At 60.5% G+C, this 56221-nt stretch carries 62 protein-coding genes, 5 tRNA genes and 1 pseudogene (1 of these 68 cut by a window edge); 66 read left to right on the top strand and 2 right to left on the bottom strand.

Annotated features, from left to right (window positions below; genetic code table 11):
* Both JFN93_RS14290 and JFN93_RS14285 read right to left on the bottom strand, forming a co-directional pair.
* On the bottom strand, positions 1-885 hold the 5' portion of the coding sequence (locus JFN93_RS14290) for a B12-binding domain-containing radical SAM protein (RefSeq protein WP_199384774.1). The gene continues 633 nt to the left of window position 1, outside the view; 885 of the gene's 1518 nt are visible here — the first part of the coding sequence; the start codon lies at positions 883-885; its stop codon lies off the left edge, out of view.
* A 129-nt stretch (positions 886-1014) separates the two neighbouring features.
* Positions 1015-1431, bottom strand: coding sequence for a hypothetical protein (locus tag JFN93_RS14285; RefSeq protein WP_199384773.1), 417 nt, complete (start codon positions 1429-1431; stop codon positions 1015-1017).
* Positions 1432-1626: 195 nt separating this feature from the next.
* On the opposite strand from JFN93_RS14285, the gene JFN93_RS14280 reads away from it, so the two are divergent.
* From JFN93_RS14280 to tyrS, 66 genes and pseudogenes are all read left to right on the top strand, one after another.
* Positions 1627-1941: a BON domain-containing protein gene (locus tag JFN93_RS14280; RefSeq protein WP_199384772.1), complete on the top strand. Its 315-nt coding sequence runs from the start codon at positions 1627-1629 to the stop codon at positions 1939-1941.
* A gap of 192 nt (positions 1942-2133) precedes the next feature.
* Positions 2134-3222: a 3-isopropylmalate dehydrogenase gene (gene leuB / locus JFN93_RS14275; protein ID WP_199384771.1), complete on the top strand. Its 1089-nt coding sequence runs from the start codon at positions 2134-2136 to the stop codon at positions 3220-3222.
* 117 nt (positions 3223-3339) lie between these two features.
* Entirely contained in the window at positions 3340-4437 is a 1098-nt protein-coding gene (asd, locus tag JFN93_RS14270; protein WP_199384770.1) for an aspartate-semialdehyde dehydrogenase, read from the top strand.
* A 178-nt stretch (positions 4438-4615) separates the two neighbouring features.
* Positions 4616-5635 carry an aspartate-semialdehyde dehydrogenase gene (locus JFN93_RS14265; RefSeq protein WP_199384769.1) on the top strand — a complete coding sequence of 340 codons (1020 nt, stop codon included), beginning with the start codon at positions 4616-4618 and terminating at the stop codon, positions 5633-5635.
* Positions 5636-5893: 258 nt separating this feature from the next.
* Positions 5894-6619 (top strand): annotated as a pseudogene (gene truA / locus JFN93_RS14260) (tRNA pseudouridine(38-40) synthase TruA); the annotation flags it as partial.
* Between the two features lie 314 nt (positions 6620-6933).
* Entirely contained in the window at positions 6934-7362 is a 429-nt protein-coding gene (gene rplM / locus JFN93_RS14255) for a 50S ribosomal protein L13 (RefSeq protein WP_199384767.1), read from the top strand.
* 19 nt (positions 7363-7381) lie between these two features.
* The gene (gene rpsI / locus JFN93_RS14250; protein ID WP_199384766.1) at positions 7382-7774 is read left to right on the top strand and encodes a 30S ribosomal protein S9; all 393 of its coding nucleotides are present in this window, start codon (positions 7382-7384) and stop codon (positions 7772-7774) included.
* Positions 7775-8077: 303 nt separating this feature from the next.
* Positions 8078-9118, top strand: coding sequence for an N-acetyl-gamma-glutamyl-phosphate reductase (gene argC / locus JFN93_RS14245; protein ID WP_199384765.1), 1041 nt, complete (start codon positions 8078-8080; stop codon positions 9116-9118).
* A gap of 144 nt (positions 9119-9262) precedes the next feature.
* A complete protein-coding gene (locus JFN93_RS14240) occupies positions 9263-11161 on the top strand; it encodes a YgiQ family radical SAM protein (protein WP_199384764.1) in 1899 nt (632 codons plus the stop codon).
* A gap of 312 nt (positions 11162-11473) precedes the next feature.
* Positions 11474-11549, top strand: a tRNA-Thr gene (locus tag JFN93_RS14235).
* A gap of 22 nt (positions 11550-11571) precedes the next feature.
* Positions 11572-11656: transfer RNA gene (locus tag JFN93_RS14230), tRNA-Tyr, on the top strand.
* 114 nt (positions 11657-11770) lie between these two features.
* Positions 11771-11847: transfer RNA gene (locus tag JFN93_RS14225), tRNA-Gly, on the top strand.
* A 13-nt stretch (positions 11848-11860) separates the two neighbouring features.
* Positions 11861-11936: transfer RNA gene (locus JFN93_RS14220), tRNA-Thr, on the top strand.
* Positions 11937-11993: 57 nt separating this feature from the next.
* Positions 11994-13184 (top strand): elongation factor Tu, encoded by a 1191-nt coding sequence (gene tuf / locus JFN93_RS14215; RefSeq protein WP_199384763.1) that lies wholly within the window; start codon positions 11994-11996, stop codon positions 13182-13184.
* Positions 13185-13317: 133 nt separating this feature from the next.
* A complete protein-coding gene (rpmG, locus tag JFN93_RS14210; protein WP_199384762.1) occupies positions 13318-13470 on the top strand; it encodes a 50S ribosomal protein L33 in 153 nt (50 codons plus the stop codon).
* Between the two features lie 41 nt (positions 13471-13511).
* A tRNA-Trp gene (locus JFN93_RS14205) sits at positions 13512-13588 on the top strand.
* Between the two features lie 38 nt (positions 13589-13626).
* On the top strand, positions 13627-13818 hold the full coding sequence (secE, locus tag JFN93_RS14200) for a preprotein translocase subunit SecE (RefSeq protein WP_199384761.1): 192 nt from the start codon (positions 13627-13629) through the stop codon (positions 13816-13818).
* A gap of 3 nt (positions 13819-13821) precedes the next feature.
* Positions 13822-14349, top strand: a complete 528-nt coding sequence (nusG, locus tag JFN93_RS14195; RefSeq protein ID WP_199384760.1) for a transcription termination/antitermination protein NusG — start codon at positions 13822-13824, stop codon at positions 14347-14349.
* Positions 14350-14471: 122 nt separating this feature from the next.
* On the top strand, positions 14472-14894 hold the full coding sequence (gene rplK / locus JFN93_RS14190; RefSeq protein WP_199384759.1) for a 50S ribosomal protein L11: 423 nt from the start codon (positions 14472-14474) through the stop codon (positions 14892-14894).
* Positions 14895-14914: 20 nt separating this feature from the next.
* On the top strand, positions 14915-15616 hold the full coding sequence (gene rplA / locus JFN93_RS14185; RefSeq protein WP_199384758.1) for a 50S ribosomal protein L1: 702 nt from the start codon (positions 14915-14917) through the stop codon (positions 15614-15616).
* 260 nt (positions 15617-15876) lie between these two features.
* The gene (gene rplJ / locus JFN93_RS14180) at positions 15877-16398 is read left to right on the top strand and encodes a 50S ribosomal protein L10 (protein WP_199384757.1); all 522 of its coding nucleotides are present in this window, start codon (positions 15877-15879) and stop codon (positions 16396-16398) included.
* Positions 16399-16455: 57 nt separating this feature from the next.
* A complete protein-coding gene (rplL, locus tag JFN93_RS14175) occupies positions 16456-16836 on the top strand; it encodes a 50S ribosomal protein L7/L12 (protein ID WP_199384756.1) in 381 nt (126 codons plus the stop codon).
* Positions 16837-16997: 161 nt separating this feature from the next.
* Positions 16998-21110, top strand: a complete 4113-nt coding sequence (gene rpoB / locus JFN93_RS14170) for a DNA-directed RNA polymerase subunit beta (RefSeq protein ID WP_199384755.1) — start codon at positions 16998-17000, stop codon at positions 21108-21110.
* Positions 21111-21253: 143 nt separating this feature from the next.
* A complete protein-coding gene (gene rpoC, locus JFN93_RS14165; RefSeq protein WP_199384754.1) occupies positions 21254-25414 on the top strand; it encodes a DNA-directed RNA polymerase subunit beta' in 4161 nt (1386 codons plus the stop codon).
* A 154-nt stretch (positions 25415-25568) separates the two neighbouring features.
* Positions 25569-25940 carry a 30S ribosomal protein S12 gene (gene rpsL, locus JFN93_RS14160; RefSeq protein ID WP_199384753.1) on the top strand — a complete coding sequence of 124 codons (372 nt, stop codon included), beginning with the start codon at positions 25569-25571 and terminating at the stop codon, positions 25938-25940.
* Positions 25941-25959: 19 nt separating this feature from the next.
* Positions 25960-26430: a 30S ribosomal protein S7 gene (gene rpsG, locus JFN93_RS14155; protein WP_199384752.1), complete on the top strand. Its 471-nt coding sequence runs from the start codon at positions 25960-25962 to the stop codon at positions 26428-26430.
* Positions 26431-26468: 38 nt separating this feature from the next.
* Positions 26469-28547, top strand: a complete 2079-nt coding sequence (gene fusA, locus JFN93_RS14150; protein ID WP_199384751.1) for an elongation factor G — start codon at positions 26469-26471, stop codon at positions 28545-28547.
* A 27-nt stretch (positions 28548-28574) separates the two neighbouring features.
* Positions 28575-29765 carry an elongation factor Tu gene (gene tuf / locus JFN93_RS14145; RefSeq protein ID WP_199384750.1) on the top strand — a complete coding sequence of 397 codons (1191 nt, stop codon included), beginning with the start codon at positions 28575-28577 and terminating at the stop codon, positions 29763-29765.
* Positions 29766-30010: 245 nt separating this feature from the next.
* Positions 30011-30319 carry a 30S ribosomal protein S10 gene (rpsJ, locus tag JFN93_RS14140; RefSeq protein WP_012529365.1) on the top strand — a complete coding sequence of 103 codons (309 nt, stop codon included), beginning with the start codon at positions 30011-30013 and terminating at the stop codon, positions 30317-30319.
* A 24-nt stretch (positions 30320-30343) separates the two neighbouring features.
* On the top strand, positions 30344-30979 hold the full coding sequence (gene rplC, locus JFN93_RS14135; protein WP_199384749.1) for a 50S ribosomal protein L3: 636 nt from the start codon (positions 30344-30346) through the stop codon (positions 30977-30979).
* 20 nt (positions 30980-30999) lie between these two features.
* Positions 31000-31623 carry a 50S ribosomal protein L4 gene (gene rplD, locus JFN93_RS14130; RefSeq protein ID WP_199384748.1) on the top strand — a complete coding sequence of 208 codons (624 nt, stop codon included), beginning with the start codon at positions 31000-31002 and terminating at the stop codon, positions 31621-31623.
* Entirely contained in the window at positions 31620-31907 is a 288-nt protein-coding gene (locus JFN93_RS14125) for a 50S ribosomal protein L23 (RefSeq protein WP_199384747.1), read from the top strand. Before rplD ends, JFN93_RS14125 begins: the two co-directional genes overlap by 4 nt.
* Positions 31908-31933: 26 nt before the next feature.
* The gene (gene rplB / locus JFN93_RS14120) at positions 31934-32758 is read left to right on the top strand and encodes a 50S ribosomal protein L2 (RefSeq protein WP_199384746.1); all 825 of its coding nucleotides are present in this window, start codon (positions 31934-31936) and stop codon (positions 32756-32758) included.
* 25 nt (positions 32759-32783) lie between these two features.
* On the top strand, positions 32784-33065 hold the full coding sequence (gene rpsS, locus JFN93_RS14115) for a 30S ribosomal protein S19 (RefSeq protein WP_199384745.1): 282 nt from the start codon (positions 32784-32786) through the stop codon (positions 33063-33065).
* 20 nt (positions 33066-33085) lie between these two features.
* Entirely contained in the window at positions 33086-33421 is a 336-nt protein-coding gene (gene rplV / locus JFN93_RS14110; protein WP_199384744.1) for a 50S ribosomal protein L22, read from the top strand.
* Positions 33422-33445: 24 nt separating this feature from the next.
* Positions 33446-34081: a 30S ribosomal protein S3 gene (gene rpsC, locus JFN93_RS14105; RefSeq protein WP_199384743.1), complete on the top strand. Its 636-nt coding sequence runs from the start codon at positions 33446-33448 to the stop codon at positions 34079-34081.
* Positions 34082-34099: 18 nt separating this feature from the next.
* Positions 34100-34522 carry a 50S ribosomal protein L16 gene (rplP, locus tag JFN93_RS14100; RefSeq protein WP_199384742.1) on the top strand — a complete coding sequence of 141 codons (423 nt, stop codon included), beginning with the start codon at positions 34100-34102 and terminating at the stop codon, positions 34520-34522.
* Positions 34512-34700, top strand: coding sequence for a 50S ribosomal protein L29 (rpmC, locus tag JFN93_RS14095; protein ID WP_199384741.1), 189 nt, complete (start codon positions 34512-34514; stop codon positions 34698-34700). Before rplP ends, rpmC begins: the two co-directional genes overlap by 11 nt.
* 7 nt (positions 34701-34707) lie before the next feature.
* Positions 34708-34965, top strand: a complete 258-nt coding sequence (gene rpsQ / locus JFN93_RS14090) for a 30S ribosomal protein S17 (protein ID WP_199384740.1) — start codon at positions 34708-34710, stop codon at positions 34963-34965.
* Between the two features lie 25 nt (positions 34966-34990).
* Entirely contained in the window at positions 34991-35359 is a 369-nt protein-coding gene (gene rplN / locus JFN93_RS14085) for a 50S ribosomal protein L14 (RefSeq protein ID WP_199384739.1), read from the top strand.
* Positions 35360-35378: 19 nt separating this feature from the next.
* Complete coding sequence (rplX, locus tag JFN93_RS14080) at positions 35379-35705, top strand: 50S ribosomal protein L24 (RefSeq protein ID WP_199384738.1); 327 nt, start codon at positions 35379-35381, stop codon at positions 35703-35705.
* Between the two features lie 12 nt (positions 35706-35717).
* Positions 35718-36257, top strand: coding sequence for a 50S ribosomal protein L5 (gene rplE, locus JFN93_RS14075; protein WP_199384737.1), 540 nt, complete (start codon positions 35718-35720; stop codon positions 36255-36257).
* 21 nt (positions 36258-36278) lie between these two features.
* Positions 36279-36464, top strand: coding sequence for a type Z 30S ribosomal protein S14 (locus tag JFN93_RS14070; protein ID WP_199384736.1), 186 nt, complete (start codon positions 36279-36281; stop codon positions 36462-36464).
* 31 nt (positions 36465-36495) lie between these two features.
* A complete protein-coding gene (rpsH, locus tag JFN93_RS14065) occupies positions 36496-36894 on the top strand; it encodes a 30S ribosomal protein S8 (protein ID WP_199384735.1) in 399 nt (132 codons plus the stop codon).
* Positions 36895-36919: 25 nt separating this feature from the next.
* Positions 36920-37459 (top strand): 50S ribosomal protein L6, encoded by a 540-nt coding sequence (gene rplF / locus JFN93_RS14060; protein ID WP_199384734.1) that lies wholly within the window; start codon positions 36920-36922, stop codon positions 37457-37459.
* Positions 37460-37483: 24 nt separating this feature from the next.
* Complete coding sequence (rplR, locus tag JFN93_RS14055; RefSeq protein ID WP_199384733.1) at positions 37484-37855, top strand: 50S ribosomal protein L18; 372 nt, start codon at positions 37484-37486, stop codon at positions 37853-37855.
* Between the two features lie 20 nt (positions 37856-37875).
* Positions 37876-38367 carry a 30S ribosomal protein S5 gene (gene rpsE / locus JFN93_RS14050; RefSeq protein ID WP_199384732.1) on the top strand — a complete coding sequence of 164 codons (492 nt, stop codon included), beginning with the start codon at positions 37876-37878 and terminating at the stop codon, positions 38365-38367.
* A 26-nt stretch (positions 38368-38393) separates the two neighbouring features.
* On the top strand, positions 38394-38573 hold the full coding sequence (gene rpmD, locus JFN93_RS14045) for a 50S ribosomal protein L30 (RefSeq protein WP_199384731.1): 180 nt from the start codon (positions 38394-38396) through the stop codon (positions 38571-38573).
* Between the two features lie 105 nt (positions 38574-38678).
* Positions 38679-39119 (top strand): 50S ribosomal protein L15, encoded by a 441-nt coding sequence (rplO, locus tag JFN93_RS14040; RefSeq protein WP_199384730.1) that lies wholly within the window; start codon positions 38679-38681, stop codon positions 39117-39119.
* 2 nt (positions 39120-39121) lie between these two features.
* Positions 39122-40429: a preprotein translocase subunit SecY gene (gene secY / locus JFN93_RS14035; protein WP_199384729.1), complete on the top strand. Its 1308-nt coding sequence runs from the start codon at positions 39122-39124 to the stop codon at positions 40427-40429.
* 10 nt (positions 40430-40439) lie between these two features.
* Positions 40440-41084 (top strand): adenylate kinase, encoded by a 645-nt coding sequence (locus JFN93_RS14030; protein ID WP_199384728.1) that lies wholly within the window; start codon positions 40440-40442, stop codon positions 41082-41084.
* A 2-nt stretch (positions 41085-41086) separates the two neighbouring features.
* Positions 41087-41833, top strand: a complete 747-nt coding sequence (map, locus tag JFN93_RS14025) for a type I methionyl aminopeptidase (RefSeq protein WP_199384727.1) — start codon at positions 41087-41089, stop codon at positions 41831-41833.
* A gap of 34 nt (positions 41834-41867) precedes the next feature.
* Positions 41868-41981 (top strand): 50S ribosomal protein L36, encoded by a 114-nt coding sequence (rpmJ, locus tag JFN93_RS14020; protein ID WP_085815223.1) that lies wholly within the window; start codon positions 41868-41870, stop codon positions 41979-41981.
* Between the two features lie 25 nt (positions 41982-42006).
* Positions 42007-42375, top strand: coding sequence for a 30S ribosomal protein S13 (gene rpsM, locus JFN93_RS14015; RefSeq protein ID WP_199384726.1), 369 nt, complete (start codon positions 42007-42009; stop codon positions 42373-42375).
* Positions 42376-42390: 15 nt separating this feature from the next.
* The gene (rpsK, locus tag JFN93_RS14010; RefSeq protein ID WP_199384725.1) at positions 42391-42786 is read left to right on the top strand and encodes a 30S ribosomal protein S11; all 396 of its coding nucleotides are present in this window, start codon (positions 42391-42393) and stop codon (positions 42784-42786) included.
* 62 nt (positions 42787-42848) lie between these two features.
* Positions 42849-43475 (top strand): 30S ribosomal protein S4, encoded by a 627-nt coding sequence (gene rpsD / locus JFN93_RS14005; RefSeq protein WP_199384724.1) that lies wholly within the window; start codon positions 42849-42851, stop codon positions 43473-43475.
* 32 nt (positions 43476-43507) lie between these two features.
* Positions 43508-44527: a DNA-directed RNA polymerase subunit alpha gene (locus JFN93_RS14000; protein ID WP_199384723.1), complete on the top strand. Its 1020-nt coding sequence runs from the start codon at positions 43508-43510 to the stop codon at positions 44525-44527.
* A 39-nt stretch (positions 44528-44566) separates the two neighbouring features.
* Entirely contained in the window at positions 44567-45079 is a 513-nt protein-coding gene (rplQ, locus tag JFN93_RS13995; RefSeq protein ID WP_199384722.1) for a 50S ribosomal protein L17, read from the top strand.
* Positions 45080-45331: 252 nt separating this feature from the next.
* The gene (smc, locus tag JFN93_RS13990) at positions 45332-48862 is read left to right on the top strand and encodes a chromosome segregation protein SMC (RefSeq protein ID WP_199384721.1); all 3531 of its coding nucleotides are present in this window, start codon (positions 45332-45334) and stop codon (positions 48860-48862) included.
* A gap of 149 nt (positions 48863-49011) precedes the next feature.
* On the top strand, positions 49012-50268 hold the full coding sequence (ftsY, locus tag JFN93_RS13985; protein WP_199384720.1) for a signal recognition particle-docking protein FtsY: 1257 nt from the start codon (positions 49012-49014) through the stop codon (positions 50266-50268).
* 87 nt (positions 50269-50355) lie between these two features.
* On the top strand, positions 50356-50532 hold the full coding sequence (gene zapB, locus JFN93_RS13980) for a cell division protein ZapB (protein WP_199384719.1): 177 nt from the start codon (positions 50356-50358) through the stop codon (positions 50530-50532).
* A 4-nt stretch (positions 50533-50536) separates the two neighbouring features.
* A complete protein-coding gene (locus JFN93_RS13975; RefSeq protein WP_199384718.1) occupies positions 50537-50815 on the top strand; it encodes a cell division protein ZapA in 279 nt (92 codons plus the stop codon).
* A 323-nt stretch (positions 50816-51138) separates the two neighbouring features.
* On the top strand, positions 51139-51717 hold the full coding sequence (locus JFN93_RS13970) for a 5-formyltetrahydrofolate cyclo-ligase (protein ID WP_199384717.1): 579 nt from the start codon (positions 51139-51141) through the stop codon (positions 51715-51717).
* Positions 51714-53297 (top strand): ribonuclease Y, encoded by a 1584-nt coding sequence (gene rny / locus JFN93_RS13965; protein ID WP_199384716.1) that lies wholly within the window; start codon positions 51714-51716, stop codon positions 53295-53297. Before JFN93_RS13970 ends, rny begins: the two co-directional genes overlap by 4 nt.
* Complete coding sequence (locus JFN93_RS13960) at positions 53287-54075, top strand: TIGR00282 family metallophosphoesterase (RefSeq protein ID WP_199384715.1); 789 nt, start codon at positions 53287-53289, stop codon at positions 54073-54075. The genes rny and JFN93_RS13960 overlap by 11 nt, the downstream gene beginning before the upstream one ends.
* Before the next feature lie 175 nt (positions 54076-54250).
* Positions 54251-55462 (top strand): tyrosine--tRNA ligase, encoded by a 1212-nt coding sequence (gene tyrS / locus JFN93_RS13955; protein WP_199384714.1) that lies wholly within the window; start codon positions 54251-54253, stop codon positions 55460-55462.
* Positions 55463-56221: the final 759 nt, after the last annotated feature.

Here is a 56221-nt window from a genome sequence, read left to right as displayed (position 1 = left end):
CACCTTCCCGGTCTCGGCGAGTCCGCCCGCGTGCGGGGTCTCGATCCCGATGAAGACCTCCTGGAATCCCGCGCGCACCATGAGTTTCATGAGCTCCGGGTCGTCGGCGAGGTTGATGGAGGCCTCGGTATAGAAGTAGAAGGGGTAGCCCCGTTCCGCCATCCAGTCGATGATCCGGGGCAGTATCACCCGTTTGAGTTTCGGTTTGTCGCCGATGAAGTTGTCGTCGACGAAGAAGATAGCCCCGCGCCATTTGCGCCGGTACAGCTCTTCCAGTTCGGCGATCACCTGCTCTACGCTCTTGCTGCGCGGTTTCTTCCCGAACAGCGCGGTGATGTCGCAGAACTCGCAATCGAAGGGGCAGCCGCGGCAGTACTGGATGTTGAGCGCCGCATAGTGGCGCACGTCGATCAGCCCCCAGAGCGGAATCGGTGTCTGGGTCAGGTCCGCCCAACCCTCCGCCTGGTACAGGTGCGCGGCGCATCCTTTACCCAGGTCCTCCAAGAACTTGGGCAAAATGACTTCCGCCTCGCCGAGGACCAGGTGGTCGACGTCGGCGAACTCTTCCGGTTCCGCCTTGAAAAGCGGGCCGCCGGCCACGGTCTTCACCCCCTGGCAACGGCAGCGTTCGATGACCTGCCGGGCCGAATCGCGCTGGATGGTCATGGCGCTGATGAAGACATAATCCGCCCAGGCGATCTCCTCGTCGCGCAAGGGGCGGACGTTGAGGTCGGCAAGCCGCAGCTCCCATTCGGCGGGGAGCATGGCGGCAACGGTGAGCAGGCCCAGCGGGGGGAAACTTGCTTTCCTGCCGATGAATTTGAGGGCGTGGCGGAAGGTCCAAAAGGTGTCGGGGTTCCTCGGGTAAACCAGGAGAATTTTCATAACCGTTCCCGCTTTCTTGTTAATTGAACCCGACCGACAACCGCAGGGAATAGCTTGCCGGTTCCCGCGGTCCCCCCCTCGAGGAGGCGCCCTGGCGAAGAGGACGGCCGGCCTTACCGGATTCTGGTCTTAGTGGGGGGTGCCGCAGGCCTTCAGCTTCCCGTTCTCGTAGAACGTGATCGACTGAAACTGGTCACAGCTTGTCCCGTCCACGGTGAGAGCATCCCTGAGCTGGCATTCCTCGAGCTTGCCGGAGCGGAAGAACTGGATCGCTCCGAGCTGGTTGCAGACGAGGTCGCCGTGGTAATAGAAGTCGCTCAGGACGCACCGCTTGAGGGAGCCGTTTTCATAGAAGGTGATCGGGGAGTATTGATTGCAGGGGACCGAACCGGCGTAGTAGTAGTCCCTGAGGATGCAGGACTGGAGCTGTCCCGTCGGGTAGGAAAAGATTTCGGATCCTTCGTTGCAGATGGACTGGTCGACCGCAGTGGCGGGGCGGGACCCGAGGGCCGCGAAAATGAACATCAAGGTGATCGCCTTTTTCATGATTATGTTTCCCTGTCGTCGTTAACAAACATTAGAAACAATGAACAAGAGTATACTGTCGGCTGCGGAGAATTCAACGACGGCACCAGTCCCTGCACCTTGACACCGGCCTTCCCTTCGACGGATACTGAAGGTGCATTTGAAAATGCTAATCAAGTAGCAGTGTCCGTTTTTGCCTGTGAAAAGGAGAACGCCATGATCACGCTATTGCGTACTTTTAAGATGCTGTGCCTGGGCGCGGCCCTTGCGGGGTTGGTCGGCTGCGCCTCTACCGAGACGCGCGAAACGACCGGCCAGTACGTCGATGACTCCGTCGTCACCGCCAAGGTGAAGGCCGCCCTTTATGACGATACCGGGTTGAAGGCGCAGGACATCAAGGTCAACACCTACCGGGGCATCGTCCAGCTCTCCGGCTTCGTCGATTCGCGCGACACCAGAAGCCGTGCCGAAGACGCGGCATCGCGCGTCGAAGGTGTGTCCGAGGTGAAGAACAACCTGATCGTCAAGTGATTCATCGATACTCGCAGGAAGGAGAGCCCTCTCCCCACCATCCGTCCGCGTGGGGACGGCGCCCACCCTGCCCGGTACCCAATATGGAAATTGAGGCCGCCAAACTCCGGTTTGACGGCCTTTTTATGTTGACAATGGTGCGGCGTCGCAAATAAAATCCCACATTTAATTACAAACCTGGAGGTTTCCAAAATGGGTAAGGCTTATAAAGTGGCAGTTTTGCCGGGTGACGGCATCGGCCCCGAGGTTATGGCAGAGGCGCTGAAGGTACTCGACGCGATCGAGAAACGTTACGACGTTACCTTCGAGCGAACTCACGCGAATGTTGGCGGGGCCGGCATCGACCTGGAAGGCCGCGCCCTCCCGGAAACTACCGTTAACATCTGCAAGAGCTCCGACGCGATCCTCTTCGGTTCGGTCGGCGGGCCGAAATGGGAAACCCTCCCGCCGGACGAGCAACCGGAGCGCGGCGCGCTGCTGCCGCTGCGCAAGATCTTCGGGCTCTACGCCAACCTCCGCCCGGCGATCATCTTCCCGTCGCTCACCAGCGCCTCCTCGCTCAAGGAAGAGGTGATCTCGGGCGGCTTCGACATCCTGGTCATCCGCGAGCTGACCGGCGGCATCTACTTCTCCCAGCCCAAAGGGATCGAAGGGGAAGGGCGGGACCGGATCGGCGTCGACACCATGCGCTACAGCGTCCCGGAGATCGAGCGGATCGCCCACGTCGCCTTCCAGGCGGCGCAGAAGCGCGGCCGCAAGGTCTGCTCCATCGACAAGGCGAACGTCCTTTCCACCTCGGTCTTGTGGCGCGAGATCGTGATCGGGGTCGCCAAGCAGTACCCGGACGTCGAGCTCTCCCACATGTACGTGGACAACGCGGCCATGCAACTGGTAAGATGGCCGAAACAATTTGACGTCATCCTCTGCGAGAACATGTTCGGCGACATCCTCTCCGACGAGGCCGCCATGCTGACCGGCTCGCTGGGGATGCTCCCCTCCGCTTCGCTGGCGGAAGGGACCTTCGGCATGTACGAGCCCTCCGGCGGCAGCGCCCCGGACATCGCGGGCCAGGGGATCGCGAACCCGATCGCCCAGATCCTTTCCGCGGGCATGATGCTTCGCTACTCCTTCGGGATGGTCGAGGCGGCCGACGCCATCGACAAGGCGGTTGCCAAGGTGCTCGACGGCGGCTACCGCACTCGCGACATCTACCAGAACAAGGAAGGCGAGAAACTGGTCAACACCCGCGAGATCGGCGACGCCATCATCGCGGCTCTCTAAGTCGTTTGCGATAACAACCACAGGCAGGGGCGCAGCATGCTGCGCCCTTCCCGCCCCGCCGGGGGCGGTGACTCCCAAGCGTTTAACCATACCAACACATATAAAGAGGTAGAGACTATGAAAGTCGGACTGGTCGGATGGCGCGGCATGGTAGGCTCGGTTCTTCTCCAGCGCATGCAGGAGGAGAATGATTTTGCGGGTATCGAACCGGTATTCTTCACCACTTCGCAGGCCGGCCAGCCGGCCCCGATGAACGCCGGGACCCTCAAGGACGCCTCCGATATCTCGGAACTGAAGAAACTCGACGTGATCATCACCTGTCAGGGTGGCGACTACACCAAGGCGGTCCGCCCGCAGCTGGCCCAGGCCGGCTGGAAAGGGTACTGGATCGATGCCGCGAGCACCCTCCGCATGGAGAACGACGCGGTAATCATCCTCGACCCGGTCAACCGCAACGTCATCGACGCGGCCCTCGACAAGGGGATCAAGGACTACATCGGCGGCAACTGCACCGTGAGCCTCATGCTGATGGGCCTGGGCGGGCTCTTCCGCTCCGGTCTGGTCGAGTGGGTCTCCTCCATGACCTACCAGGCGGCTTCCGGGGCGGGCGCTCCCAACATGCGCGAGCTCCTTTCCCAGATGGGCGTGCTGCAGAACTCGGTCGCCGACCTCTTGGCCCAGCCTTCTTCGGCGATCCTCGAGATCGACCGCAAGGTCACCGCGACCCTCAGAAGCGACGTGCTGCCGACCAAGGAGTTCGGCTTCCCGCTCGCCGGCAACGTTCTTCCCTGGATCGACCGCGAGGTCGAGGACGGGCAGAGCCGTGAGGAGTGGAAAGGGTACGCCGAAACCAACAAGATCCTCGGGACCAAGAGCCCGATCCCGGTCGACGGCATCTGCGTCCGCGTCGGTGCCATGCGCTGCCACAGCCAGGCCCTCACCATCAAGCTGGTGAAGGACGTCCCGATTGCCGACATCGAGCAGATCATCGCCAACGACAACCAGTGGGCCAAGCTGGTTCCGAACACCAAGGCCGCGAGCCTCGAAGGGCTCACCCCGGCCGCCGTTTCCGGTTCGCTCACCGTTCCGGTCGGGCGGGTGCGCAAGATGAAGATGGGGCCGGAGTACCTCTCCGCCTTCACCTGCGGCGATCAGCTTCTGTGGGGCGCCGCCGAGCCGCTGCGCCGCATGCTGCAGATCCTCAAGGAGCGCTAGGCCCGACCCACGTAACTTAGCGGCAGGCACGGAGCGCGTCCCGGCAAGGTCGGGGCGCGCTCCTTTTTGTGTTACCTGCCCCTCGAGGACTGGCTTCCGGTGCCTGTCCCCATTTTTGCCCTTTGCATTATCGGACGTCGGATCCGGCTGATCGGTCCGATCAAAGGAGAAACCAGTTATGAGCAAGAAATTTACCGTTGCCGTCGTCGGCGCCACCGGCGCGGTCGGCACCCAGATCCTCGAGTGCCTTGAGGGGCGGAACTTCCCGGTGCAGGAGATCAAGCTCCTGGCCACCGCCTCCAATGCGGGGGACATCCTGGAGTTCCACGGCCAACCGGTGACCGTGGAGGAGGTGAAGCAGGACTCCTTCGAAGGGGTCGATATCGCCCTTTTTGCCGCCGGTCCGGCGATCGCCTCGCAGCTTGCACCGGTTGCCGCCGGCGCCGGGACGGTCTGTATCGACTGTTCCAGCGCGTGGCGGATGGATGCCGACGTGCCGCTGATCATCCCCGAGGTGAACCCGGACGCTTTGGCTGGGTATCGCAAGAAGGGGATCGTCTCCAGCCCGACCGCGTCCGTGGTCCAGCTGGCGGTGGCGCTCAAGCCGCTGCACGATTTCGCCGGCATCAAGAGGATGGTGGTCTCGACCTACGAAGCGGTTTCTTCCACCGGCAACCGCGCCATCGACGAATTGCGGGTCCAGACCGGGGAGCTCCTGAATGGGCGCCCCGCCAAGGTTGACGTCTATCCGCACCGGATCGCCTTCAACTGCCTGCCGCAGGTCGACGCCTTCAACGACGACGGCTACACCCGCGAAGAGCAGAAGGTCATCGACGAGACCGCGAAAGTGATGGCGGCGACGATCAAGACCACCGCGACCTGCATCCGGGTGCCGGTATTCTACGCGCACTCCGCGTCGGTCAACATCGAGACCGGCAAGAAGCTGACCCCGGAAAAGGCGCGCGAGCTTTTGAAGGGGGCTGCGGGGGTGGTGCTGGTGGACGACCCGGCGGAAAGTGAGTACCCGATGTGTATGGATGCCGCCGGCCAGGACGAGGTGTTTGTCGGGCGCATCCGCGAGGACAAGTCCATCGCCAACGGCCTGAACCTCTGGGTGGTGTCGGACAACCTCCGCAAAGGCGCCGCCACCAACGCAGTGCAGATCGCCGAACTTCTGGTCGAGAAGTACCTGCAGTAGCAGTAGTTCGATCTCGTTCCCAAGGTCCGCCTTGGGAACGCACCAGATCTCAAAGCTCCTGCTTGGTAATGTTGGCGAAGCTGGAGCTTCGCACGATGGTTGGGTTCCCAAGCTGGAGCTTGGGAGCCAGGAAAGGTTTTACGGGAAAGGCAAATCCCCCCCAGCCCCCCTTTTCCAAAGGGGGGAGTTCAAGGCTTTAGTTCACAAGTGCCATCCGCGTTCATCTGCCTTCATCTGCGGACGGAATTGAAAGAGACTATGCGCAACATCATGCTCACCGTCGAGTACGACGGGACCAATTACTGCGGCTGGCAGACCCAGCCGAATGCGACTTCGGTCCAGGAGATCATGGAGGGAGCCCTCGCCCAGATGCTCGGCGAACCGGTGCGGCTGCATGCGTCGGGACGGACCGACGCCGGGGTTCATGCCCTCGGGATGGCCGCCTGCTTCCAGACGGACAAGACCATGCCGCTGCGTGCCTTCCGCGAGGGGCTGAACACGCTTCTTCCCCGGGACATCGCCGTGCGTGAGGCGCGGGAGATGCCGCTGGATTTTAACCCGCGCTTCCACGCCCAAGGCAAGCATTACCGCTACACCTTCCTGCTCGACGACATCCGTTCCCCGCTCACCCGCCACACCGCCTGGCGCCTGAAGGGGAAGCTCGACGTCGAGGCGGCGCGCCGCGCCTGCGCCGAGTTCGTCGGCGAGCACGACTTCGCCGCGTTTCGCGCCTCCAACTGCGCCGCCAAGACCACGGTGCGCGAAATCTACTCGATGGATCTGACCCAGGATGGCCGTTTTCTGTATCTGGATGTGCGGGGGAGTGGTTTTCTCAAGAATATGATCCGGGTGATCGCCGGGACGCTGGTCGAGGTGGGGCAGGGGAAGCGGACTCCCGAGGACATCCGGCAGTTGCTGGAAGGGGGCGACCGCAGGGCCTCCGGACAGACGGCTCCGCCGCAGGGGCTTTGCTTGATGGAGGTGTTCTATCCGGAAGTGGGCGCCGAACCCGATCCTCACCCTGCCCGTCGCAAGCCGCGCCGCGCGCGCGACCTTGAAGGGGAGGGGACCTGATGCCCCATTGGATGCCCGGGTAGGAGCGACCTTCGTGTCGCGATTTATCGCCAGACATCGGGAATCGAATGCCTCTCCCGGAAGAACCGGATGCTTGGGCGGAAACCCGGTGACGACCGTTTTTGGCCCTGGTGAGATTTCTCTTGACACTGTTGATGAAATAGACTAAATTTCCAACTTTCCGTTGGCCAAAGTGCTCATTCCCATATAGTTGTGAGGTTTCGATGAAGACGCAAGTTGCTAAAAAAGAAGATGTGACCAGGGACTGGTACCTGGTTGACGTGGATAATAAGGTCCTTGGCCGTGTTGCTACCGAGATTGCCAACGTTCTGCGTGGCAAGAACAAGCCGACCTTCACCCCGAGCGTTGATACCGGTGACTTCGTCATTGTCGTGAATGCTGAGAAGATCGCCCTCACCGGCAACAAGTTCGCTGACAAGATGTACTACAGCCACTCCGGGTTCCCCGGCGGGCTGAAGGAAATCACCGCCGGCAAACTTCTCGAGAAGAAGCCGGAGGACATCCTGAAGAAAGCCGTGAAGGGCATGCTTCCGAAGAACAAGCTCGCTCGTCACATGCTCAAGAAGCTCAAGATCTACAGCGGCTCTGCTCACCCGCATGCGGCGCAGCAGCCCAAGACTCTGAATATTTAATCGATCAGGAGATATACAAATGGCAGCAGCGAGCTACTACGGAACAGGCAAAAGGAAATCGTCCATCGCCAGGGTTTGGCTCAAACCCGGTACCGGCGCCATCACGGTCAACAGCAAGACCCTCGACGAGTACTTCGGTCGCGAGACCTCGAAGATGGTCGTCAAGCAGCCGCTCGAGCTCACCGAGAACGTCGGCAAGTTCGACATCTTCGTGACCGTCAAAGGCGGCGGTGACTCCGGTCAGGCCGGCGCGATCAAGCACGGCATTACCAAGGCGCTTCTCGAGGCCGATGCCGACCTCCGTGGCACGCTGAAGAAAGCCGGCTTCATTACCCGCGATTCGCGCATCAAAGAGCGTAAGAAGTACGGCAAGAAGGCAGCACGCGCCAGCTTCCAGTTCTCCAAGCGTTAATTTCGGATACGAAATACGCGGTTATACAAAAAGGGGGAATCCGAAAGGGTTCCTCCTTTTTGCCGTTGTGCTGTCAGCTGCGCTGAACACAGCGAAAGGCGGTCACGAAACCACCGTTGACACAGAGTGTTTTCTCTTTCTTTGAACGTGCTCTGTCACATATTATGTCCTGATAGTGCTCGGTGCTGTGGAGGCGCCTTTCCGGCGCGCTCAGTCTGGCGACGATTGGGTTAATCAGGCCCTCTCCCCGGGAGAGGGAGCAACCGATCTGTATTCTTCGAACTACCTTAAGGAGGTTTCTCCATGCTCAAGGTTGCCGTTGTCGGTGCCAGTGGATACACCGGCGTTGAACTGCTGAGACTGCTTTACAACCACCCCGAAGTCGCCGTGACCTGCGTCACGTCGGAGCAGAGCGCCGGCCGCCCGGTGAGCGACGTCTTCCCGACCCTGCGGGGGCGGATCGATCTGCCGCTGGAAAACCTCGAGCCGGTCGGAATCTCCGAGAAGGTGGACGTCGTCTTCACGGCGCTGCCGCATAAGGCCGCCATGGAAGTGGTGCCGACCTTCGTGAAGATGGGCAAACAGGTCATCGACCTCTCCGCCGACTACCGGATTCACGATCCGCAGGTCTACGGGAAGTGGTACGACACCCACCTCAACCCGGACCTGTTGGATCAGGCGGTGTACGGTATTCCGGAAATCCGGCGGGCCGAAATCAGGGAAGCCTCCCTCATCGCCAACCCCGGCTGCTACCCGACCAGCGTCATCCTCGGGCTCGCGCCGCTTCTGAAGGGGAAGGTGATCGACCCGAAGAGCGTGATCGTGGATGCCAAGTCGGGCGTCTCCGGGGCCGGTCGCGGGGCGAAGGTGGACAATCTCTACTGCGAGGTCAACGAAGGGTTCAAGGCCTACGCCGTGGGTGGGACCCATCGGCACATCCCGGAAATCGAGCAGGAACTGTCGCTTCTTGCCGAGACCGAGATGGTGATCTCCTTCACGCCGCACCTGGTGCCGATGGACCGGGGGATTCTCTCCACCATCTACTCGGCGCCCAACGGCAAGGTCACCGCTGCGGAACTCATTACCCTGTACGAGGCCTTCTATGACGGCGAGCCGTTCGTGCGGGTGCTCCCGGAAGGGAAGCTTCCTTCGACCACCTTCGTGCGGGGTTCCAATTTCTGCGACATCGGCGTTACCGTCGACGAGCGGACCGGGCGGATTGTCGTCATCTCCGCCATCGACAACCTCGTCAAGGGCGCTTCCGGCCAAGCGGTGCAGAACATGAACCTCATGTGCGGCCTTCCGGAGACCCTGGGCCTGGAGATCTTGCCGGTATTTCCCTGATTGACGGTACTCCCTCTCCCTTTGGGAGAGGGGTGGGGTGAGGGCCGCCGAACTTTGGCGGGAAAGCTCTCAAAGACAGCTCAGCCCTCACCCGCCCTCCGGGCATCCTCTCCCACCGGGAGAGGGATTGAAGCAAGGTTTTCCATGAAAAACGCAGTTCGCAAACCTCAGCAGTCGCCACGGTTCATCCCTACCAACATGGCAGAGGCCCGGGTGCGCGGTTGGGAGGAGCTCGACATCGTCTTCGTCACCGGCGACGCCTATGTCGACCATCCCGCCTTCGGCGTCCCGCTGCTCGCCCGCTTCCTCGAATCCAAAGGCTTCAAAGTCGGCATCATCGCCCAGCCGGACTGGCGCAGCAAAGAGCCGTTCCAGGCCCTGGGGCGCCCGCGTCTGTTCTTTGCGGTTGCCGCCGGGGCGATGGATTCCATGGTCGCTCATTACACCCCTGCCCGAAAAATCCGCCGCGACGATGCCTACACCCCGGGCAACCGCCACGGGGCACGCCCCAACCGCGCCACCATCGTCTATACCTCCCGGCTCAAAGAGGCCTATCGCGACGTGCCGGTGGTGATCGGCGGCATCGAGGCGAGCCTGCGCCGCTTTGCCCACTACGACTACTGGGAAGACAAGGTGCGCCGTTCCGCGCTGCTCGATGCCAAGGCCGATCTGCTCGTCTATGGGATGGGAGAAACGCCGCTCCTGGAGCTGGCGGACCGCCTTGCGAGGGGGGAAGCCTTTGCCGCCATCCGGGATATTCGCGGGACCGCTTATGCCGCGGGTGCGTTGCCGGAAGGGGAGCTCAGCGAGCTTCCCTCCTACGAAGAGGCGGTTTCCAGCCGGGAGGCGTTCGGGCGGGCCTTCCGGATGATTTCGGTCGAGCAGAACCCGCACAGTGCCAAGGTTGTGGCCCAGCGCCATGCAGAGCGCTACCTCGTCTGCAACCCGCCCTCCTTTCCGGTCTCCGAAAAGGAACTCGACGCCCTTTATGCGCTTCCCTTTGTAAAGGCACCGCACCCAAGTTACACCGAGCCGATCCCGGCCTACGAACAGATCCGGAACTCCGTCACCACGCACCGGGGCTGCTTTGGCGGCTGTGCCTTCTGTGCCATCGTGCATCACCAGGGAAAGACGATCCAGTCGCGCAGCGAGGGGAGCATCCTGAAGGAGCTGGAAGAACTCTCCGGGCTGACCTGGTTCAAGGGGAGCGTGAGCGACCTGGGGGGACCGACCGCCAACATGTACGGGCTGCGTTGCGGCAATGACGAGGCGGGTGCCAAATGTGTGCGGGGAAGTTGTCTGTATCCGGCCCCCTGTCCCAACCTTATTACCGACGACACCCGTTCGGCGCGTCTTCTGGCCCGGGCGCGGCGGGTTTCCGGCGTGAAACACATCGCGGTGAGTTCGGGGGTGCGCTATGACCTTTTGGAGCGCCAGCCCAACTACCTGCGCGAGTTGGTTGGGCATCACGTCAGCGGACTTTTGAAGGTGGCGCCGGAGCACCTGACCGACCGGGTAACCAAGGTGATGCGCAAGCCCGGCAAGGCGAGCTTCGAGCGGTTCCGGATCTCCTTTCTGAAAGAGAGCGAGCGGATCGGGAAGCGGCAGTACCTTGTTCCCTATTTCATCTCCGGGCATCCCGGCTGCCGGCTGGAGGACATGGTCGAGCTGGCGTTGTCGCTCAAGCGGATGGGGATGCGGGTGGAGCAGGTGCAGGATTTCACCCCGACCCCGGGGACGCTTTCAACCTGCATGTACTACACGGGGGTGGATCCGTTCACCGGAGAGAAGGTGTACGTTCCCAAGACCGACCGCGAGAAAGGGCTGCAGAAGTCGCTGCTCCTCTATCATGTCCCCGAGGAGCGGAAGAACTGCCTGCTCGCGCTCAGGGAGTGCGGCAGGGAAGACGCGGCGGAGGAGCTGTTTGCGGGGAGGACGCCGGGAAAGGTGCCGGTGCGGGGACCGGTTCACGTGCCGGGGAACCGTCCCGGTAAAACCGAGCGGCCGCAGCAGGGGCCGCAGGGGAAGGGGCGGAGAAGGTAGGTTCGCATCGGATGGGGCTAGGGGGCAACCCTCCCCGCCGCTGTGGTCCGCCAGGGCACGGTATGCTCGCCCTGCGAGACTCCCGAGGTGGGCGCGGCATTCTCTTCGCGACCGTTTTGGGTAAGAAAGTGACTCTCTTTTCCGAGCATCTCTTTGACACTAGACCGCATACTTATCTATGATGGTGGGATGCTCTCTGACAAAAAAATAGACCACCGGGAAAAAATAAGTTGACACGGAAGGGCGACTCCCGTATAAGTGGGATTCGCTTTTGCCGGGCGAAACCGCTCGGAGGCGCCGGAGCTAGAGATGGCTGGCGTAGCTCAATTGGTAGAGCAGCTGACTTGTAATCAGCAGGTTGCGGGTTCGAGTCCCATCGCCAGCTCCAACACTGGCAACACCATCTGTCTGGAGGGATTCCCGAGCGGCCAAAGGGAACAGACTGTAAATCTGTCGTCATCGACTTCGGAGGTTCGAATCCTCCTCCCTCCACCACTAAAACTTCAGATGCAATGAGTGCAGCTGCCTTACCAGGAGGCCTTTGGTCGTTCGAACTGGAGGGGTGAAGCTCAAAGCGTCAAAAAACTTCGCTTCGCCGTAAGACATAGGGCGGGAATAGCTCAGTTGGCTAGAGCATCAGCCTTCCAAGCTGAGGGTCGCGGGTTCGAGTCCCGTTTCCCGCTCCAAAAATCCGCATAAGCCCACATAGCTCAGTAGGTAGAGCACTTCCTTGGTAAGGAAGAGGTCACCGGTTCGAATCCGGTTGTGGGCTCCATTTCTCGTTTATTCATCCTGGAAAAGCTGGTTCGCAAATATAGGGAGGATTCCTGTAATGGCTAAGGCAAAATTCGAAAGAACTAAACCGCACGTTAATATCGGCACCATCGGCCACGTCGACCACGGCAAGACCACGCTGACCGCAGCGATCACCAAGGTCCTCGCCGGCAAAGGCCAGGCTGAGTTCAAGGCATTCGACCAGATCGACAACGCTCCGGAAGAGCGCGAGCGTGGTATCACCATCGCCACCGCCCACGTCGAGTACGAGACCGACAAGCGTCACTATGCTCACGTTGACTGCCCGGGCCATGCCGACTACGTCAAGAACATGATCACCGGTGCTGCTCAGATGGACGGCGCGATCCTGGTCGTTTCCGCCGCTGACGGCCCGATGCCCCAGACCCGTGAGCACATCCTGCTCGCGCGCCAGGTCGGCGTCCCCTACATCGTCGTGTTCCTGAACAAGGCCGACATGGTGGACGACGAGGAGCTCCTCGAGCTCGTCGAACTCGAAGTTCGCGAACTCCTCTCCTCCTACGACTTCCCGGGCGACGATATCCCCATCATCAAGGGTTCCGCTCTGAAAGGCCTCGAAGGCGACAAGGGCGAGCTCGGTGAGCAGGCCATCATGGCACTCATGGACGCCGTCGACGCCTACATTCCGGAGCCGCAGCGCGCCATCGACAAGCCGTTCCTGATGCCGGTCGAGGACGTTTTCTCCATCTCCGGCCGCGGTACCGTTGCTACCGGTCGTGTCGAGCGCGGGATCGTCAAGGTCGGCGAAGAGGTCGAGATCGTCGGCATCAAGGCCACCACCAAGACCACCGTTACCGGCGTCGAGATGTTCCGCAAGCTCCTCGACGAAGGGCGTGCCGGCGACAACATCGGGGCCCTGCTCCGCGGCGTGAAGCGTGAAGAGATCGAGCGCGGCCAGGTTCTGGCCAAGCCGGGCTCCATCACCCCGCACACCAAGTTCAAAGCCGAGGCCTACATCCTCTCCAAAGAAGAGGGTGGCCGCCACACCCCGTTCTTCAACGGCTACCGTCCGCAGTTCTACTTCCGTACCACCGACGTCACCGGCGTCGTGGACCTCGAAGCGGGCACCGAGATGGTCATGCCGGGCGACAACGTCTCCGTCACCGTCAACCTGATCACCCCGATCGCAATGGACGAAGGTCTCCGTTTCGCGATCCGTGAAGGTGGCCGTACCGTTGGCGCCGGCGTGGTTGCCTCCATCATCGAGTAACGAAACGACAACTCCTCCCTCTCCGGTTCGGTGAGGGAGGAGTCTTTTTCGGCGGCGCAGTTTGCCGCGGCGGAGAAGAAGTAATAAGCGGAAGTGAGTGTTTTCCGCAAACCTGTTTGATAAGGATTAAGTCATGCCTAGAGACATCATCACGCTGGCCTGCAGCGAGTGCAAACAGCGCAACTACACCACGACCAAGAACAAGAAGAACACTCCCCAGAAGCTGGAGTTCAACAAGTACTGCCGCTTCTGCCGCAAGCATACTCCGCACAAAGAAACCAAATAGTTCAAGATACGGGACTCGCTCTTGAGGGCGAGGCTCAGTGCAGGCCAGTAGCTCTAACGGCTAGAGCACCGGTCTCCAAAACCGGGTGTTGGGGGTTCGAATCCCTCCTGGCCTGCCATTTTTTTACCCATCTCTCGAACAAGGGGAGTGTGACCCGTGCTGGCAAAAGCCAAGAATTTTTTTGAGGAAGTACGTGAGGAGCTGGCCAAGGTAACCTGGCCGACCCGCAAGGAAACTATCTCCACTGCCCAGGTAGTTGTCGTCATCATTGTTCTCATCTCGCTTTATCTTGGCGTCTGCGACTCGGTCCTTAACTCCTTCATCAAGTGGATACTCCGAGGACAATAATACATGGCACTTAAATGGTACGGCGTTCACACCTACTCGGGTTTCGAGAACAAGGTGCGTCTCACCCTTGCCGAGCGTATCAAGAACGTCGGCATGGAGGAGCTCTTCGGCGAGATCCTGATCCCGTGTGAAACCGTCGTCGAATTGAAAAAGGGCGAGAAGCGGACTTCTTCCCGCAAGTTCTTCCCGGGGTACATCCTGGTTCAGATGGAACTTAACGACGACACCTGGCACGTAGTCAAGGAGACCGCGAAGGTCACCGGGTTCGTCGGCGGGAACAACCCTTTCCCCATCCCCGACGAGGAGGTCAACAAGATCACCAAGCGGATGGAAGAGGGTGCCGAAAAGCCCCGTCCGAAGGTCCTCTTCGAGGTTGGCGAGACGGTCCGGGTCATCGACGGTCCTTTCCTCAATTTCTCGGGTGTGGTCGAGGACGTCAAGCCGGACAAAGGGAAGCTCCGGGTCATGGTCAGCATCTTTGGCAGGGCCACTCCCGTCGAGCTTGAGTTCATGCAGGTAGAAAAACAGTAAGAAGGTTCGACGTTCAACGTTCAACGTTCAGCGTTAAAACCACCAGGTCACTTACCATGGGTTTAACTTTGAACGTTGAACGTTGAACCTTGAACTGCTTTTAAGGAAAAAGGAGTAGGATCATGGCGAAAAAGATTACCGGTTACATAAAGCTGCAGGTTCCCGCCGGGAAGGCGAACCCGTCTCCCCCGATCGGCCCGGCCCTGGGTCAGCACGGTGTCAACATCATGGAGTTCTGCAAGGCGTTCAACGCGAAGACGCAGGGCGACGAAGGGACCATCACCCCGGTCGTCATCACCGTCTACGCCGACCGCTCCTTCACCTTCATCACCAAGACTCCGCCGGCCCCGGTCCTGATCAAGAAGGCGCTGGGCATCGAGAGCGGTTCCGCGGTCCCCAACAAGACCAAGGTCGGCAAGCTGACCAAGGACCAGGTGCGCGAGATCGCCACCAAGAAGATGCCGGACCTCAACGCCGCCAGCATCGAGGCCGCCATGAAGACCATCGAAGGTACCGCGCGCAGCATGGGCGTTGAAATAGCTTAAGTCAAAGAGAGGGTTATAGAATGGCAACGTCAAAAAAGCTTAAAGCCGCCCTTGCCAAGGTGGACCGGAGCAAGAACTACTCCGTCAACGACGGCCTCGAGCTGGTCAAGGGCGCCGCATTCGCCAAGTTCGACGAGACCGTCGACCTGGTCGTGAAGCTCGGCGTCGACCCGCGCCACGCGGACCAGATGGTCCGTGGCGCCGTCGTCCTTCCGAACGGCCTGGGTAAAGATGTCCGCGTCTTGGTCTTCGCCAAGGGGGAGAAAGAGAAGGAAGCACGCGACGCAGGTGCCGACTACGTTGGCGCCGACGACCTGGTGGCCAAGATCCAGGGTGGTTGGTTCGACTTTGATACCGCGATCGCTACCCCGGACATGATGGGTGTGGTCGGTAAGATCGGTAAGCTCCTCGGTCCCCGTGGTCTGATGCCGAACCCCAAAGTCGGCACCGTCACCTTCGACCTGGCTCGCGCCATCAAGGAGTCCAAATCCGGTAAGGTTGAATTCCGCGTCGAAAAGGCCGGCATCATCCACGCACCGGTAGGGAAGGTCTCCTTCCCGGCTGAGACCCTGAAGCAGAACATCCTCGCCCTGGTCGAGGCCCTGCAGAAGGCGAAGCCGGCTGCCGCCAAAGGTACCTACATGAAGAAGATCTCCGTGTCTTCCACCATGGGCCCGGGCGTCACCCTCGATCTCGCCGAGGTTACGGCGAGCTTAAAATAAAGCTTCGACTCGAAATGCCAAAGTCAAAGACACCAGGCGCGCCCTAGGAAAAACCGTTCAAGGTTCAAGGTTCAACGTTCGACGTTATATCCTTGAACCTTGAACGTTGAACGCGAACCGTTTTCCGTGGGGGCTTAAACGCGTATGTGGCCTGGCGAGACTTGGGAACAGTTAGCGATTAAATTTCAGGATTTTTTCGTGTGACTTCCTGACTTTGGCGGGGCTTCGTGCCCTGAACCCAAAAGAAAGGAGGAAGGCGCTTGAACAAGGAAAACAAACAGCAACTTGTTACCGAGATGCACGAGAAGCTGCAGCGGGCCCAGGCAGTGTTCCTCGCGGATTTCCGCGGGATGAACGTCGGTCAGGCCACCGAGCTCAGAAATGAGCTCCGCAAAGCCAACGTGGAATTCAAAGTTTTCAAGAACACGCTGCTCGAGATCGCGTCCGAAGGGACCGACAAGACCGGGATGACCCAGTACCTCTCCGGTCCGACCGCGATTGCCCTGAGCTATGACGATCCCGTCGCGGCAGCCAAAGTGCTGTCCAAGTACGCGAAGGATGCCACCGTCCCGTTCTCGCTCAAAGCCGGCATTTTGACCGGCAAACCGCTGAACGTGGCCGACATCCAGGCCCTGGCCGATCTGCCGAGCCGCGAAGTGCTCATCGCCAAGATGCTCGGTTCGATGCAGGCCCCGGCCAGCAACTTCGTACGCGTCCTGGCAGCGGTCCCCGGCGGCTTCGTACGCGCGCTGGACCAGATCCGTGCCCAGAAGGCAGCTTAACCAATTTCCCTTTACAAATTAACCAGTTATCTAAGATAATCTTTCGGAGGATTACCAATGGCTATCACCAAGGAAGAAGTTGTCAGCTTCATTGAAAACATGTCCGTTCTCGAACTCGCCGGGCTCGTGAAAGAGCTCGAAGAGAAATTCGGCGTTTCCGCCGCTGCTCCGGTTGCCGTTGCTGCTGCCGGCCCGGCTGCTGGCCCGGCTGAAGCTGCTGAGGAGAAGACCGAATTCGACGTCATCCTCAAAAGCGCCGGCGCCAACAAAATCGCCGTCATCAAAGTCGTCCGCGCCCTCACCGGCCTGGGCCTCAAGGAAGCCAAAGACCTCGTCGACGGCGCTCCGCAGCCGGTCAAAACCGGTATCTCCAAAGAAGACGCTGCCGACGCTCAGAAGCAGCTCGTGGAGTCCGGCGCAGAAGTGGAAGTTAAGTAACCCTTCCAAAACCGATCTTCATCCTAGCCAAGGTCGCACTTTTGCGGCCTTGGCTTCTCTATTTTAGTTTGAGGCCGCTTCACCCCTGCGCCCGAACGAGCCAAAACAGCAGGAATTTCAAGGGGGTGGAGGTCTTTCGGGCTTTCACCAAAGGAGAAGAGATGGCTTATTCAATTGCGAATAATCCCCTGTTGCGCAAAAACTTCGCCAAGATCCACAAGATCATCGATATACCGAACCTCATCGACATCCAGAAGAATTCCTACAAGAGGTTCCTGCAGCTCGATACGCCTGTGGACGCGCGGAAAAACTCCGGTCTGGAAGCCGTATTCCGCAGCGTCTTTCCCATAAAAGATTTTTCCGACACCGCATCGCTTGAGTACGTTTCCTACTCGCTGGGCGCCCCGAAGTACGACGTCGAGGAATGCCACCAGCGCGGGATGACCTTTGCCGCACCCATGAAGGTGAAGGTGCGCCTGGTCGTTTGGGACGTAACCAAAGATCCCGGTACCCGCTCCATCCGTGACATCAAGGAGCAGGAGGTCTATTTCGGCGAGATCCCGCTGATGACCGACAACGGTACCTTCATCATAAACGGCACCGAGCGCGTCATCGTCAGCCAGCTGCACCGCTCGCCCGGCGTTTTCTACGACCACGACAAGGGTAAGACCCACTCCTCGGGGAAGGTCCTCTACTCGGCCCGCGTGATTCCCTACCGCGGCTCGTGGCTTGACTTTGAATTCGACCATAAAGACATCCTTTATGTTCGCATAGACCGGCGCCGCAAGATGCCGGCCACCGTGCTCCTCAAGGGGCTCGGCTACTCCAACGACGATCTTCTCAACTACTTCTACAAGTCGGAGGAGGTCATGATCAAGGGGGGCGCGCTTGCCAAGGTCGCCGACCCCGAGCTTTTGACCAACCAGAAGGCGGCCATCGACATCGTGAACCCGGCGACCGGCGAGGTGATCCTCAAGGCGAACCGCAAGTTCACCAAGGCCGCGATCCGCAAGATGGGCGAGCACGGGATCAAGGAGATCCCGATCACCGAAGAGGAAGTGGTCGGCAAGGTCGCCTCCCACGACATCTTCGACCCGGCCACCGGCGAGATCATCGTCGAGTGCAACGAGGAGCTCACCGCGGCGAAACTCGAGGAGATCGTGACCAAGGGGCTTACCTCCTTCAAGGTCCTTTTCATCGACAACCTGCACGTGACCTCGAGCCTGCGCGACACCATCTTGATCGACAAGATCGGCTCCACCGACGAGGCGCTCATCGAGATCTACCGCCGGCTGCGTCCGGGCGATCCCCCGACCCTTAAGTCGGCGCTCGCGCTCTTCGACAACCTGTTCTTCAACGCCGAGCGTTACGACCTCTCCGCGGTCGGCCGTCTGAAGCTCAACTACAAGCTCGGCGTGGACGTGCCGCTGGACTGCATGACCCTCACCAAAGAGGACATCCTCGAGGTGGTGCGCTACCTGATCGAGCTGAAAAACGGCAAAGGCAACATCGACGACATCGACCACCTCGGCAACCGCCGGGTGCGCGCCGTCGGCGAGCTGCTGGAAAACCAGTACCGGATCGGCCTGGTGCGCATGGAGCGCGCCATCAAGGAAAGGATGAGCCTGCAGGAGGTCGAAAACCTCATGCCGCACGACCTCATCAACTCCAAGCCGGTCTCCGCGGTGGTGAAGGAGTTCTTCGGCTCCTCCCAGCTCTCCCAGTTCATGGACCAGACCAACCCGCTTTCCGAGGTCACCCACAAGCGCCGTCTTTCGGCACTGGGACCGGGCGGTCTGACCCGCGAGCGCGCCGGCTTCGAAGTCCGCGACGTTCATCCGACCCACTACGGCCGCGTCTGTCCGATCGAGACCCCGGAGGGTCCGAACATCGGTCTCATCGCGTCGCTTTCCACCTACGCCCGGATCAACGAGCACGGCTTCGTGGAAACCCCGTACCGCGTGGTGGCCGACGGCAAGATCACCGACGAGGTCCGCTTCTTCTCCGCACTGGAGGAGGAAGGGCACGCCATCGCCCAGGCCAACGCCGAGGTCGACGAGTCCGGCCGCTTCAAGGCGGACTACATCTCCGCCCGTAAGAGCGGCGAGTTCGTCCTGGTCGGTCGCGACGAGCTGGAACTCATGGACGTCGCCCCGATGCAGCTCGTCTCCGTCGCGGCTTCGCTCATTCCGTTCCTGGAAAACGACGACGCGAACCGTGCGCTCATGGGTTCCAACATGCAGCGTCAGGCAGTGCCGCTGCTGCGTGCCGATTCCCCCCTGGTCGGTACCGGCATGGAGCGCGTCGTGGCCCGCGATTCCGGGGTTTCCTCGGTCGCCCGCCACAACGGCATCGTCGAGTCGGTCGACGCTTCCCGCATCGTCGTGAAGATCGACGAGGACCAGTACGATGCGACCGGCACCGGCGTCGACATCTACAACCTGATCAAGTTCGCCCGTTCCAACCAGAACACCTGCATCAACCAGCGCCCGGTGGTAAAGGTCGGTGACCACGTGAAGGCCGGCGACATCATCGCCGACGGTCCTTCCACCGACATGGGCGAGCTGGCTCTGGGGCAGAACGTCCTGGTCGCCTTCATGCCGTGGGGCGGTTACAACTACGAGGACTCCATCCTCATCTCGGAGCGCCTGGTCAAGGACGACCGCTACACCTCGATCCACATCGAGGAGTTCGAGTGCGTCGCCCGCGACACCAAGCTCGGCAAGGAAGAGATCACCTCCGACATCCCGAACCTGGGCGAGGAGACCCTGAAGGACCTCGACGAGTCCGGCATCATCCGGATCGGCGCCGAAGTCCGCCCGGGCGACATCCTGGTCGGCAAGATCACTCCGAAGGGCGAGACCCAGCTCTCCCCGGAGGAGAAACTTCTGCGCGCCATCTTCGGCGAGAAAGCGGGCGACGTCCGCGACACCTCGCTGCGCGTGCCGCCGGGGGTCGAAGGTACCGTCATCGGCGCCAAGATCTTCTCCCGTAAAGGGGCCGACAAGGACGCCCGTACCGAGATCATCGAGAAGGCCGAGGAGCAGCGCCTGCGCAAGGACGAGCAGGACGAGATCCGCATCATCCGCGACTCCGCGATCGGCAAGCTGAAGAAGCTTCTGATCGGCAAGACCGCGGCGGTCAAGATCGAAGGTACCGACGGCAAGGTGCTCATCCCGAAAGGGGCGGCCATCACCGAGGAGATGCTCAAGTCCTTCTCCATGGACCGCTGGGACGAGATCTCCATCGCCGACGACGACACCATCGACGAGAAAGTGGCGCAGACCCTGGCCACCCTCAACCAGCAGATCGACATCATCAAGTACGTCTTCGACGACAAGGTCCAGAAGCTGCGCCGCGGCGACGACCTCCCGCCGGGGGTCATCAAGATGGTCAAGGTCTACATCGCCATCAAGCGTAAGCTCCAGGTCGGCGACAAGATGGCCGGCCGTCACGGCAACAAGGGTGTCGTCTCCCGGATCCTTCCGGAAGAGGATATGCCGTATCTCGAGGACGGTCGTCCGGTCGAGATCGTGCTCAACCCGCTCGGCGTTCCGTCCCGTATGAACGTGGGACAGATCCTGGAGACCCACCTCGGGTGGGCCGCCCGCGGTCTGGGGTGGAAGATCGAGGAGTTCCTCGAGAAAAACGCCCCGCACGACGAGATCAAGCGCTTCCTGAAGGGTGCCTACGGCAACCCGGAGATGGATCGCTTCCTCGACAAGCTGGAAGGCGAGGAGCTGATCAACGTGGCCAAGCGCTTGAAGCGCGGCATCCCGATGGCTTCCCCGGTCTTCGAAGGGGCGAGCGAGGACTCGATCCAGGCGATGATGAAGCACGCCGGCTTCGAGACCACCGGCCAGGTAACCCTCTTCGACGGCAAAAGCGGTGATGCGTTCATGCACAAGGTCACCGTCGGCATCATGTACGTCCTGAAACTGCACCACTTGGTCGACGACAAGATCCACGCCCGGTCCATCGGTCCCTACTCCCTGGTTACCCAGCAGCCGCTGGGGGGCAAGGCGCAGTTCGGCGGCCAGCGGCTCGGGGAGATGGAGGTCTGGGCGATGGAGGCCTACGGCGCCGCATACGCGCTGCAGGAGTTCCTCACCGTCAAGTCCGACGACGTCGCCGGCCGCACCAGGATGTACGAGGCCATCGTCAAAGGGAAGCACACCCTGGAGCCGGGTCTCCCCGAGTCCTTCAACGTCCTCATCAAGGAACTCCAGTCCCTGGGGCTCGATGTCGAACTTCTGGAGACGGAAGAGGACTAGAACCAGTTCTAAGTTCCACGTTCAGAGTTCAGGGTGGTCTGGGAGGAGCAAACTCCTTCCAGGCACCCGCTTTTAACTCTGAACCCGGAACTCGGAACTCTGAACGTGACTTAAGTTACTCCTAACATCAAGGAGGCAATACTTTGGAAGACATATTCAACTTTTTCGAAAAGCCCAAGGATCCGCTGCACTTCTCCTCCATCAAGATCTCCATCTCCTCGCCGGAAAAGATCCGCGAGCGTTCCTTCGGCGAAGTAAAGAAGCCGGAGACCATCAACTACCGCACCTTCAAGCCGGAGCGCGACGGTCTTTTCTGCGCCAAGATCTTCGGCCCGACCAAGGACTACGAGTGCAACTGCGGTAAGTACAAGAGGATGAAGCACCGCGGCATCGTCTGCGAGAAATGCGGCGTCGAGGTCATCCCCTCGAAGGTCCGCCGCGAGCGCTTAGGGCACATCGACCTCGCCACCCCGGTGGCCCACATCTGGTTCCTCAAATCGCTGCCGTCGCGCATCGGGAACCTGATGGACATCACCCTGAAAGACCTGGAGAAGGTCCTCTACTTCGAGGCCTACGTCGTTACCGATCCCAAGAACACCGGGTACCCCTTCGGCCAGGTCCTCTCCGAAGACCAGTACCAGAAGGCGATCGAAGAGTTCGGTTACACCGGTTTCGAGGCCGGCATGGGCGCCGCCGCGATCCGCACCTGCCTCACCTCCATGGACCTCGACCAGCTCTCCGAGAGCCTCAGGATCGAGATGCAGGAGGCGACCTCCGAGGCCAAGCGCAAGAAGACCGCCAAGCGTCTGAAGGTCATCGAGGCCTTCAAAAACTCGGGCAACAAGCCGGAGTGGATGATCCTCGAATGCATCCCGGTGCTCCCGCCGGAGCTGCGCCCGCTGGTCCCGCTGGACGGCGGCCGCTTCGCCACCTCGGACCTGAACGACCTGTACCGCCGCGTCATCAACCGCAACAACCGTCTGAAACGCCTCATGGAGCTGCAGGCTCCCGAGGTCATCATCAGAAACGAGAAGCGGATGCTGCAGGAGGCGGTGGACGCCCTGTTCGACAACGGCCGCCGCGGCCGCGCCATCGCCGGCCCGAACAAGCGCCCGCTCAAGTCGCTCTCCGACATGCTCAAGGGCAAGTCGGGCCGCTTCCGTCAGAACCTCCTCGGTAAGCGTGTCGACTACTCCGGCCGTTCCGTCATCGTCGTCGGCCCGGAACTGCGCCTGCACCAGTGCGGCCTCCCCAAGAAGATGGCTCTCGAGCTCTTCAAGCCGTTCATCTACAACAAGCTCGAGGAGCGCGGCTTCGTCACCACCATCAAGAGCGCCAAGAAGATGGTGGAGAAAGAGAAGCCGGAAGTCTGGGACGTGCTCGAAGAGGTGATCAAGGAGCACCCGGTCATGCTGAACCGTGCTCCGACCCTGCACCGTCTCGGCATCCAGGCCTTCGAGCCGGTCCTCATCGAAGGAAAGGCGATCCAGCTCCACCCGCTGGTTTGTACCGCGTTCAACGCGGACTTCGACGGTGACCAGATGGCGGTCCACCTGCCGCTCTCCGTGGAGAGCCAGGTCGAGACCCGGGTCCTGATGATGTCGACCAACAACATCCTCTCTCCGGCCCACGGCAAGCCGATCATCGTGCCGTCGCAGGACATGGTCCTCGGGATCTACTACATGACCCGCGACAAGTACTTCGCGCAGGGCGAAGGGAAGATCTTCGCCTCCCCCGAAGAGGTCGCGATCGCCTGGGATGCCGGCGAGATCAACCTCCAGGCCCGCATCAAGGTCCGGATGAAGAACCTCGACTCCGACGAGCGTCCGACCCTGATCGAGACCACCACCGGCCGCGTGCTTTTGCGCGACATCCTCCCCGAGGCGGTGCCGTTCTCGGCGATCAACAAGGTGATGACCAAGAAGGAGCTCTCCAACCTGGTCGACGTCTGCTACCGTCTGGCCGGCAACAAGGAAACCGTCATCCTCGCCGACAAGCTGAAGGCGATCGGTTTCCGCTACGCGGCCAAGGCCGGTATCTCCATCTCGATCAACGACATGGTCATCCCGGAAGGTAAGCCGGCGATCATCGACCGCGCCACCGAAGAGGTGCAGGAGATCCAGAACCAGTACACCGAGGGTCTGATCACCGACGGCGAGCGTTACAACAAGGTCATCGACATCTGGGCGAAAGCCACCGAGGAAATCGCGAAAGAGATGCTCGACAACCTCTCCCGCGACACCATCAAGGACCCGCAGGGCAACGAGGTCAAGGTGCCCTCCTTCAACGCGATCCACATGATGGCCGACTCCGGTTCCAGGGGTTCCGCCCAGCAGATCCGCCAGCTGGCCGGGATGCGCGGTCTCATGGCGAAGCCGTCCGGCGAGATCATCGAGACCCCGATCACCGCGAACTTCCGCGAAGGTCTCACCGTGCTCCAGTACTTCATCTCGACCCACGGTGCCCGTAAAGGTCTGGCCGATACCGCGCTCAAGACGGCGAACTCCGGTTACCTCACCCGCCGTCTGGTCGATGTCGCCCAGGACGCCATCATCACCGAGGTCGATTGCGGGACCATCGACGGCCTCACCGTCTCCTCGCTCACCGAGGGGGGCGAGATCATCGAGCACATCGGGGACCGTATCCTGGGGCGCGTCGCCCTGGACGACATCCTCGACCCGGTCACCGGCGACGTGCTGGTCCCGGCCAACGAGGAGATCGACGAGAACCTGGTCGCCAAGATCGAGGCGGCCGGCCTGGAGAAGGTCAAGATCCGCTCGGTGCTCACCTGCGAGTCCCGCCGCGGCATCTGCGCCAAGTGCTACGGGCGTGACCTCGCCCGCGGCCACCTGGTAAACCGCGGCGAGGCGGTCGGCGTCATCGCCGCCCAGTCGATCGGCGAGCCGGGTACCCAGCTGACCATGCGTACCTTCCACATCGGTGGTACCGCATCCCGTCGCGCCGAGCAGACCTCTTTGGAGGCCAGAAACGAAGGTCGGGCGAAGTTCATCAACATCAACTTCGTCACCAACACCGAAGGCCACCACATCGTCATGAACCGTAACGGCGAACTGGCCGTCGTCGACGAGACCGGCCGCGAGCGCGAGAAGTACGCGGTCGTCTACGGCGCCAAGATCAAGGTCTCCGAAGGGGAGAAGGTAACCCAGGGGCAGTCCCTGGCCGAGTGGGACCCGTACACCATGCCGATCCTCACCGAGGTCTCCGGCAAGGTCAAGTTCGGCGACGTCCTCGAAGGGGTCACCATGGAGGAGCAGGTCGACGAAGTCACCGGCCTCTCCCGCAAGGTCGTCATCGAGACCCGCGACGCCGACAAACGTCCCCGCATCACCATCAAGGACGAGACGGGGCGCACCGCCAAGATCGGCGAGAGCCTGCTGGCCCGCTACTACCTGCCGGTCGGCGCCAACATCAACGTCATGGAAGAGACCATGGTCAACGCCGGTGACGTGATCGCCAAGATCCCGCGCGAAACCACCAAGACCAAGGACATCACCGGTGGTCTTCCGAGGGTTGCCGAGCTCTTCGAGGCGAGAAAGCCCAAGGACTTCGCGGTCATCACCGAGATCGACGGCGTGGTCGCCTTCGGCAAGGACGCCAAGGGCAAGCGCAAGGTCATCGTCACCCCGGACCTGGGCGAGCCGAAGGAATACCTCATTCCCAAGGGCAAGCACATCTCGGTCCATGAAGGGGACCACGTCCGCGCCGGCGAGGCGCTCATGGACGGCTCCTCGAACCCGCACGACATCCTCCGGGTCCTCGGCCAGAAAGAACTGGCCAAATACCTGGTCGACGAGGTCCAGGAGGTCTACCGACTCCAGGGGGTCAAGATCAACGACAAGCACATCGAGACCATCGTCCGTCAGATGCTGCGCCGGGTACGTATCAAGGACGTCGGCGACACCAATCTGCTCATTGACGATCAGATCGAGCGCTGGGTCTTCGAGGAAGAAAACGAGAAGTCACTGGAGAAGGGGGGGCGCCCGGCAACCGCTGAGTCGCTGCTCCTCGGTATTACCAAGGCATCTCTTTCCACCGAGTCATTCATTTCGGCTGCCTCCTTCCAGGAGACAACAAAAGTGTTGACACAAGCTTCCATTGAAGGTAAAGTTGACAGTCTTCGCGGTCTCAAAGAGAATGTCATCATGGGTAGACTGATTCCGGCCGGTACCGGCCTGGCTCTCTACCGCAATCTCAAACTGACCGCAGAAGAGCCGGTAGTGATTCCGGAGCCGGTTGAGGTCGTCGAAGTGTTTGACGACATCGACGACGCCGACGAAGCATAAGCAGCAGCGTCAGTAATAATCAGGGGCTGGAAGCCGATGCGGTTTCTAGCCCCTGTCGTTGAAATAATTCTTGACATGCGCGGTCTATCCTGATATGTTCGGCGCTTCCGCAGGGGAGTGCCCTCTGTGGATAGTTTCGCGCGAGAGGGTCTGTATGCCTACTATTAATCAGCTCATCCGTCATGGCCGTGAGTCCAAGGCTGAAAAGTCTACTGCTCCGGCACTTAAATGCTGCCCCCAAAAGCGGGGCGTCTGCACCAGGGTGTACACCACCACCCCGAAGAAGCCGAACTCCGCGCTTCGTAAGGTTGCCAGGGTTCGTCTGACCAACGGTGTCGAGGTTACCTCGTACATCCCGGGTGTCGGTCACAACCTGCAGGAACACTCCGTGGTCCTGATCCGCGGCGGCAGGGTGAAGGACCTTCCGGGTGTCCGTTACCACATCGTCCGCGGCACCCTGGACTCCGTTGGGGTCAAGGGGCGGATGAAGAGCCGTTCCAAGTACGGCGCAAAAAGACCCAAGTAATTAGAGCGAGAGGTTTACGATGCCCAGAAGAAGAGAAGTTGCCAAGAGGGTGATCCTCCCCGATCCGAAGTACGGGGATCGCGTGGTCGCCAAACTCATCAACATAATCATGCTGGACGGCAAGAAGTCCACTGCTGAGCGCGCCCTCTACGGTGCTCTTGAAGTAGCGGCCGGCAAGGCTGGCGATGAGCCGGTGAAAGTGCTCAAGCGCTGCCTGGACAACATCAAGCCGATGCTTGAAGTCAAGTCCCGCCGCGTCGGCGGTTCCACCTACCAGGTTCCGGTCGAGGTTCGCCCGGAGCGCCGTATGTCTCTGGCGATGCGCTGGCTGGTGAAGTATTCCAACGCTCGTTCCGAGAAGACGGTGACCGACAAGCTCGCCGGCGAGATCCTCGATGCTTACAACAACCGCGGTTCTGCGGTCAAGAAGCGTGAGGACACCCACAAGATGGCCGAGGCGAACCGCGCCTTTGCCCATTATCGTTGGTAGGACGGGCTCTGCCCGTTTGACCTTGGAGGTTTAAGGAAGTGGCACGTCAGGTTTCTTTAGAGATGACCCGAAATATCGGGATCATGGCTCATATCGACGCAGGTAAGACGACTACCACCGAGCGTATTCTTTTCTACACCGGTGTTACTCATAAGATTGGTGAGGTCCACGAAGGGGCCGCCACCATGGACTGGATGGAGCAGGAGCAGGAGCGCGGGATCACCATCACCTCCGCGGCAACCACCTGCCACTGGCGAGACCACCGGATCAACATCATCGACACCCCGGGCCACGTCGACTTCACCATCGAAGTCGAGCGTTCCCTGCGCGTGCTCGACGGTGCCGTTGCGGTCTTCTGCTCGGTGGGCGGCGTTGAGCCCCAGTCCGAGACCGTCTGGCGTCAGGCCGACAAGTACGGCGTCCCCCGTATCGCGTTCATCAACAAGATGGACCGCATCGGTGCCGATTTCTTCCGCGGCGTGAACATGATCAAGGATCGCCTCAAGGCGAACCCGGTTCCCCTGCAGATCCCGATCGGGAGCGAGGAGAACTACAAGGGGATCGTCGACCTGATCACCATGAAAGGGATCGTCTGGAACGACGAGACCATGGGTGCCCAGTACGACGAGATCGAGATCCCGGCCGACCTGGTCGACCAGGCCAACGAGTACCGTGAGGCGCTCATCGAGGAGGTTTCCTCCCACGACGACGTGCTCATGGAGAAATACCTCGGCGGGGAAGAGATCTCCAACGAAGAGCTGAAAAAAGCCATCCGTCAGGCGACCATCGACATCAAGATCTGCCCGGTCATCTGCGGTTCCGCCTTCAAGAACAAAGGGGTCCAGAACCTGCTCGACGCGGTTCTCGATTACCTCCCGGCGCCGACCGACATCCCGGCGATCAAGGGTATCGACGCGAACACCGAAGCCGAGATCGAGCGTCCGGCTTCCGATACCGCGCCGTTTGCCGCCCTGGCTTTCAAGATCATGACCGACCCGTTCGTGGGGCAGCTCTGCTTCTTCCGCGTCTACTCGGGGGTCATGAACTCCGGTTCCTATGTTTACAACTCGACCAAAGGCAAGCGCGAGCGTGTCGGCCGTATCCTCAAGATGCACGCCAACAAGCGTGAGGAGATCAAAGAGGTTTACGCCGGCGACATCGCCGCCGCGGTCGGTCTGAAGTACACCACCACCGGCGACACCCTCTGCCTGGAAGACAATCCGGTCATTCTCGAGTCCATCGAGTTCCCGGAGCCGGTAATCTCCATCGCGATCGAGCCGAAAACCAAGGCCGACCAGGAGAAACTGGGTATCTCCCTGGGCAAGCTCGCTTCCGAGGACCCGTCCTTCCGCGTCAAGACCGACGAGGAAACCGGCCAGACCATCATCTCCGGCATGGGCGAGCTGCACCTCGAGATCATCGTCGACCGCCTCATGCGTGAGTTCAAGGTCGAGGCGAACGTCGGCAAGCCGCAGGTCGCCTACCGCGAGACCATCACCAAGAAGGTCAAGGTGGAAGGGAAGTTCGTCCGCCAGTCCGGTGGTCGCGGTCAGTTCGGTCACGTCTGGCTCGAGATCGAGCCGCAGGAGCCGGGCAAGGGTTACGAGTTCGTCGACGCCATCAAGGGCGGCGTCGTTCCCCGCGAGTACATCCCGGCGGTCGACAAGGGTATCCGCGAAGCCTGCGATACCGGCGTCATGGCCGGCTACCCGGTGGTCGACGTCAAGGTCACCCTGGTCGACGGTTCCTACCACGAAGTCGACTCCTCGGAGATGGCGTTCAAGATCGCCGGCTCCATGGGTTTCAAAGAAGGTTGCACCAAGGCCTCCCCGAGCCTCCTCGAGCCGATCATGTCGGTCGAAGTCGTGGTTCCGGAAGAGTACATGGGCGACGTCATCGGCGACCTGAACTCCCGCCGTGGCCGCATCATGGGGATGGAAGGCCGCGCCGGCGCCCAGGTTGTCGCCTCGATGGTCCCGCTGGCCCAGATGTTCGGTTACTCCACCGACCTGCGGTCCGCTACCCAGGGGCGCGCCACCTACACCATGACCTTTGACCACTACGAGCCGGTTCCGAAGTCGGTGGCAGAGGAAATCGTTGCAAAGATTAAGGGTTAACATTTAATCCCTCGAGGAGGACTCCGCATGGCAAAGGCAAAATTCGAAAGAACTAAACCGCACGTAAACATAGGGACCATCGGCCACGTCGACCACGGCAAGACCACCCTGACCGCAGCGATCACCAAGGTGCTCGCCGGCAAAGGCCAGGCTGAGTTCAAGGCCTTCGACCAGATCGACAACGCACCGGAAGAGCGCGAGCGTGGTATTACCATCGCCACCGCCCACGTCGAGTACGAGACCGACAAGCGTCACTATGCTCACGTTGACTGCCCGGGCCATGCCGACTACGTCAAGAACATGATCACCGGTGCTGCTCAGATGGACGGCGCGATCCTGGTCGTTTCCGCCGCTGACGGCCCGATGCCCCAGACCCGTGAGCACATCCTGCTCGCGCGCCAGGTCGGCGTCCCCTACATCGTCGTGTTCCTGAACAAGGCCGACATGGTGGACGACGAGGAGCTCCTCGAGCTCGTCGAACTCGAAGTTCGCGAACTCCTCTCCTCCTACGACTTCCCGGGCGACGATATCCCCATCATCAAGGGTTCCGCTCTGAAAGGGCTCGAAGGCGACAAGGGCGAGCTTGGTGAGCAGGCCATCATGGCACTCATGGACGCCGTCGACGCCTACATTCCGGAGCCGCAGCGCGCCATCGACAAGCCGTTCCTGATGCCGGTCGAGGACGTTTTCTCCATCTCCGGCCGCGGTACCGTTGCTACCGGTCGTGTCGAGCGCGGGATCGTCAAGGTTGGCGAAGAGGTCGAGATCGTCGGCATCAAGGCCACCACCAAGACCACCGTTACCGGCGTCGAGATGTTCCGCAAGCTCCTCGACGAAGGGCGTGCCGGCGACAACATCGGGGCCCTGCTCCGCGGCGTGAAGCGTGAAGAGATCGAGCGCGGCCAGGTTCTGGCCAAGCCCGGCTCCATCACCCCGCACACCAAGTTCAAAGCCGAGGCCTACATCCTCTCCAAAGAAGAGGGTGGCCGCCACACCCCGTTCTTCAACGGCTACCGTCCGCAGTTCTACTTCCGCACCACCGACGTTACCGGTGTGGTGGATCTCGAGCCGGGCACCGAGATGGTCATGCCGGGCGACAACGTCTCCGTCACCGTCAACTTGATCACCCCGATCGCAATGGACGAAGGTCTCCGCTTCGCGATCCGCGAAGGTGGCCGCACCGTCGGCGCCGGCGTCGTTGCCTCGATCATCGAATAATCCCCCCGATCGAGTACGCCAAGCAGTAGCCTGAAAAGCAGTAAGCCTGAATTTGAGAAGTTGCCTTTGTCCCTATGGCGCGGGGCTCCCCGCCCCGCCTAAAAAATTGGGATAGCTGAACCAGCTGCAACCAACCATACATAGTTTCACCCAAATCAAGTCGCTCTCGTCAGCGGTCGGGCCGAAAGGGCCCGGCCGCGCGGCGCGCTGCGAAGCGGCGGAAAATTGCCCTTAACGAGGAAGAGATGCCTAGTCAGAAAATTAGAATCCGTCTGAAAGCCTACGATCACAAGCTGCTCGACACCTCCGTCGGCGAGATCGTCGATACCGCGAAGCGGACCGGCGCCCGCGTGGCCGGCCCGATCCCGCTCCCCACCGTGATCAACAAGTACTGCGTACTCCGGGGACCGCACGTGGACAAAAAGTCGCGCGAGCAGTTCGAGATCAGGACCCACAAGCGACTGATCGACATCCTCGAGCCGACCCAGCAGACCGTGGACGCGCTGATGAAACTCGACCTCTCCGCCGGTGTGGACGTCGAGATCAAGCTTTAATACTTAAGGATAGGGAAGTCAGCCATGAATAAGGGATTGATTGGGAAAAAGCTGGGGATGACCCAGATATTTGCCGAGGACGGGCGTCGTATTCCCGTCACAGTGGTAGAGGCCGGCCCCTGTGTTGTGCTTCAGAAAAAGAGCGTCGAGAAGGACGGTTACACCGCCCTCCAGGTCGGCTTCGGCCCCAAAGACGCTGCCAAAACCACTTCCGCCCTGGTCGGCCACTGCAAGGCCGCCGGCGCCGGCGTCTTCACCTTCTACCGTGAACTCCGCATGGAGAACACCGACGCCTACAACGTGGGCGACGTCATCGAAGCTTCCGTCTTCGAGGCGGGCGACGTCGTCGACGTCACCGGCACCTCGATCGGCAAGGGCTTCCAGGGCGTCGTGAAGCGCTGGGGCTTCAAGGGCGGCCGTGCTTCCCACGGTTCCCGCTTCCACCGGGCACCCGGCTCCATCGGCTGCTCTGCAACCCCCTCCCGCGTCTTCAAGAACAAGAAGATGCCGGGTCACCTGGGGAACGAGAAAGTGACCGTTCAGGGGCTCAAGGTGGTGCGTGTTGATGCCGCCGATAACCTGATTCTTCTGGGTGGGGCAGTTCCCGGCTCCGCCAACGGTCTTGTTCTCCTCAAAGACAGCGTGAAGAGCAAGAAATAACCGAAGGGCTGGAGAAAGATATGGCTAAGTTAGACGTTTTCGACATCAAGAAAAGCAAGGTCGGCGAGATCGAGGTAGCCGACGCCGTCTTCAACGGCGACGTCCGCGAATACCTGATCCACGAGGCCGTTAAGATTCAGCTCGCCAACCGTCGGCAGGGGACCGTGGCCGTCAAGAACCGCGCCCTGGTTTCCGGCTCCGGCAAGAAACCCTTCAAGCAGAAGGGTACCGGCCAGGCCCGCCAGGGGTGCAAACGCGCTCCGCAGTACCCGGGCGGCGGCGTTGCCTTCGGACCCCGTCCGAAGACCTACAGTCTCGCCATGAACAAGAAGGCAAGAAGAGCGGCGCTTTGTTCCGCACTTTCCCTTCTCTTCAAGAACGAGAAAATCACTGTGCTCAACAGCTTTGAGCTTCCCGAGATCAAAACGAAGAACTTCGTGGCCGTCTTGGATGCGTTTAACCTTGACAAGACGCTCGTAATAACAGATACTGCGAATCTTGCGCTCGAGCTTTCGGCCCGCAATGTGAAGAATGTCAAGGTGACCGGTCCGGAAGGACTGAACATCTTCGACATCATGAAGTACCAGAGCGTCATTTTCACTGAAGCTGCCGTCCGCAGGGTCGAAGGAGTATTACAGTCATGAACATCTATGACGTCATAAAAAAGCCGCTCATCACCGAGAAGACTACGGTGGAGAAGGACGACAAGAACGTGATCTCGTTCGTGGTGAACGCCGCGGCTAACAAGATTGAGATCAAGACCGCCGTTGAGCAGCTCTTTGCCAATGCGCAGGTCGACTCGGTCCGCACCGTCAACGTTGCCGGCAAGTCCAAGCGCACCGTTCACGGGGTTGGCAAGCGTTCCAACTGGAAAAAGGCGTATGTGACCCTCAAAGAGGGAAGCAACGTCGACTTCTTCGAAGCTTAAAAAAAGACTGACGGGGTTTAAGAATAATGGCCATCAAAACGTACAAACCTACTTCTCCGGGGAGACGGGCCCAGACCTGCTCCGCTTTTGACGAGATTACCAAATCCAAGCCTGAGAAGAGCCTCCTCGAGTCCCTCAACAAGAGTGGCGGCAGGAACTCCAACGGGCGCGTGACTTCGAGAAACGTCGGCGGCGGGCACAAGCAGAAGTACCGGATCATCGACTTCCGTCGGGACAAGATCGACATCCCGGCCAAGGTCGTTGCCATCGAGTACGACCCGAACCGCTCCGCGCGCATCGCCCTTTTGTCCTACGTGGACGGCGAGAAGCGCTACATCCTGGCTCCGCTCAACCTCAAGGTTGGCGATACGGTCGTCTCCAGCGCCAGCGCCGACATCAAGCCGGGCAACACGCTGCCGATCCGGAACATCCCGCTGGGTACCATCATTCACAACATCGAGCTCAAGATCGGTAAGGGGGCTCAGCTGGCACGTTCCGCCGGGACCTTCGCCCAGCTCATGGCCAAGGAAGGGAAGTACGCCCAGGTGAAGCTTCCCTCCTCCGAGGTCCGCATGATCCTCATGGATTGCAAGGCGACCATCGGCCAGGTAGGCAACATCGATCACGAGAACGTTTCCATCGGCAAGGCGGGGCGCTCCCGCTGGCTGGGGATCCGTCCCCACGTCCGCGGCGTCGCCATGAACCCGGTCGACCACCCGCACGGTGGTGGTGAGGGCAGGACTTCCGGCGGTCGCCACCCGGTGACTCCGTGGGGTATCCCGACCAAGGGTTACAAGACGAGGACCAACAAGACCTCGACCCGCTTCATCGTCAAGAGACGCAGTAAATAATTCATCCGGACAGAGGATTTAAGAGATGGCAAGATCTATCAAGAAGGGACCTTTCGTTGACGCGCACCTTGAAGCGAAGGCTGCTGCCGAGCAGGCCGGTGCGAAAAAAGTGATCAAGACCTGGTCGCGCCGGTCGACGATCACCCCGGATTTCATCGGCCTCACCTTTGCGGTACACAACGGGAAGAAGTTCATCCCCGTGTTCGTGACTGAGAACATGGTCGGGCACAAGATGGGTGAGTTCTCCCCGACCCGTACCTTCCATGGTCACGCCGCTGACAAAAAGAGCAAGCTGAAGAAGAAGTAAGGTCCCAAAGGAGTAAGGAAATGGAATCAACCGCTAAATTGTCCTCTGTCCGTCTCTCCCCGCGCAAGACGCGTCTCGTGGTCGACATGGTCAGAGGTAAAGGGATTCAGACGGCGCTCAACACGCTCCGCTTTTCGCCGCAGCCTTCTGCCAAGCTGGTCGCCAAGCTGCTCAGCTCGGCGGTTGCCAACGCCGAGCAGAAAGGTGTCTCCGACGTGGACAACCTCTACGTCAAGACCATCTTCGTCGACGGCGGCGCCGTTTTGAAGCGTTTCGTGCCGCGCGCCATGGGGCGTGCCAGCAAAATCAGAAAACCGACAAGCCACATCACCGTGGTTCTTGCGGAAAAGAAATAAGCTAACCGGTTTGGAGGTGAGGTTTTGGGTCAGAAAGTTAATCCTATAGGGTTCAGGCTTGGAGTTATCAAGACCTGGGATTCCAAGTGGTACTCGGAGAAGGAGTACGCGAGCCTGCTTCATGAGGATCTGAAGCTTCGTGCCTTCCTCAAGAAGCGTCTCTACCACTCGGGCGTTTCCAAGATAGAAATCGAGCGTGCGGCGGGCAAGGCCAAGATCAACATCTACACCGCGCGTCCGGGGCTGATCATCGGTAAGAAAGGCTCCGAGGTCGAGACCCTGAAGAAGGAGCTGGCCAAGCTCACCGACAAAGAGGTCTACCTCAACATCCAGGAAGTGCGCAAGCCGGAGCTCGACGCGCAGCTGGTCGCGGAAAACGTGGCCCTGCAGCTGGAGCGCCGCATCGCCTTCCGCCGCGCGATGAAGAAGAGCGTGACCTCCACCCTCAAGTTCGGCGCCAAGGGGATCCGGATCACCTGCTCCGGGCGTCTGGGTGGTGCCGAGATGTCCCGTACCGAATGGTACCGCGAAGGGCGGGTGCCGCTGCACACCCTGCGTGCCGACATCGACTACGGCTTCGCCGAAGCCAAGACGACCTACGGCATCATCGGCGTCAAGGTGCTTCTCTTCAAGGGTGAAGTCCTCGCGACCAAAAAATAGAAACAGGAGTATTTTGCGATGTTAATGCCCAAGAGAGTTAAGCATAGAAAGCAGATGAAAGGGCGCATGACCGGGACGCCGCAGCGCGGGACCGCGCTTGCCTTCGGCGAATACGGTCTGCAGGCCACCGAGTGCGGCTGGATCGACTCCCGCCAGATCGAGGCCGCCCGTATCGCGATGACCCGTTACATCAAGAGGGGCGGCAAGATCTGGATCCGTATCTTCCCGGACAAGCCGCTCACCGCGAAGCCGGCCGAAACCCGTATGGGCAAGGGCAAAGGCTCGCCGGACAGCTGGGTCTGCGTCATCAAGCCGGGCCGCATGCTCTACGAAATGGAAGGGGTGACCGAGGAAGTGGCACGCGAGGCGTTCCGTCTTGCCGCTCACAAGCTTCCGCTGGCGACGAAATTCACCTCGAGGAAGGAAGACAATGAAGGCTAGAGAACTCAACAATGCGACCGCCGCCGAACTCGCGGCCAAGGACGCCGAGCTCAAAAAAGAGCTCTTCAACGTGCGCTTCCAGCTCCACACGGGGCGCCTGGAGAACACCGCGAAGCTGTCCCAGCTGCGCAAGGATATCGCCCGGGTGAAAACCATACTCCGCGAGAAGAGAGGGTAGAGAAGTCATGAGCGAAAGAGGCAACAGGAAAACCCAAACCGGTATCGTGGTGAGCGACAAGATGGACAAGACCGCCGTCGTCAAGGTGGACCGCCTGGTCAAGCACCCCGTTTACAATAAGTACATCAAGCGCAGCGCCAAGTACAAAGCGCACGACACGGAAAACGCCTGCAAGATCGGGGACCGCGTACTCATCGTCGAGTGTCGCCCCCTCTCCAAGGACAAGCGTTGGAAGGTCAGACAGATCATCGAGTCCAAAGCCTAAGTAACGGCTTTGCTGGGAGCTAACAATGATTCAGATGCAGACTATTTTGGATGTGGCCGACAACTCCGGAGCCAAGAAGCTCTTTTGCATCAAGGTGCTCGGGGGGTCCAAGCGCCGCTATGCGGGGATCGGGGACATCATCGTCGCCTCCGTCAAGGAAGCCATCCCGAACGCCAAGGTGAAAAAGGGTGACGTGGTGAAAGCCGTCGTGGTCCGCACCGCCAAGGCCGTCGGCCGTCCGGACGGTTCCTACATCCGCTTCGATAACAACTCCGGCGTCGTGATCAACAACGCTATGGAGCCGGTGGGTACCCGTATCTTCGGACCGGTCGCCAGGGAGCTGCGCGCCAAGAAGTTCATGAAGATCATCTCCCTCGCCCCCGAGGTACTTTAATACATTCTGGAGATAAGCCATGCTGGGCAAAAAGCTACATGTAAAGAAGAACGATACCGTAGTGGTCACCACCGGTAAGGACAAGTCCAAAAGCGGCAAGGTCCTTACCATCGTCCCGAAGAAGGACGGGGTGATTGTCGAGGGGATCAACATCGTGAAGCGTCATACCAAGGCGCGCGGTTCCGAGCAGGGGGGGATCCTGGAGAAGGAGGCGCCGGTGCACATCTCCAACGTGGCTCTCCTGTGCCCTAAATGCAACAAGCCGGTCAGGACCAAAACCACGGTGCTCGAAGACGGCAAGAAGGCGCGCTGCTGTGTTAAATGCGGCGAGTCCTTTGATAAATAGGAGGATTGGTTCATGGCACGGCTGAGCGAGCTTTACCATAAAGAAATAATTCCGCAGCTGATGAAGGAATACAGCTACAAGAACGTGATGGAAGTCCCCAAACTGGTCAAGGTGGTCATCAACATGGGCCTTGGGGAAGCGATCCAGAACGTCAAGATCCTCGACTCCGCGGCCGAGGAACTCGGTGCCATCGCCGGCCAGAAGCCGGTGATCACCAAGGCGAAGAAATCCATCGCGGGCTTCAAGCTGCGCCAGGGGATGCCGATCGGCTGCGCCGTGACGCTGCGCCGCGACCGGATGTTCGAGTTCCTCGACCGGCTGGTGAGCGTTTCCCTGCCGCGCGTGCGTGACTTCAAGGGGATCTCGGGCAAGGCCTTCGACGGCATGGGGAACTACTCCCTGGGCGTCAAGGAGCAGATCATCTTTCCGGAGATCGACTACGATAAGGTCGACAAGGTCAAGGGGCTCAACATCACCATCGTGACCACGGCCAAGACCGACGCCGAAGGCAAATCGCTCCTGAAGCTCATGGGGCTGCCGTTTCGCAACTAATCACCGTTTGGAGGAACACCCGTGGCAAAGACATCGATGATCATAAAGGCACAGAGAGGCAACAAGTTCAAGGTGCGCGACCGTAATCGCTGCCCCCTGTGCGGCCGCCCCAGAGCCTACTACCGGAAGTTCGACATGTGCCGTATCTGCCTGCGCAAGCTGGCCAACAGCGGCCAGATTCCGGGCGTGATCAAGTCCAGTTGGTAAACAGACCGATTTTGATTAAGGAGTTGTTTGTATGTGCATGACAGATCCCATAGCCGACATGCTTACCCGTATCCGGAATGCTGGCATGGCTAAACACCAGAAAGTGGATATTCCTTCCTCGAACATGAAGGTGAGCCTCGCCACCGTCCTGCGGGCCGAGGGGTTCATCAAGAACTTCAAGGTGATCCAGGACAACAAGCAGGGAATCCTGCGGGTCTACCTCAAGTTCATCGACGAGAAGGACCCGGTCATCAACGAGATCAAGCGGGTGAGCAAGCCCGGCGGCAGGGTCTACGTGAACGCCGACAAGATCAAGAAGGTGAAGAACGGGCTCGGGATCGCGGTGCTTTCCACCTCCAAGGGTCTGATCACCGACAAGACCGCCCGCGAGCTCAACATCGGCGGAGAGGTCCTCTGCACGGTCTGGTAGCCAAAAACGCTTTAAGGAGCTTCGCATGTCAAGAATCGGAAAACTCCCCATCGCGCTTCCCGCGGGGGTGAAGGTCATATACAACGCCCCGGAGATCCAGGTGCAGGGACCGAAAGGTTCCCTCTCCCGGAGCCTGACCGACGGCGTCAACGTCGAGGTCGCCGACGGCCAGGTCGTCGTCACCCGCGTGGATGATTCCATCAAATCCCGCTCCGCCCACGGATTGGTCCGTACCCTGATCAACAACATGGTGGTCGGGGTCTCGAAGGGGTTCGAGTCCCTGCTCGAGATCAACGGCGTCGGTTACCGCGCCGAGGTCAAGGGCGACGTACTCAACCTCGCCCTGGGCTACTCCCACCCGATCAACTTCCAGCTCCCCAAAGGGATCACCGTTGAGGTGGAGAAGATGACCAAGGTGAAGGTGATGGGGATCGACAAGGAGGTGGTCGGCCAGACCGCCGCCAAGATCCGCAGCTTCCGCGCCCCGGAGCCCTACAAAGGGAAGGGCGTCAAGTACGCGGACGAGACCATACTGAGAAAAGCCGGCAAGACCGGTAAAAAATAGCACGCAACGCTAAGGAGAAGTGCCGTGAGTTCTCTCGCACAGAAAAAGAAGGAATCCCGTCTGAAGCGTCAGACCCGGGTCCGGAAGAAGGTTACCGGTACGCCGGCCCGCCCCAGACTGAACGTCTTCAAAAGCGCGCGTCACATCTACGCGCAGCTGATCGACGACACGACCGGCGCCTGCCTGGTCGCTGCCTCGACCGTCCAGGACGGGGTAGCCTCTGAGCTTTCCTACACCGGGAACGTGGATGCGGCCGCTAAAGTAGGTGCCGCCATCGCCAAGAAGGCCCTCGAGAAGGAAATCAGCCAGGTCGTCTTCGACCGCAACGGTTTCCTTTATCACGGCAGGATCAAGGCGCTGGCCGAGGCCGCACGCGAAAACGGTCTGTCCTTCTAGGACAGGTAAGGAGGAATGCTTTGCTTAAGATAAATGCCAGTGAATTGAATCTTACGGACCGCGTCGTCCATATCAGCCGCGTTGCGAAGGTCGTCAAGGGCGGCCGCCGCTTCAGCTTCTCCGCGCTGGTCGTGGTCGGTGACGGCAACGGCTACGTAGGCTACGGCCTGGGCAAGGCCAACGAGGTTCCCGAGGCGATCCGCAAGGGGGTCGAGCAGGCGAAGAAGAACCTGATCAAGGTTCCCATCGTGGCCGGTCAGACCATCCCGTTCGACATCGAAGGGCGCTTCGGGGCCGGCAAGGTCCTCATGATGCCTGCATCCCCCGGTACCGGGGTGATCGCCGGCGGCGCCGCCCGCGCCGTCTTCGAGAGCGCAGGTCTCCACAACATCCTCGCCAAGTGCCTCGGGTCCAACAACCCGCACAACGTGGTGAAGGCTGCTTTCGCGGGCCTGGCCCGACTGAAGACCGCCGAGGAGCTCATGGCGCGTCGCGGTCTCGCCGAGCAGTAGGGAATACCCTTTAAGGAGCTTATGAAATGGCAGCAGAACTCAAGGTAACCCTGGTACGTAGCCACATCGGGCAACCGGAGAGCATGAAGGGTACGCTCCTCGGGCTGGGGCTCAAGAAGCGCGAGAAGAGCGTGGTGCTTCAGGACACCCCGGAGATCCGCGGGATGATCCGCAAAGTGGCCCACCTCGTCAAGGTCGAAGAGTAAAGAGCGAGGTTCAACGTTCTACGTTCAAAGTTCGGAGTTGGAAACCAAAGGCGATAACTCGGAACCGTGAACCCTGAACTTCGAACTGAATCTAAAGGTGAGATCATGCAATTAAATACTATTAAACCGGCAGCCGGTTCGACGAAAAACAGGAAGCGCATCGGGCGGGGCACGGGCTCCGGCCACGGCAAGACCGCAACCAAAGGCCACAAGGGCCAGAAGGCCCGCTCCGGCGGCTCGGTCAAGCCCGGGTTCGAGGGCGGCCAGATGCCGATGCACAGAAGGCTTCCCAAGCGCGGCTTCACCCCGCTCACCAAGAAAGAGTACGCCCTGGTCAACATCGGGCAGCTCGACGCCTTCGAGGCGGGGAGCGTGGTCGATATCGATGCGCTCATCAAGGGCGGCTTCATCTCCGGCGTCAAAGACGGCGTGAAGGTCCTCGCCGACGGTGAGCTCACCAAGGCGCTTACCATCAAGGCCCACAAGTTCAGCGCTACCGCACGCGAAAAAATCCAGGCTGCAGGTGGTTCTGTCGAGGAGATCTAGTTTTGATAGAAGCCTTCCAGAACATTTTCAAGATTCCCGAGCTTAAAAAGAAAGTCCTTTTCTCTCTTGGCATGCTGGCGGTCTACCGGGTTGGGTGTCACATCCCGACCCCCGGGATCGACGCACAGGCCCTGGCCCACTTCTTCAAGGCGGCCCAGGGGACCCTGCTCGGGATGTTCGACATGTTCTCCGGTGGGGCTTTGGAAAAGCTGACCGTCTTCGCCCTCGGCATCATGCCGTACATCTCCTCCTCCATCATCTTCCAGCTCCTCCAGGTCGTCGTTCCGTCGGTGGAGAAGCTGGCCAAGGAAGGGGAGGCGGGGCGCAAGAAGATCATCCAGTACACCCGCTACGGGACGGTCGTCCTCTCCGTGGTCCAGGCCTTCGGCATCTCGATCGGCCTGGAAGCGATGCGCGGACCGGCCGGCGAGCTGGTCGTTCCCAATCCGGGATGGGGCTTCCGGCTCCTCACCGTGATGACCCTGACCGCCGGCACCGCCTTCATCATGTGGCTCGGCGAGCAGATGTCCGAGAAGGGGATCGGCAACGGCATCTCGCTGATCATCTTCGCCGGCATCGTGGCCCGGATCCCGACCGCGCTGATGAACTCGGCGCGGCTCATCAAGACCGGGGAGCTTTCCATCTTCGTCCTGCTCATCGTCGCGCTGGTCATGTTCGCGGTGATCGCGGCGGTCGTCTTCATGGAGCGCGGCCAGCGCCGCATCCCGATCCACTACGCCAAGCGGGTGGTGGGGCTGAAGACCTTCGGGGCGCAGAGCTCGCACCTGCCGCTCAAGGTGAACATGGCCGGGGTCATCCCGCCGATCTTCGCTTCTTCGATCATCATGTTCCCGGCCACCGTCGGCAACTTCATCAACGTCCCCTGGGTACAGCGGGCCTCGAAGAGCCTGACCCCCGGGAACTGGCTTTACGAAGTTTTTTATGTTGTCTTCATCGTATTTTTCTGCTATTTCTATACGGCTGTGACTTTCAACCCGATCGATGTCGCGGATAACGTAAAGAAACAGGGCGGTTACATTCCCGGGGTCCGTCCCGGCAAGGAAACCTCCGACTTCCTCGACTCGGTACTTACCAAGCTTACGTTTGCCGGCGCCATCTACATCTCGGCGGTCTGCGTCCTCCCTTCGATCCTGATCGGGAAGTTCAACCTCCCCTTCTACTTCGGCGGCACGGCGCTGCTCATCGCGGTAGGGGTTGGCATGGATACCTTGGCGCAGATCGAGGCGCACCTCATCACCCGCAGCTACGAAGGGTTCATGAAGGGCGTCCGGATCCAGGGCCGGAAATAGAGGCGACTTCATGAATCTGATTCTCCTGGGCCCTCCGGGGGTTGGCAAAGGCACGCAGGCAAAACTGCTAATCGAGAAGTTCGGGATCCCGCAGATATCCACCGGCGATATACTGCGGGCTGCCGTTAAAGAGCAGACCCCGATGGGGGTCGAGGCCAAACGTTACATGGATTCCGGCGCCCTGGTTCCGGATTCCGTCGTGATCGGTATCGTGGAGGAGCGGCTCGCCCAGGCGGACTGCGCTCCCGGCTTCATCCTGGATGGCTTTCCCCGCACCGTGGCCCAGGCCGACGCCCTGAAAGGGGTGCTCGCCGGCCTCAAGCGCGGCATCGACCACGTGATCTCCCTGTCGGTCGACTCCCAGGAGCTTCTCACCAGGCTTACCGGGCGGCGCGCCTGTGCTAAATGCGGCGCGGTCTACCACGTGAAGTTCGCTCCGGCCAAACTGGAAGGGATCTGCGACGCCTGCGGCGGCGCTCTTTTCCAGCGTGAAGACGACAAGGAAGAGACGATCATGAAGCGGCTCACGGTCTACGAAGAGCAGACCGCCCCGCTGATCTCCTACTACCGCGACGCCAGCCTGCTCCGCAGCGTAAACGGGCTCGGCACCGTCGACGGGGTCCAGGCGGAGATCCTGGCCCAGATTCAGGGTTAGCGGTGATCGTCCTCAAGTCACCGGCCGAGATCGACAAGATGCGTCTTCCCGGCAGGATGGTCGCCGAGATCCTCGCCGGGCTGCAAGAGATAGTCAAACCGGGGGTGTCGCTCATCGAACTGGACCAGTTCGCCGAGCGCGAGACCCGGAAGCGAAAGGCAGTTCCGGCGTTCAAGGGGTACAGCGGGTACCCCTATTCGCTTTGTTGCTCGGTCAACGAGCAGGTGGTACACGGAATGCCGTCCGAGCGCGTGCTCGTCACGGGCGACATTGTGAGCCTCGACTACGGGGTCATCTACGGCGGCTTTTACGGCGACGCCGCGGTGACACTGCCGGTCGGGAAGATCTCCGAAACCGCCACGCGGCTTTTGGCGGCGACCCGCGAATCCCTCGATGCTGCAATTGCGGCGGCGATCGTCGGAAACAGACTTTCCGACATCTCGCACGCGGTCCAGTCCTACGTCGAGGCCCGCGGTTTTTCCGTTGTCCGCGATTTCGTGGGCCATGGCATCGGGAAGGAGCTCCACGAGGGGCCGCAGATCCCGAACTTCGGCGCTCCCGGCAAGGGCCCCAAGCTCCGCGCCGGCATGGTGCTCGCCATCGAGCCGATGATCAACGAGAAGGGCTTCGACGTGCGGGTGCTCAAGGACGGCTGGACCGCCGTCACCTGCGACGGAGGGCTCTCCGCCCATTTCGAGCATACGGTAGCCGTCACCGAGCGGGGACCGCAGATACTGACGACACTTTAAAAGTGCAATTGTCTTTTTAAGGGGAAGGAAAACTATGAAGGTTCGGGCATCGGTTAAGAAAATCTGCGTCAAATGCAAGATTGTAAAGCGTAAGGGCATCGTGCGTGTTATTTGCGAGATTCCCAAGCATTCCCAGAGACAGGGCTAAGAGTAATCCATAGGAGGAGCGGGCATTGGCACGTATCGCAGGGGTAGACCTACCCAAAAATAAGAGAATCGAGATCGCGCTGACCTACATTTACGGGATCGGCAGATCGTTGTCCCAGGAGATCCTCGCGGCAACCGGTATTGACACGAATACCCGCTGCGACAACCTCACCGAGGCTGAGGTTTCCAAGATCAGGGACTATATCGACAAGAACGTCAAGGTGGAAGGCGACCTGCGCCGTGACATCTCGATGAGCATCAAGCGGCTCATGGACCTCGGGTGCTACCGTGGCCTGCGTCACCGCAAAGGTCTCCCCGTCCGCGGACAGAGAACCAAGACCAATGCTCGCACTCGGAAGGGACCGGCTCGTACTGTCGCCGGCAAGAAGAAATAGGAAACTGGAGGGATAATGGCGAGCCCGGCTAAGAAGGTCGTTAAGAAGAAGAAAGAGAAAAAGAACATTCCCAACGGCGTGGCCCACATTCAGGCGACGTTCAACAATACCATGATCACCATCACCGACCCGGTCGGTAACGTGGTCGCCTGGTGCACCTCCGGCGCCAAGGGCTTCAAGGGGTCGCGTAAGAGCACTCCGTTTGCTGCCCAGGTTGCCGCGGAAGATGCCGCTCGCAAGGCTCAGGAGCACGGCATGCGCTCCCTGGAAGTCTATGTGAAGGGCCCCGGTTCCGGCCGTGAGAGCGCGCTGCGCGCCCTGCAGGCTGCCGGCTTCCAGGTGAGCTTCATCCGCGACGTAACCCCGATTCCGCACAACGGGTGCCGTCCGCCGAAGAGAAGAAGGGTCTAAGGTAACGAAATCCCTGGCCGCCGCAGGCGGCCAGGTAAGGATAGGATCAAGGAGGTCATCAATTGGCTAGGTATTCAGGGCCTGTATGCAGGCTGTGCAGAAGGGAAGGGGCTGAGCTGTTTCTTAAGGGCGAGCGCTGCTTCACCGATAAATGTGCCATTAAGAGACGGAGCTATCCCCCGGGGCAGCACGGTCAGGGCCGCGTAAAAGTTTCCGACTACGGCGTTCAGCTGCGCGAAAAGCAGAAGGTCCGCCGCATCTACGGGATCCTCGAAAAACAGTTCCGTGGCTACTTCGAAACCGCTGACCGGATGAAGGGCGTCACCGGCGAAAACCTTCTATTCCTCCTGGAGAGAAGGCTCGACAACGTCGTCTACCGTCTCGGCTTCGCTACTTCCCGCACCGAGGCGCGCCAGCTGGTGCGTCACGGCCACTTCACCCTCAACGGCCGCAAGGTGAACATTCCGTCCATCCAGGTCAAGCCGGGCGAGGTGCTGCAGCTGCGCGAGAAGAGCCGCAAAATCACCGCGATCAACGAATCCCTCGAAGCTGTCGTCCGCCGGGGTATCCCGCAGTGGCTTGAGCTGGACAAAGACGCCGCCAAGGGGACGATGAAGATGCTTCCGGTCCGCGAAGACATCACCATGCCGATCCAGGAGCAGCTCATCGTCGAACTCTACTCCAAGTAAAGGGCGCACAACACCTGTACAGGGGGATCTAAATGTATAAAAACTGGCGCGACCTGATTAGACCGAAGAAACTTCAGGTTGAAACAGAGACGCTTACGAATACATACGGAAAATTCTTCGCGGAGCCTTTTGAGCGCGGCTTCGGTACCACCCTCGGTACCGGCCTGCGTCGGGTTCTCATCTCCTCGCTCCAGGGGGCGGCTATCGTCTCCGTCCGGGCCAAGGGGGTGCTGCACGAGTTCTCCGCGGTTCCCGGTGTCACCGAGGACATGACCGACATCATCCTGAACCTGAAAGGGGTCCGGCTCAAGCTGCACGGTAACGAGCCGCGGATGATCCGGATCGTGCAGAAGGGGGAAGGGGTCGTCAAGGCGAAGGACATCCTTACCGACCAGAACGTCGAGATCCTCAACCCTGAGCACCACATCGCGACCTGCTCCAAGGACGCGAACCTTGAGATGGACATGATGGTGAAGCTCGGCAAAGGGTACGTCCCGGCCGACCGCAACCGCGACGAGAAAGCCCCGGTCGGGACCATTCCGATCGACGCAATCTTCTCCCCCATCCACAAGGTGAACTTCACCGTCACCAACGCCCGCGTCGGGCAGATCACCGACTACGACCGCCTCACCATCGAGGTCTGGTCCGACGGTTCGGTCAAGCCCCAGGACGCCGTGGCTTACGCATCCAAGATCCTCAAGGATCAGCTCAATATCTTCATCAACTTTGACGAGGATGTGGAGCCCCAGGAGGAGGCCGAGCCGGAAGAGGAGCGCGAGCGGTTCAACGAGAACCTCTACCGTTCGGTCGACGAACTCGAGCTGTCGGTCCGTTCCGCCAACTGCCTCAAGAACGCCGGCATCAAGCTGATCGGCGAACTGGTCTCCCGGACCGAAGCCGAGATGCTCAAGACCCAGAACTTCGGCCGCAAGTCCCTGAACGAGATCAAGGACATCCTGGTCGACATGGGGCTTACCCTGGGCATGAAGCTCGAGAACTTCCCGGATCCGGAGATCATGCGCCGGCTGCGGGGCGAGCAGAAGGAAGAGTAGTACCATTACTCATTTACACTAGAAAGGAAGTGAAAAGATATGCGTCACGGAAACGCGGGTAGAAGATTAGGAAGGACCACGAGCCACAGGATCGCCATGTTCAGGAACATGGTTACCTCCTTTCTGGAGCACGGTCGCATTACCACCACCGATGCCAAAGCGAAGGAACTCCGTTCCATCGCGGAAAAGATGATCACCCTGGGTAAGAAGGGCGATCTGCACGCCACTCGTCAGGCGGCCGCCTACATCCGCGACAAGAAGGTCGTGACCAAGCTTTTCACGACCATCGCGCCGAAGTATGCTGACCGTCCCGGCGGCTACACCCGGATCATCAAGCTCGGCATCCGCCCGGGCGACACCGCTCCGGTTTCCATCATCGAACTGGTGGAAGAAGAGATGAAGCCGAAGAAGGCTGCTGCCAAGCCGGCGAAAAAAGCCGTCAAAGCTGCACCGGCCGCACCGGCTGCTCCTGAGCCGGTTGTCGTCGAAGCCGCTCCGGCCGCCGAAGCGGCACCGGTCGAAGCACCGGCTGAGGAAAAAACCGAGGAGTAATCCCCGGCACATAGCAGAAATGGAAAAAGGCACGGGCAACCGTGCCTTTTTTTGCGTATCTGCCCAAGATATCCGTCACCTGCAAAAAAGCGGCTCCTGGTCGGCGCCGTCGCCGGTAACGTCCCCTTTCCTTGAAGCAGAGGGGCAGGGTGGGGATGGGTGCCACAGCCTCGCCCCGCCCCCCGACCCCGGATCCCCGACCCCCAGAAATTCTTTACACAAAATCTTCCTCTCTGTTACTATGACGGCCCCATGAAGATAAAGCGTCTCGAAATCCTCGGCTTCAAATCCTTCCAGGACAAGGTCTCCCTCGAATTCAACCAGGCCATCACCTCCATCGTCGGTCCCAACGGCTGCGGCAAGTCCAACGTCGTGGATGCCATCCGCTGGGTGATGGGGGAGCAGTCCGCCAAGAACCTGCGCGGCAAGGCGATGGAAGACATCATCTTCAACGGCACCGAGTACCGGAAGCCGCTGGGGATGGCCGAGGTCTCCCTGGTCTTCTCCACCGAGGACGGACGCGTTCCCGCCAAATACCTCAACTTCACCGAAATCCAGGTAACCCGCCGCCTCTACCGGGACGGCGAGAGCGACTACCTCATCAACAAGATCCCGTGCCGCCTGCTCGACGTCGCCGAACTGTTCATGGACACCGGTATCGGCGCCCGCGCCTACTCGATCATCGAGCAGGGGAAGATCGGGATGATCCTCCATGCCAAGCCGGAGGAACGCCGCTTCCTCATCGAAGAGGCGGCCGGGGTCACCAAGTTCAAGGCGCGCAAGGTCGTAGCTCTCAAGAAGATCGAGTCGACCCGGCAGAATCTCTTGCGCATCGGGGACATCGTCACCGAAATCAAGCGCCAGATGAACGGTCTGCAGCGCCAGGCAAAAAGGGCGGAGCGGTTTCGCGAGGTGCGCCAGGAGCTGCGTGAGATCGAACTTGGCTTTGCCGCGAAAGGGCACCGCAAGCTCCAGGAAGAGCGGAAAACCCTGGAGCAGGAGGTCGCGAAGCACCAGGAGGCTTTCGCCGCGCTGAGCGCGTCCCTTTCCTCCGCCGAGATGGAGATCGAAAAGCGGAAGTTCCTCCTGGCCGAAACCGAGCGGCAGCTTGCCGCGGCTCAGGAAGAGATCTTTCGTCTCAAAGGTGAGCTCCAGGGCGGCGAGAACCGCCTTGAGTTCCAGCGCCGGGAGCTCGCCAACCTGGAGAAACAGGGGGAGCGGTTTCGCGAGGAACTCGAAGGACTCAAGAGTCAGCTCGCTGCGGCGCAGGCCGAGTTGGTTGCCCTGTCCGACCAGGAGCGCTCCCTGCAGACGGACCTGGCCCGGGAAGCCGAAGAGCTGGAGAACCGCGAGGCGCTCCTGGAGGAAATGACCCTCGCCGAGAGCTCGGTAACCCGGGAACTCGACGAGGCGCGGCGCGCCGTTTTCACGGCCATTTCCGAGTCGACCCAGGCCGGAAACCAGATCGTCGCCGGTGAAAAGCGCCTGGCCGGCCTCTCCGACCGGATCGCCGCAAACCAGCGTGAGCGCGTCCTTCTCGGTGAACGACTCGCGGAGGCGTCGGACCATGCGAGCCAGCTGACCGGCGAACTGGACACCCTCAACCGCCGCAAGACGGAATCCGAAGAAGAGCTCCTGCTGCTGAACTCCCGCGAGGTCGAGCTGCGCAAGGCCCAGGAAGCCTGCGAGAAGGAGCTCGCTCACAAGCGCGAAGAGCTTTCCGGCCTCAGCTCCCGGCTCAAATCCCTGAAGGAGTTGGAAGAGCAGCTTGCCGGCTACGGGCAGGGGGTTCGCAGCGTCCTTTTGGCCGACCGTTTCAAGGGGATTCCCTTTACGCTTCTCGCCGATGCCATAGAGGTGGAGGAGGCCTACGAAGTGCCGGTCGAATCCGTTCTGGGCGAGCGTCTCCAGTACCTTTTGTGCACTTCCAGCAACCATGCCCTCGATGCGTTGAACCACTTGAAGGGAAATGGCGGCCGGGCCAGCTTTGTCACCGCCCCTCCGGTCCACTTTGGCGCCCCGGCGGCGGCACCGCAGTGCGAGCCGCTGCTGGCCAAGGTAAAGGTGAAACGCGATCTTGCCCCCTATATCGAGCCGCTTTTGGCCGGCGCCTACCTCGCCGCCGATCTCCAGGACGCCCTGAAAAAAGGGGAGAGCTATCCGGGTTGTTGCTTTGTCACTCCCGATGGCGATACCGTCCATGCCGGCGGCATCCTGAACGGCGGCTCGCCGGAAGCGGCGGGCCCGGGCATCATCCATAAAAAGCGCGAGATCCGGGAACTGACCACCAGGGTCACGGAGCTTGGCGAGGAAGTCGAAGCGTTGGCCGCCGCGCGTGAAAAGCGGCGCGAGGAGATCAAGGAGGTCGAGGCCGAGCGGGGGGAACTGCGCCAGGCTCTGCACCGGCTGGAAATCCAGATCGTGAACACCGGCAAGGACCGGCAAAGCCGTCTGGCTGAGCAGGCGCGGCTCGAAGAGAACGCCTCGATCCGCGAGATGGAGGAAGACCAGCTCACCGAGGAGCGCGAGTCGGTAACCAAGGAACTCGCCGAGGTCGCAGCTCGGAAGGCTGCCGCCGAGGAGCGCAAGGTCCAGCTCGAACAGAACGTGGAGGCCTTGATGCAGCGCCTCCAAGGTTCCCGGTTCGAGATCGAGGAAGCCCGCGAGCTGGTCACTTCCCTCAAGGTGCGCGTCGCCGCGCTGAAAGAGAAGGGGGAATCGGTCCAGCGCGGCCGCAAGCGCGTGGAGGGGCTTACCGCCGACTTGACCGCGCGCATCACCACCCGTTCCAAGGATCTCGAGGGGGCCGGCGGTGAGCGGGGGCGCCTGGAAAAGGCGATTCAGGAAGGGGAGTCCGCCATCGCCGCCACGCTCAAGAATCTCGAGAAAGCGGAGCAGGCGCTGGTAGCGGTGCGCGAGCGGTTCGAGGCCGATTCCACCGCGCTGCGCGAAGAAGAAACCAGGCTCAAAGGCGGCAACAGCGAAGCCATTGCCTTGCGCGACGGCATCAATGCCGGACAGCTGCGCCTCTCCGAGCTGGCCATGCAGGTAAGCCACCTGGAAGAGACCCTGTCCGAGAAGTACCGCATGCAGGTGGGCGAAGTCCTGGATCGTTACGGCCGCCAGGAGTGGGACGAGACCGAGCGGGGGAGCCGCCGGGCCGAGCTGCAGAAGGTGATCGACGAGATGGGGGAAGTAAACCTCATGGCGATCGACGAGTTCAAGGCGATGGAGGAGCGTTACGATTTCCTTTCCGCCCAGAAGGTCGATCTGGAAGAGTCGATGAACTCCCTGCAGAAGGCGATCCAGAAGATCAACCGCACCACGCGCAAGCGCTTCCTGGAGACCTTCCAACTGGTCAACGAGAAATTCCAGCAGATCTTCCCGCGCCTTTTCTGCGGCGGTCACGCCGAGCTCCGGCTGACCGACGAGGAAGACCTCCTTACCACGGGACTGGAGATCGTGGTCCAGCCCCCGGGCAAGAAGCTCCAGAACGTCTCCCTGCTTTCCGGTGGCGAGAAGGCGCTCACCGCGGTGGCGCTGATCTTCTCCATCTTCCTGATCAAGCCGTCGCCGTTTTGCCTGCTCGACGAGGTGGACGCGCCGCTCGACGATGCTAACATCGGGAGATTCAACGAAATGGTGCGGGAGATGAGTGCCAACTCGCAGTTCATCATCATCACCCACAACCGTTCCACGATGGCCGTCGCCGACACCCTCTACGGCGTGACCATGGAAGAGCCCGGCGTGTCCAAGCTGGTCTCGGTCCGCCTGAACTGCTGAGGGCCGATCACCCCATGCCAAGGCAGGGTGGGCTCCCCCTAGGCCCACCATCAAAGCCTGCGTGGGCAGAGCGTGCCTTCCCGGCAGCTTAAAAATCCTCCCTCCCCGTCCGGAGGGGCGAATGTCATCCACCAAGGAGATCTCGACTCATGGCTGAGGAAAACAATAAAGGCTTTTTCAAAGGACTCTTCAGAAAACTCGGTTTCCAGGAGACCTCGCCGGAAGAGGAGCGCCCGCAGCCGCCCGCGAGCCAGGAGATCCCTCCCGAGACCGGGCTTCCCGGCGCGGTCGTTCCCTCCCATCCCGAAGAGACCGCCGCTCCCAGCGGCGCCGAGTCGGTTGTTTTGAGCGAGGAGATCCCCGTCGCCCGGCCGGCATCGGTCACCCCGCCCCCGCTGGCCGCACCGGCGATCGAGCCCCCCGCGGCGGAACTCCCCGCCGTCGAGCCCCCCCGGGGGCTCGAGATGCCGGCCGACAAACCCACCGAAGGGAAGCTCAGCTTCTTCGAGCGCCTCAAGCGCGGTCTGAGCAAGACGCACGAGACCATCATCGGCCGGGTGGATACGCTGCTCCTCGGCAAAAAACAGATCGACGCCGACACCCTCGACGAGCTGGAGGAGATCCTGATCACCTCCGATATCGGGGTGAAGACCACCGTCGACCTGATCCGCACCCTGGAGCAGCGGTTGAAAAGAAACGAGCTCCAGGACGGCGAGGCGGTAAAGCGCGCCCTGAAAGAGGAAATCCTGCAGCGGCTCCTCGCCCAGCACTCCAGACTCGACGTCTCCGGCAAAAATCCCTTCGTGATCCTGGTGATCGGGGTCAACGGGGTAGGTAAGACCACCACCATCGGTAAACTTGCCGCCAAGTACCGCGCCGAAGGGAAGAAGGTTCTTCTCGCTGCGGGCGATACCTTCCGCGCCGCAGCTGCCGAACAGCTCGAGCTTTGGGCCAACCGGGTCGGGGCCGAGATCGTCCGTCACAAGGAAGGAGCCGACCCTTCCGCGGTTGTCTTCGATGCCTGCAAAGCCGCCCTGGCCCGTTCCTCCGACGTCCTCATCATCGATACCGCCGGACGTATGCATACCAAGGTCAACCTGATGGAGGAGATGAAGAAGATCCGCCGCGTCCTGACCCGGGAAATCCCCGAGGCGCCGCACGAGACGCTGCTGGTTCTCGACGCCGCTACCGGCCAGAATGCCCTCTCCCAGGCGCAGCTTTTCAAGGAGGCGGCCCAGGTTTCCGGCGTCGTTCTCACCAAGCTCGACGGCTCGGCTAAGGGTGGAATCGTGGTTGCGGTGAGCCATGAGTACACCCTCCCGATTCGCTTCATCGGCGTCGGCGAGACCGTGGAGGATCTCCGGGAGTTCGATCCCGCCCAGTTCGTCGATGCGCTGTTCGAGTAACGCCCGGCGCAAAACCCTTATCGATACAGGATATTCCTTGACTTTTCCTTACGATTTTCATATCCTCGGCGAGGAAAAAGGTGCCCAATGAGCGTTGATTCTTTCGACGAACTGGAAGGTCGTGTCGTCGCTCTTCTCGAGGCTTTAAGCCAGCTGAAGGGGGAGAATGACCTTTTGAGGGAAGAAAACCGACGGCTGAAGGAAGAGAAAAAGGGTGTCCGCACCCGAATCGATTCCATTCTTAGCAAGCTGGAAGGGGTCTGACCCGTTGGTCACACATACCATCAAGGTGCTGGGGCGAGAGCTCCAGGTAAAAAGTGACGCCACCCCGGAAGAGGTCGCCGAGGTGGAAGCCCTGGTGAATTCCACCCTGGACGAGGCGGGTATCGCCCTGTCCGGCGCGGACACCCAGCTGGTGGTCATTCTCGCCATGATGAACCTCGCGGAGGCTTGCCTCAAGGCTCGCAACCAGGTCGAGGAGCAGCAGCGCACCCTGCACTCACGTATCCAGACGCTGCTGTCGCGGATCGAAGTAGCCGCACCATAGGTTTTCCCAGGTCTCTTGCGAGAGATTGTTCTATATAGCGCATTGGAAGTAGCGGTAGTTTTGTCAGACTCATCCGGGAAGGCGTCCTTTGCCTCACCCGTGTCGATAGGTAGCCTGAAGGGGCCGATCACCGGCAACCCTGAGGTGTAGGGCTGCATTAACATAAGTTCAAGGCGCTTCATTTGAACGCGGCCCATCCTACGATTCCTGTCAACGCTCTGCCTCGGTAGTTCCAGTCCGCACCCATCTCTCCTCGAGTACCTGCCGTTTTGGACCTTTGCGTCCGTCTCCTCGCTATGCCGTAGCACGGAAAGCTGCACCGTATGCCCAAAACGATCCTGAGAAGCAAGACCCTCGCAACGCGCAAGGGGCTTGCCGCCGAGCAGGTCGATGCGATGAGCCTGAGTATCCAGGAGCGCTTCTTGGCGTTGCCTGAGTTTCAGACGGCCCGGTCCATTGCCCTTTACTCGCCGATCCACAACGAGGTCGAGACCGTGCTCGTCGCACGGCAGGCGTTGGATCTGGGGAAGCGGGTCTGTTTCCCGGCTGCCGTCGGGGAACATCTGAGCTTTCGCGAGGTCCGGGATCTCTCCGAGTTGCATCCGGGGCGTTTCGGGATCCTGGAGCCGCAAGGGGCGTCCCTTGATCCTACCTTTTTCGACCTGATCGTCGTGCCGGGGATCTGTTTCGACAGCTACGGCCGGCGCATCGGATACGGGAAAGGCTTTTACGACAAAGCCCTCCACCGGATGGAGGGGGCCGGGAGGCTGGTGGCGTTTTGCTACGGCTTTCAGCTTCTGTCGGAGATTCTCGGCGAGCCGCACGATGTGGTGATGGATTTGATCATCACGGAAGAACGGGTGGTTCGTGTTCATAACAATATAGGGGGTACGCAACTGTGAGATTTGAACTTGTGATCATACTGGTGCTTGTGGCTTGCGGCATCGGATATGTGATCGGCAACCTGCTCCGCAAAAGGCTTTCCGACTCTCTCGTCGCCAATGCTGAAGGTCTTGCCGCAAAGATGATTGAAGATGCCAAGCGCCAGACCGAGGTCATGGCGATGGAGGCCGCAGTTCAGGCCAAAGACGCGGTATATCAGGCCAAGGAGGAATTCGAGCGCGAGACGATGGAAAAGCGCCGCGATCTCCAGGCGATGGAGAAGAGGCTCCAGCAGAAGGAAGAAAACCTCGACAAGAAGGCGAGCCTGTTCGACCAGCGCGACGCCGAGTTCCTGAAACGGGAAAGCGGGCTCGCCAGCCGCGAGCAGGGAATCAGCTCACGCGAGCAGGCGATCGGCCAGAAGGAAGAGAAGGTCGACGCGCTCATCGTCGAGCAGCGCGAGCGCCTGGAGCACATCTCCGGGATGACCTCCGCCGAGGCGAAAAAGGTCCTCATGGATACCATGGAGGACGAGGCGAAACTCGACGCCGCCAAGCGCATCAAGGCGATGGAGGAAGAGGCCCGGGAAACCGCGGACAAGAAGTCCAAGGAGATCCTGGCGCTGGCCATGCAGCGGTACGCCGGCGAGTACGTCGCCGAGCGGAGCGTCTCGGTGGTTGCGCTCCCCTCCGACGAGATGAAAGGGCGCATCATCGGCCGCGAAGGTCGTAATATCCGCGCGCTGGAAGCCGCCACCGGCATCGACCTCATCATCGACGACACTCCGGAGGCGGTCATCCTCTCCGGCTTCAATCCGGTCCGGCGCGAAGTCGCGAAGCTTTCGCTGCAGAAACTCATCGCCGACGGCCGTATCCACCCGGGGCGCATCGAAGAGGTGGTCGCCAAATCCCAGGAGGAAATCGAGCAGGCGATGAAGGAGGCCGGCGACCAGGCCGCCTTCGACCTCGGCGTGCACGGCATCCACCCGGAGATCCTCAAGCTGATCGGCCGGCTCAAGTACCGCACCTCCTACAGCCAGAACGTCTACCAGCACTCGCTGGAAGTCGCGTTTCTCTGCGGCATCATGGCGGCGGAGCTCGGGCTCAACGTCAAGCAGGCCAAGCGTGCCGGTCTCTTGCACGACCTGGGCAAGGCGGTCGACCACGAGATCGAAGGTTCCCACGCGGTCATCGGCGCCGACATCGCCAAGAAGTACGGCGAGTCCCCCAAGATCATTCACGCCATCATGGCCCACCACGAGGACGAGAAGCCCTCGACGGTGCTCGCGGTCCTGGTCCAGGCGGCCGACGCCCTGTCCGGCGCCCGTCCCGGTGCCCGCCGCGAGATGATGGAGACCTACGTCAAGCGCCTCGACGACCTGGAGCGGATCGCCACCTCGTTCGACGGCGTCCAGACCTCCTTCGCCATCCAGGCCGGCCGCGAGATCCGCGTCATGGTGTCGAGCGAACTGGTCTCCGACGACCGCGCCGTCTTCCTGGCCAAAGACATCGCCAAGAAGATCGAAACCGAGATGACCTATCCCGGGCAGATCAAGGTCAACGTGATCAGGGAAACCAGGGCAACCGAATATGCCCGTTAAGCTGCTGTTTATCGGCGACATCATCGGCAAGCCGGGGCGCGAGGCGCTCTCCCGCGAACTGCACCGCATCGTGGACCGGCACTATGTCGACCTGGTGATCGCCAACGGGGAAAATGCCGCCGGCGGTTTCGGCCTCACCGCCGAAACCGCCCAGGACCTCTTCAAGTGCGGGGTCCAGATGCTCACTTCCGGGAACCACATCTGGGACAAGAAAGAAGCGCTCGAGTATGTAAAACGTGAGGCTCGCTTGGTCCGCCCGGCGAACTACCCGGAAGGGACCCCGGGCAAGGGGAGCGCCATCGTCAGCACTCCCGGCGGGGTGAAAGTGGGCATCCTCAATCTCGAAGGACGGGTCTTCATGAACAACCTCGATGACCCGTTCCGCTGCGCCGACAAGGAGATCGAGAAGCTCAAGGAAGAGACGCCGATCATCTTCGTGGACTTCCACGCCGAGGCGACCTCGGAAAAGATGGCGATGGGGTGGTATCTCGACGGGAGGGTCTCGGCGGTGGTCGGCACGCACACCCACGTCCAGACCGCCGACGAGCGGATTCTCAACCAGGGGACCGCGTATATCACCGACGCCGGCATGACCGGCGCCTTCGATTCCATCATCGGGATGAAAAAGGAAGAGGCGATGGAGCGTTTCATCACCCAGCGCCCGTCCAAGTTCGAGGTGGCCAAGAAGGACATCCGCATCAACGCCGTGGTGATCGGGGTCGACGAGACTACCGGCCGCGCCGTAACGATCGAGCGGATCAACCTCGCCTGCGGCTAGCAGGATAACCGCCGCACGAGCGCTAACCAATCAGAAAATGCCCCGCACCCGACGATGAAGGCTTAAGTCATGTCCCCTCTCCTTCAAGGAGAGGAACAGGGTGAGGATGGGGTCCCGACGCCTTTTGGCTCGGCGGACCCCGAAGAAAATGTCCATAGAATCGGAGGGTGTAGTCATGACTGTTGCTGAGCAGCTGGAGATCATCAAGCGGGGCGCCGTCGAGATCCTGGTGGAAAAGGAACTCGTCGAAAAGCTCGAGAAGTCGGCCAAGACCGGCGTGCCGCTCAAGATAAAGGCGGGCTTCGATCCCACCGCGCCCGACCTGCATGTCGGTCACACCGTGCTGCTTCAGAAGATGCGCCAGTTCCAGAAGCTCGGCCACGAGGTCTACTTCCTCATCGGCGACTTCACCGGGATGATCGGCGACCCCACCGGCAAGTCCGAGACCAGAAAAGCGCTCACCCGCGAGGACGTTTTGAAAAACGCGGAGACTTACAAAGAGCAGGTCTTCAAGATCCTCGATCCCAACCTCACCAAGGTCGTCTTCAACTCCGACTGGCTGGGCAAGCTCACCGCCTCCGACATGATCGGCCTCGCCGCGAAGTACACGGTGGCCCGGATGCTGGAGCGCGACGACTTCAGCAAGCGCTTCAACACGCAGATGCCGATCAGCATCCACGAGTTCATGTACCCGCTGGTTCAGGGGTATGACTCGGTTGCCCTGAAGGCGGACGTGGAACTGGGGGGGACCGATCAGAAATTCAACCTGCTGGTCGGCCGCGAACTGCAGCGCGAGTGGGGGCAGACCCCGCAGACGGTCATCACCATGCCGCTTCTGGAAGGTCTGGACGGCGTTAACAAGATGAGCAAGTCGCTCGGGAACTACATCGGGATCAACGAGCCGGCCGATGAGATCTATGGGAAGGTGATGTCGATCTCCGACGAGCTCATGCTCCGTTACTACGAACTGCTGAGCGATCTCACCACGGCGGAGTTCGATCAGCTCAAAGCCGAACTCAAATCCGGCGCGGTGCACCCGATGGCAGCGAAAAAACAGCTCGCCCGCGAGCTGGTTTCCCGGTACCACGGGCCGACGGCGGCGGAACTTGCCGACGAGAATTTCATCAAGCGTTTCCGTGACAACCAGACCCCGGACGAGATGCCCGAAGTTACGCTGGTCCCGGAAGGGGTGAAGGTGCTCCTTTGCAAAGTGCTGGCGGAAGCCGGCCTGGTCAAATCGAACAGTGAAGGACGTCGTTCGATCCAGGGGGGCGGCGTCAAGGTGAACGGCGAGAAGATATCCGACGAGAACCAGGAGATTGCCTGCACCGGTGAATACGTGATTCAGGTAGGCAAGCGTCGCTTCGCCAAGGTCCGATTTGCGTAAACCGGGTTGCCGAGGACCTCATTTCCGCAGAAGGCGCGTGCCTGAGGTGTAGGGACGGCATTCCGGCCGCGAGATCGGTGCGCATCGGGGAAGGAAGATCCGGATGGCGCCGGTGAGATCCGTGCTTCACCTGAAGGTGTCCGTTGCGCGCGGAGTCCTCCCTTTACTCAATCGATCGGTACGCACCTTTCAAAAAAAGATGCCCGTGTTCGTTCCAACGACACGGGCATTTCTGTTGGATGCGTTCTTTGCATGGCAGCGCGTACCGCCGCTTTCATCTGAAGGCATCCATCTTTGATGTGGAGATGGTCATCACCAGATCAAACACGGCCATGTTTTACTCAATGATGGCCCTCTTTTACTCACCGATACTCAATTCTGAACAAAGCGGTGCACCTGTTGGGCAAAAACTACGGGGGCAACGCGGCCGAGCAGGGCATCATTCGCGCTACTGCCCCCATCCTTATTCCACTGGTCGGTATGTTTTCACAAAAGATGAGCATCGTCAGCGGAAACACGCGAATTCCCGGTTAGGGGATGGGTTTCTTTGGGCCAATGATGACCATCATTGAGTAGATCAAGGCCATGTTTTACTCAAACCTTGCCTTAACTGAGTAAGCAATGGCCTTCGTCGGACCAGCCAGGGCTATCATCAGCGCAGCCCTAGGACTGGTCGTTTGGTGATAAGGGCGTGTAAAGGATTTTGTGTAAATGCCCCATCGGCTACATAACGGGCATTCTTCCCTCGTAAATGATTGA

Origin of the sequence: Geomesophilobacter sediminis (assembly GCF_016458275.1) — a bacterium.
Taxonomy (GTDB): domain Bacteria; phylum Desulfobacterota; class Desulfuromonadia; order Geobacterales; family Geobacteraceae; genus Geomesophilobacter; species Geomesophilobacter sediminis.
This window is presented reverse-complemented; position numbering and strand designations above follow the sequence as displayed.

Coding starts and splice junctions, on each gene's coding strand:
- rpsJ (WP_012529365.1), top strand. CDS start 30,011: ATGCCTAGTCAGAAAATTAGAATCCGTCTGAAAGCCTACGATCACAAG.
- rplK (WP_199384759.1), top strand. CDS start 14,472: ATGGCGAAAAAGATTACCGGTTACATAAAGCTGCAGGTTCCCGCCGGG.
- rpoB (WP_199384755.1), top strand. CDS start 16,998: ATGGCTTATTCAATTGCGAATAATCCCCTGTTGCGCAAAAACTTCGCC.
- tuf (WP_199384763.1), top strand. CDS start 11,994: ATGGCTAAGGCAAAATTCGAAAGAACTAAACCGCACGTTAATATCGGC.
- tyrS (WP_199384714.1), top strand. CDS start 54,251: ATGACTGTTGCTGAGCAGCTGGAGATCATCAAGCGGGGCGCCGTCGAG.
- rpmC (WP_199384741.1), top strand. CDS start 34,512: ATGAAGGCTAGAGAACTCAACAATGCGACCGCCGCCGAACTCGCGGCC.
- rpsL (WP_199384753.1), top strand. CDS start 25,569: ATGCCTACTATTAATCAGCTCATCCGTCATGGCCGTGAGTCCAAGGCT.
- smc (WP_199384721.1), top strand. CDS start 45,332: ATGAAGATAAAGCGTCTCGAAATCCTCGGCTTCAAATCCTTCCAGGAC.
- rpmD (WP_199384731.1), top strand. CDS start 38,394: ATGGCAGCAGAACTCAAGGTAACCCTGGTACGTAGCCACATCGGGCAA.
- rplP (WP_199384742.1), top strand. CDS start 34,100: ATGTTAATGCCCAAGAGAGTTAAGCATAGAAAGCAGATGAAAGGGCGC.
- rplL (WP_199384756.1), top strand. CDS start 16,456: ATGGCTATCACCAAGGAAGAAGTTGTCAGCTTCATTGAAAACATGTCC.
- rpsS (WP_199384745.1), top strand. CDS start 32,784: ATGGCAAGATCTATCAAGAAGGGACCTTTCGTTGACGCGCACCTTGAA.
- JFN93_RS14000 (WP_199384723.1), top strand. CDS start 43,508: ATGTATAAAAACTGGCGCGACCTGATTAGACCGAAGAAACTTCAGGTT.
- rpsK (WP_199384725.1), top strand. CDS start 42,391: ATGGCGAGCCCGGCTAAGAAGGTCGTTAAGAAGAAGAAAGAGAAAAAG.
- rplO (WP_199384730.1), top strand. CDS start 38,679: ATGCAATTAAATACTATTAAACCGGCAGCCGGTTCGACGAAAAACAGG.
- rplQ (WP_199384722.1), top strand. CDS start 44,567: ATGCGTCACGGAAACGCGGGTAGAAGATTAGGAAGGACCACGAGCCAC.
- rpmG (WP_199384762.1), top strand. CDS start 13,318: ATGCCTAGAGACATCATCACGCTGGCCTGCAGCGAGTGCAAACAGCGC.
- rplV (WP_199384744.1), top strand. CDS start 33,086: ATGGAATCAACCGCTAAATTGTCCTCTGTCCGTCTCTCCCCGCGCAAG.
- ftsY (WP_199384720.1), top strand. CDS start 49,012: ATGGCTGAGGAAAACAATAAAGGCTTTTTCAAAGGACTCTTCAGAAAA.
- JFN93_RS14240 (WP_199384764.1), top strand. CDS start 9,263: ATGAAAAACGCAGTTCGCAAACCTCAGCAGTCGCCACGGTTCATCCCT.
- rplD (WP_199384748.1), top strand. CDS start 31,000: ATGGCTAAGTTAGACGTTTTCGACATCAAGAAAAGCAAGGTCGGCGAG.
- rplB (WP_199384746.1), top strand. CDS start 31,934: ATGGCCATCAAAACGTACAAACCTACTTCTCCGGGGAGACGGGCCCAG.
- JFN93_RS13970 (WP_199384717.1), top strand. CDS start 51,139: ATGCCCAAAACGATCCTGAGAAGCAAGACCCTCGCAACGCGCAAGGGG.
- JFN93_RS14280 (WP_199384772.1), top strand. CDS start 1,627: ATGATCACGCTATTGCGTACTTTTAAGATGCTGTGCCTGGGCGCGGCC.
- rpmJ (WP_085815223.1), top strand. CDS start 41,868: ATGAAGGTTCGGGCATCGGTTAAGAAAATCTGCGTCAAATGCAAGATT.
- rplA (WP_199384758.1), top strand. CDS start 14,915: ATGGCAACGTCAAAAAAGCTTAAAGCCGCCCTTGCCAAGGTGGACCGG.
- rplM (WP_199384767.1), top strand. CDS start 6,934: ATGAAGACGCAAGTTGCTAAAAAAGAAGATGTGACCAGGGACTGGTAC.
- JFN93_RS14285 (WP_199384773.1), bottom strand. CDS start 1,431: ATGAAAAAGGCGATCACCTTGATGTTCATTTTCGCGGCCCTCGGGTCC.
- rplF (WP_199384734.1), top strand. CDS start 36,920: ATGTCAAGAATCGGAAAACTCCCCATCGCGCTTCCCGCGGGGGTGAAG.
- rplE (WP_199384737.1), top strand. CDS start 35,718: ATGGCACGGCTGAGCGAGCTTTACCATAAAGAAATAATTCCGCAGCTG.
- rplC (WP_199384749.1), top strand. CDS start 30,344: ATGAATAAGGGATTGATTGGGAAAAAGCTGGGGATGACCCAGATATTT.
- rpsH (WP_199384735.1), top strand. CDS start 36,496: ATGTGCATGACAGATCCCATAGCCGACATGCTTACCCGTATCCGGAAT.
- tuf (WP_199384750.1), top strand. CDS start 28,575: ATGGCAAAGGCAAAATTCGAAAGAACTAAACCGCACGTAAACATAGGG.
- JFN93_RS13960 (WP_199384715.1), top strand. CDS start 53,287: ATGCCCGTTAAGCTGCTGTTTATCGGCGACATCATCGGCAAGCCGGGG.
- zapB (WP_199384719.1), top strand. CDS start 50,356: ATGAGCGTTGATTCTTTCGACGAACTGGAAGGTCGTGTCGTCGCTCTT.
- nusG (WP_199384760.1), top strand. CDS start 13,822: ATGGCACTTAAATGGTACGGCGTTCACACCTACTCGGGTTTCGAGAAC.
- rpsG (WP_199384752.1), top strand. CDS start 25,960: ATGCCCAGAAGAAGAGAAGTTGCCAAGAGGGTGATCCTCCCCGATCCG.
- argC (WP_199384765.1), top strand. CDS start 8,078: ATGCTCAAGGTTGCCGTTGTCGGTGCCAGTGGATACACCGGCGTTGAA.
- rpsQ (WP_199384740.1), top strand. CDS start 34,708: ATGAGCGAAAGAGGCAACAGGAAAACCCAAACCGGTATCGTGGTGAGC.
- leuB (WP_199384771.1), top strand. CDS start 2,134: ATGGGTAAGGCTTATAAAGTGGCAGTTTTGCCGGGTGACGGCATCGGC.
- JFN93_RS14125 (WP_199384747.1), top strand. CDS start 31,620: ATGAACATCTATGACGTCATAAAAAAGCCGCTCATCACCGAGAAGACT.
- JFN93_RS14030 (WP_199384728.1), top strand. CDS start 40,440: ATGAATCTGATTCTCCTGGGCCCTCCGGGGGTTGGCAAAGGCACGCAG.
- rpsI (WP_199384766.1), top strand. CDS start 7,382: ATGGCAGCAGCGAGCTACTACGGAACAGGCAAAAGGAAATCGTCCATC.
- rplX (WP_199384738.1), top strand. CDS start 35,379: ATGCTGGGCAAAAAGCTACATGTAAAGAAGAACGATACCGTAGTGGTC.
- asd (WP_199384770.1), top strand. CDS start 3,340: ATGAAAGTCGGACTGGTCGGATGGCGCGGCATGGTAGGCTCGGTTCTT.
- rplN (WP_199384739.1), top strand. CDS start 34,991: ATGATTCAGATGCAGACTATTTTGGATGTGGCCGACAACTCCGGAGCC.
- JFN93_RS14265 (WP_199384769.1), top strand. CDS start 4,616: ATGAGCAAGAAATTTACCGTTGCCGTCGTCGGCGCCACCGGCGCGGTC.